56 protein-coding genes and 3 pseudogenes (1 of these 59 running past the window's edge) are annotated in these 57,671 nt (G+C 41.2%); 14 read left to right on the top strand and 45 right to left on the bottom strand.

Annotated elements, in window-relative coordinates; all coding sequences use genetic code 11:
- The 4 genes and pseudogenes from CEG13_RS16380 to CEG13_RS16395 all read right to left on the bottom strand — a co-directional run.
- A partial coding sequence (locus tag CEG13_RS16380) for a helix-turn-helix domain-containing protein (RefSeq protein ID WP_158234718.1) occupies positions 1 to 191 on the bottom strand: 191 nt, incomplete at its 3' end.
- 11 nt (positions 192 to 202) lie between these two features.
- Complete coding sequence (tnpA, locus tag CEG13_RS16385) at positions 203 to 601, bottom strand: IS200/IS605 family transposase (RefSeq protein WP_100012974.1); 399 nt, start codon at positions 599 to 601, stop codon at positions 203 to 205.
- A 152-nt stretch (positions 602 to 753) separates the two neighbouring features.
- Positions 754 to 978, bottom strand: a pseudogene (locus CEG13_RS16390) (DinB family protein); the annotation flags it as partial.
- 5 nt (positions 979 to 983) lie between these two features.
- The gene (locus CEG13_RS16395; RefSeq protein ID WP_100012976.1) at positions 984 to 1,562 is read right to left on the bottom strand and encodes a histidine phosphatase family protein; all 579 of its coding nucleotides are present in this window, start codon (positions 1,560 to 1,562) and stop codon (positions 984 to 986) included.
- A gap of 220 nt (positions 1,563 to 1,782) precedes the next feature.
- On the opposite strand from CEG13_RS16395, the pseudogene CEG13_RS16400 reads away from it, so the two are divergent.
- From CEG13_RS16400 to CEG13_RS16420, 5 genes and pseudogenes are all read left to right on the top strand, one after another.
- Positions 1,783 to 2,316, top strand: a pseudogene (locus tag CEG13_RS16400) (DJ-1/PfpI family protein); the annotation flags it as partial.
- Between the two features lie 472 nt (positions 2,317 to 2,788).
- Entirely contained in the window at positions 2,789 to 3,136 is a 348-nt protein-coding gene (locus CEG13_RS16410) for an NIPSNAP family protein (RefSeq protein ID WP_100012979.1), read from the top strand.
- Between the two features lie 139 nt (positions 3,137 to 3,275).
- The gene (locus tag CEG13_RS16415) at positions 3,276 to 3,971 is read left to right on the top strand and encodes a hypothetical protein (protein ID WP_143469689.1); all 696 of its coding nucleotides are present in this window, start codon (positions 3,276 to 3,278) and stop codon (positions 3,969 to 3,971) included.
- A gap of 93 nt (positions 3,972 to 4,064) precedes the next feature.
- Positions 4,065 to 4,211 (top strand): hypothetical protein, encoded by a 147-nt coding sequence (locus CEG13_RS18940; RefSeq protein ID WP_192869560.1) that lies wholly within the window; start codon positions 4,065 to 4,067, stop codon positions 4,209 to 4,211.
- A gap of 76 nt (positions 4,212 to 4,287) precedes the next feature.
- A complete protein-coding gene (locus tag CEG13_RS16420) occupies positions 4,288 to 5,181 on the top strand; it encodes a fructose bisphosphate aldolase (RefSeq protein WP_100012981.1) in 894 nt (297 codons plus the stop codon).
- A 257-nt stretch (positions 5,182 to 5,438) separates the two neighbouring features.
- Here CEG13_RS16420 and CEG13_RS16425 read toward each other — a convergent pair whose 3' ends face one another.
- The gene (locus CEG13_RS16425) at positions 5,439 to 6,860 is read right to left on the bottom strand and encodes a vWA domain-containing protein (RefSeq protein ID WP_100012982.1); all 1,422 of its coding nucleotides are present in this window, start codon (positions 6,858 to 6,860) and stop codon (positions 5,439 to 5,441) included.
- Between the two features lie 302 nt (positions 6,861 to 7,162).
- Here CEG13_RS16425 and CEG13_RS16430 point away from each other — a divergent pair, with 302 nt between their 5' ends.
- Entirely contained in the window at positions 7,163 to 7,501 is a 339-nt protein-coding gene (locus tag CEG13_RS16430; RefSeq protein WP_100012983.1) for a hypothetical protein, read from the top strand.
- Positions 7,502 to 7,509: 8 nt separating this feature from the next.
- Positions 7,510 to 7,635 (top strand): carboxymuconolactone decarboxylase family protein, encoded by a 126-nt coding sequence (locus CEG13_RS19410; protein WP_100012984.1) that lies wholly within the window; start codon positions 7,510 to 7,512, stop codon positions 7,633 to 7,635.
- Between the two features lie 255 nt (positions 7,636 to 7,890).
- On the opposite strand, the gene CEG13_RS16440 is transcribed toward CEG13_RS19410, so the two are convergent.
- From CEG13_RS16440 to CEG13_RS16495, 11 genes are all read right to left on the bottom strand, one after another.
- Complete coding sequence (locus CEG13_RS16440; protein WP_100012985.1) at positions 7,891 to 8,652, bottom strand: DUF817 domain-containing protein; 762 nt, start codon at positions 8,650 to 8,652, stop codon at positions 7,891 to 7,893.
- 18 nt (positions 8,653 to 8,670) lie between these two features.
- On the bottom strand, positions 8,671 to 9,369 hold the full coding sequence (gene uppS / locus CEG13_RS16445) for a polyprenyl diphosphate synthase (protein ID WP_100012986.1): 699 nt from the start codon (positions 9,367 to 9,369) through the stop codon (positions 8,671 to 8,673).
- Positions 9,370 to 9,384: 15 nt separating this feature from the next.
- Positions 9,385 to 9,609 carry a helix-turn-helix domain-containing protein gene (locus CEG13_RS16450; RefSeq protein ID WP_100012987.1) on the bottom strand — a complete coding sequence of 75 codons (225 nt, stop codon included), beginning with the start codon at positions 9,607 to 9,609 and terminating at the stop codon, positions 9,385 to 9,387.
- A 10-nt stretch (positions 9,610 to 9,619) separates the two neighbouring features.
- Complete coding sequence (locus tag CEG13_RS16455; RefSeq protein ID WP_100012988.1) at positions 9,620 to 10,111, bottom strand: DUF2975 domain-containing protein; 492 nt, start codon at positions 10,109 to 10,111, stop codon at positions 9,620 to 9,622.
- 179 nt (positions 10,112 to 10,290) lie between these two features.
- The gene (locus tag CEG13_RS16460; protein ID WP_100012989.1) at positions 10,291 to 11,055 is read right to left on the bottom strand and encodes an SDR family NAD(P)-dependent oxidoreductase; all 765 of its coding nucleotides are present in this window, start codon (positions 11,053 to 11,055) and stop codon (positions 10,291 to 10,293) included.
- A 131-nt stretch (positions 11,056 to 11,186) separates the two neighbouring features.
- Positions 11,187 to 11,975 (bottom strand): MBL fold metallo-hydrolase, encoded by a 789-nt coding sequence (locus CEG13_RS16465; RefSeq protein ID WP_100012990.1) that lies wholly within the window; start codon positions 11,973 to 11,975, stop codon positions 11,187 to 11,189.
- Between the two features lie 115 nt (positions 11,976 to 12,090).
- Positions 12,091 to 12,849 (bottom strand): ABC transporter permease, encoded by a 759-nt coding sequence (locus tag CEG13_RS16470; RefSeq protein WP_100012991.1) that lies wholly within the window; start codon positions 12,847 to 12,849, stop codon positions 12,091 to 12,093.
- Positions 12,842 to 13,768 (bottom strand): ABC transporter ATP-binding protein, encoded by a 927-nt coding sequence (locus CEG13_RS16475; protein WP_192869561.1) that lies wholly within the window; start codon positions 13,766 to 13,768, stop codon positions 12,842 to 12,844. The genes CEG13_RS16470 and CEG13_RS16475 overlap by 8 nt, the downstream gene beginning before the upstream one ends.
- 84 nt (positions 13,769 to 13,852) lie before the next feature.
- Positions 13,853 to 14,536: a response regulator transcription factor gene (locus CEG13_RS16480; RefSeq protein WP_100012993.1), complete on the bottom strand. Its 684-nt coding sequence runs from the start codon at positions 14,534 to 14,536 to the stop codon at positions 13,853 to 13,855.
- Entirely contained in the window at positions 14,533 to 15,447 is a 915-nt protein-coding gene (locus CEG13_RS16485) for a sensor histidine kinase (RefSeq protein WP_100012994.1), read from the bottom strand. The genes CEG13_RS16480 and CEG13_RS16485 overlap by 4 nt, the downstream gene beginning before the upstream one ends.
- Before the next feature lie 931 nt (positions 15,448 to 16,378).
- Positions 16,379 to 17,260 carry a LysR family transcriptional regulator gene (locus CEG13_RS16495; RefSeq protein ID WP_239984687.1) on the bottom strand — a complete coding sequence of 294 codons (882 nt, stop codon included), beginning with the start codon at positions 17,258 to 17,260 and terminating at the stop codon, positions 16,379 to 16,381.
- Between the two features lie 191 nt (positions 17,261 to 17,451).
- Here CEG13_RS16495 and CEG13_RS16500 point away from each other — a divergent pair, with 191 nt between their 5' ends.
- The 3 genes from CEG13_RS16500 to CEG13_RS16510 all read left to right on the top strand — a co-directional run bounded on the left by CEG13_RS16500 (position 17,452) and on the right by CEG13_RS16510 (position 19,422).
- Positions 17,452 to 18,222 (top strand): sulfite exporter TauE/SafE family protein, encoded by a 771-nt coding sequence (locus tag CEG13_RS16500; protein WP_100012995.1) that lies wholly within the window; start codon positions 17,452 to 17,454, stop codon positions 18,220 to 18,222.
- Between the two features lie 142 nt (positions 18,223 to 18,364).
- Positions 18,365 to 19,111 carry a uracil-DNA glycosylase family protein gene (locus tag CEG13_RS16505; RefSeq protein WP_100012996.1) on the top strand — a complete coding sequence of 249 codons (747 nt, stop codon included), beginning with the start codon at positions 18,365 to 18,367 and terminating at the stop codon, positions 19,109 to 19,111.
- A 47-nt stretch (positions 19,112 to 19,158) separates the two neighbouring features.
- Complete coding sequence (locus CEG13_RS16510) at positions 19,159 to 19,422, top strand: hypothetical protein (RefSeq protein WP_204758496.1); 264 nt, start codon at positions 19,159 to 19,161, stop codon at positions 19,420 to 19,422.
- A gap of 78 nt (positions 19,423 to 19,500) precedes the next feature.
- On the opposite strand, the gene CEG13_RS19160 is transcribed toward CEG13_RS16510, so the two are convergent.
- From CEG13_RS19160 to CEG13_RS16560, 10 genes and pseudogenes are all read right to left on the bottom strand, one after another.
- Positions 19,501 to 20,133, bottom strand: a complete 633-nt coding sequence (locus CEG13_RS19160) for a hypothetical protein (RefSeq protein ID WP_239984688.1) — start codon at positions 20,131 to 20,133, stop codon at positions 19,501 to 19,503.
- A 509-nt stretch (positions 20,134 to 20,642) separates the two neighbouring features.
- Entirely contained in the window at positions 20,643 to 22,070 is a 1,428-nt protein-coding gene (locus tag CEG13_RS16520) for a 6-phospho-beta-glucosidase (RefSeq protein WP_100012997.1), read from the bottom strand.
- 76 nt (positions 22,071 to 22,146) lie between these two features.
- The gene (locus CEG13_RS16525; protein ID WP_100012998.1) at positions 22,147 to 23,577 is read right to left on the bottom strand and encodes a glycoside hydrolase family 1 protein; all 1,431 of its coding nucleotides are present in this window, start codon (positions 23,575 to 23,577) and stop codon (positions 22,147 to 22,149) included.
- A gap of 91 nt (positions 23,578 to 23,668) precedes the next feature.
- A complete protein-coding gene (locus CEG13_RS16530) occupies positions 23,669 to 25,606 on the bottom strand; it encodes a beta-glucoside-specific PTS transporter subunit IIABC (RefSeq protein WP_100012999.1) in 1,938 nt (645 codons plus the stop codon).
- A gap of 468 nt (positions 25,607 to 26,074) precedes the next feature.
- Positions 26,075 to 26,923, bottom strand: coding sequence for a BglG family transcription antiterminator LicT (licT, locus tag CEG13_RS16535; RefSeq protein WP_100013000.1), 849 nt, complete (start codon positions 26,921 to 26,923; stop codon positions 26,075 to 26,077).
- Positions 26,924 to 27,286: 363 nt separating this feature from the next.
- Positions 27,287 to 27,592, bottom strand: coding sequence for an HAD family hydrolase (locus CEG13_RS16540; protein ID WP_239984689.1), 306 nt, complete (start codon positions 27,590 to 27,592; stop codon positions 27,287 to 27,289).
- Positions 27,593 to 27,680: 88 nt separating this feature from the next.
- Complete coding sequence (locus CEG13_RS16545; RefSeq protein ID WP_100013043.1) at positions 27,681 to 28,877, bottom strand: MFS transporter; 1,197 nt, start codon at positions 28,875 to 28,877, stop codon at positions 27,681 to 27,683.
- Positions 28,878 to 28,889: 12 nt separating this feature from the next.
- Positions 28,890 to 29,888 (bottom strand): annotated as a pseudogene (locus CEG13_RS16550) (ROK family transcriptional regulator); the annotation flags it as partial.
- Positions 29,889 to 30,178: 290 nt separating this feature from the next.
- Positions 30,179 to 31,156, bottom strand: coding sequence for an ornithine cyclodeaminase family protein (locus CEG13_RS16555; protein WP_100013001.1), 978 nt, complete (start codon positions 31,154 to 31,156; stop codon positions 30,179 to 30,181).
- A gap of 331 nt (positions 31,157 to 31,487) precedes the next feature.
- On the bottom strand, positions 31,488 to 32,771 hold the full coding sequence (locus CEG13_RS16560) for a glycosyltransferase family 2 protein (RefSeq protein WP_100013002.1): 1,284 nt from the start codon (positions 32,769 to 32,771) through the stop codon (positions 31,488 to 31,490).
- A 326-nt stretch (positions 32,772 to 33,097) separates the two neighbouring features.
- Here CEG13_RS16560 and CEG13_RS16565 point away from each other — a divergent pair, with 326 nt between their 5' ends.
- Positions 33,098 to 34,180, top strand: a complete 1,083-nt coding sequence (locus CEG13_RS16565) for an NAD(P)H-dependent flavin oxidoreductase (RefSeq protein ID WP_100013003.1) — start codon at positions 33,098 to 33,100, stop codon at positions 34,178 to 34,180.
- A 118-nt stretch (positions 34,181 to 34,298) separates the two neighbouring features.
- Positions 34,299 to 35,477 (top strand): MFS transporter, encoded by a 1,179-nt coding sequence (locus tag CEG13_RS16570; protein WP_338033021.1) that lies wholly within the window; start codon positions 34,299 to 34,301, stop codon positions 35,475 to 35,477.
- A gap of 42 nt (positions 35,478 to 35,519) precedes the next feature.
- On the opposite strand, the gene CEG13_RS16575 is transcribed toward CEG13_RS16570, so the two are convergent.
- The 11 genes from CEG13_RS16575 to CEG13_RS16625 form a co-directional block, all read right to left on the bottom strand.
- Positions 35,520 to 37,172, bottom strand: coding sequence for an SLC13 family permease (locus CEG13_RS16575; protein WP_100013005.1), 1,653 nt, complete (start codon positions 37,170 to 37,172; stop codon positions 35,520 to 35,522).
- A 152-nt stretch (positions 37,173 to 37,324) separates the two neighbouring features.
- Positions 37,325 to 38,167 carry an aldo/keto reductase gene (locus CEG13_RS16580; protein WP_100013044.1) on the bottom strand — a complete coding sequence of 281 codons (843 nt, stop codon included), beginning with the start codon at positions 38,165 to 38,167 and terminating at the stop codon, positions 37,325 to 37,327.
- Positions 38,168 to 38,351: 184 nt separating this feature from the next.
- On the bottom strand, positions 38,352 to 39,365 hold the full coding sequence (locus CEG13_RS16585; RefSeq protein ID WP_100013006.1) for a DUF3231 family protein: 1,014 nt from the start codon (positions 39,363 to 39,365) through the stop codon (positions 38,352 to 38,354).
- A 137-nt stretch (positions 39,366 to 39,502) separates the two neighbouring features.
- Positions 39,503 to 40,012, bottom strand: a complete 510-nt coding sequence (locus tag CEG13_RS16590) for a hypothetical protein (RefSeq protein WP_100013007.1) — start codon at positions 40,010 to 40,012, stop codon at positions 39,503 to 39,505.
- Between the two features lie 215 nt (positions 40,013 to 40,227).
- Positions 40,228 to 40,434, bottom strand: a complete 207-nt coding sequence (copZ, locus tag CEG13_RS16595) for a copper chaperone CopZ (protein ID WP_100013008.1) — start codon at positions 40,432 to 40,434, stop codon at positions 40,228 to 40,230.
- A 33-nt stretch (positions 40,435 to 40,467) separates the two neighbouring features.
- Positions 40,468 to 42,855: a heavy metal translocating P-type ATPase gene (locus CEG13_RS16600; protein ID WP_420843808.1), complete on the bottom strand. Its 2,388-nt coding sequence runs from the start codon at positions 42,853 to 42,855 to the stop codon at positions 40,468 to 40,470.
- 12 nt (positions 42,856 to 42,867) lie between these two features.
- On the bottom strand, positions 42,868 to 43,176 hold the full coding sequence (locus CEG13_RS16605; RefSeq protein ID WP_100013010.1) for a metal-sensing transcriptional repressor: 309 nt from the start codon (positions 43,174 to 43,176) through the stop codon (positions 42,868 to 42,870).
- A 198-nt stretch (positions 43,177 to 43,374) separates the two neighbouring features.
- Positions 43,375 to 43,830 (bottom strand): DapH/DapD/GlmU-related protein, encoded by a 456-nt coding sequence (locus CEG13_RS16610; protein WP_239984690.1) that lies wholly within the window; start codon positions 43,828 to 43,830, stop codon positions 43,375 to 43,377.
- 168 nt (positions 43,831 to 43,998) lie between these two features.
- Positions 43,999 to 44,838 (bottom strand): aldo/keto reductase, encoded by an 840-nt coding sequence (locus CEG13_RS16615; protein WP_100013011.1) that lies wholly within the window; start codon positions 44,836 to 44,838, stop codon positions 43,999 to 44,001.
- Positions 44,839 to 44,877: 39 nt separating this feature from the next.
- Positions 44,878 to 45,699, bottom strand: coding sequence for a sugar-phosphatase (yidA, locus tag CEG13_RS16620; protein ID WP_100013012.1), 822 nt, complete (start codon positions 45,697 to 45,699; stop codon positions 44,878 to 44,880).
- 260 nt (positions 45,700 to 45,959) lie between these two features.
- Positions 45,960 to 47,294, bottom strand: coding sequence for a 6-phospho-beta-glucosidase (locus tag CEG13_RS16625; RefSeq protein WP_100013013.1), 1,335 nt, complete (start codon positions 47,292 to 47,294; stop codon positions 45,960 to 45,962).
- Positions 47,295 to 47,501: 207 nt separating this feature from the next.
- On the opposite strand from CEG13_RS16625, the gene CEG13_RS16630 reads away from it, so the two are divergent.
- Positions 47,502 to 48,224 (top strand): MurR/RpiR family transcriptional regulator, encoded by a 723-nt coding sequence (locus CEG13_RS16630; protein WP_100013014.1) that lies wholly within the window; start codon positions 47,502 to 47,504, stop codon positions 48,222 to 48,224.
- A gap of 83 nt (positions 48,225 to 48,307) precedes the next feature.
- Here CEG13_RS16630 and CEG13_RS16635 read toward each other — a convergent pair whose 3' ends face one another.
- From CEG13_RS16635 to CEG13_RS16650, 4 genes are all read right to left on the bottom strand, one after another.
- Positions 48,308 to 49,036 carry a DUF1385 domain-containing protein gene (locus CEG13_RS16635; RefSeq protein ID WP_100013015.1) on the bottom strand — a complete coding sequence of 243 codons (729 nt, stop codon included), beginning with the start codon at positions 49,034 to 49,036 and terminating at the stop codon, positions 48,308 to 48,310.
- 264 nt (positions 49,037 to 49,300) lie between these two features.
- Positions 49,301 to 50,395, bottom strand: a complete 1,095-nt coding sequence (locus CEG13_RS16640; RefSeq protein ID WP_192869562.1) for a PQQ-dependent sugar dehydrogenase — start codon at positions 50,393 to 50,395, stop codon at positions 49,301 to 49,303.
- Positions 50,396 to 50,480: 85 nt separating this feature from the next.
- The gene (locus CEG13_RS16645; protein ID WP_100013016.1) at positions 50,481 to 51,731 is read right to left on the bottom strand and encodes an ATP-grasp domain-containing protein; all 1,251 of its coding nucleotides are present in this window, start codon (positions 51,729 to 51,731) and stop codon (positions 50,481 to 50,483) included.
- A 357-nt stretch (positions 51,732 to 52,088) separates the two neighbouring features.
- Positions 52,089 to 52,532, bottom strand: a complete 444-nt coding sequence (locus CEG13_RS16650; protein ID WP_100013017.1) for a dihydrofolate reductase family protein — start codon at positions 52,530 to 52,532, stop codon at positions 52,089 to 52,091.
- Positions 52,533 to 52,966: 434 nt separating this feature from the next.
- Between CEG13_RS16650 and CEG13_RS16655 the strand changes: the two genes are divergently transcribed.
- Positions 52,967 to 53,380 carry a MerR family transcriptional regulator gene (locus tag CEG13_RS16655; protein ID WP_100013018.1) on the top strand — a complete coding sequence of 138 codons (414 nt, stop codon included), beginning with the start codon at positions 52,967 to 52,969 and terminating at the stop codon, positions 53,378 to 53,380.
- Positions 53,381 to 53,508: 128 nt separating this feature from the next.
- Here CEG13_RS16655 and CEG13_RS16660 read toward each other — a convergent pair whose 3' ends face one another.
- The 4 genes from CEG13_RS16660 to CEG13_RS16675 form a co-directional block, all read right to left on the bottom strand.
- Positions 53,509 to 54,915, bottom strand: a complete 1,407-nt coding sequence (locus CEG13_RS16660) for a Na+/H+ antiporter NhaC family protein (RefSeq protein ID WP_100013046.1) — start codon at positions 54,913 to 54,915, stop codon at positions 53,509 to 53,511.
- A 190-nt stretch (positions 54,916 to 55,105) separates the two neighbouring features.
- Positions 55,106 to 55,669: a DUF4256 domain-containing protein gene (locus CEG13_RS16665; protein WP_100013019.1), complete on the bottom strand. Its 564-nt coding sequence runs from the start codon at positions 55,667 to 55,669 to the stop codon at positions 55,106 to 55,108.
- A 36-nt stretch (positions 55,670 to 55,705) separates the two neighbouring features.
- Positions 55,706 to 57,178, bottom strand: coding sequence for an MDR family MFS transporter (locus CEG13_RS16670; RefSeq protein WP_100013020.1), 1,473 nt, complete (start codon positions 57,176 to 57,178; stop codon positions 55,706 to 55,708).
- 357 nt (positions 57,179 to 57,535) lie between these two features.
- Positions 57,536 to 57,671 carry the 3' portion of an anti-repressor SinI family protein gene (locus tag CEG13_RS16675; RefSeq protein ID WP_100013021.1) on the bottom strand. Its footprint extends 101 nt past the window's final position, so only the last 136 of its 237 coding nucleotides appear in the window; its start codon lies off the right edge, out of view; it ends in the stop codon at positions 57,536 to 57,538.

Raw genomic sequence — 57,671 nt, forward strand, 5'->3', positions numbered from 1 at the left:
TTAGCAGGAGTAGGGTTCTTCACTTTTTTTAAGGCAGCTTTATCATCTTTCCATAACTCATAAGTCCCTTTTCGTTCAGCTAACATATTGTTGTAGACGAAACGAACACATCCGAAAGTCTTGCGTATAATCAAAGCCTGTTCATCTGTTGGATATAATCTGAACTTGTACGCTTTATTTTGTTTAGTCATATCAAATCACCTCACTTTATCCCTTGATTTTCAATATATTTTTTCACCACTTCAATAGGGGAACCACCAGTCGTCAACAAACAAAAACTTCTTGACCAAAACATTTCTTTCCATAGCTTTTTACGAACATGAGGAAAATTCTTCTTGATAAGCCTTGAACTGGCACTTTTATAGGTGTTGATGAATTTCGATAATTCACTGTTGGGTTGTGCTTTGAACAAGATATGAATATGATCCATATCATGATTCCATTCGACTAATGTGATATTATATTTTTCACTCAATGACACAAATTTATCTTTAGCATAATGTGAAATGGTATCATCTATTACTTTCCTTCGATACTTCACGACTAACACAAGATGGTAATACATCGAGAATACTGAATGATTATTGCTGTCTAATTTCATTGTTATATCAACCCTTATGTTTATAAGACTGATTATACCATGATGAACAAAAAGGCAAAAGAAAAAGCCTTTGGGCTGTCCTCCAACCGAAATTCATCTCCCCCTTACCGTTGGGTTGCGCCCTTCACACGCTTGAAGAGGGAGACTTCTTTCGGAAGTACGTTAAAATTGGACTGTTCATATCTGAATTGCCATATCTCATTCCAATAAATAAGGTGATGCACAATCTCTGCGATACTATGACTTTCCCCATCAGGCTTCCAAAATGCTTCTTTTTCGGAAATCCCCTCAACCGCTTCCTGAAAAGTGACATACCAGCTGCAATCATTTGCATTTGCTGACAATTGATTTAGCAATACAGTTTTTGCATGTGTCACTTCTATCACCCTCTCCCTGACCCTGACCCTTTTTTCTGCTTGCCGCGGCTCCACACTCTTTCAAAGGCTACATTATCTCTGTCATTTGTTAAAAGAAACACATCTGGATTGCTAAGCTTTTTCCACTCACCAAACCCGAACTCCTCGTTTATATGTTTTAAGAGCAATGACATCAAATTCCCATGTGTCACAATAATTGTATTTTCAGCCTCACTTTCCCAAACACCCTGCAACACTTCCCCTATTCGCTTCATTGCTTCCCTGCTGGACTCTCCACCTGCATATCTCAAATCCATGTCATCAAACGTTGCTCGCAATTTGGGTAACCAGTCAGATAAATTTTCTGTACTGAGAACGCGTTCTGTTAATTGCTGATTCATTTCTACAGTAAGGTTCAATTGCTCTGCCAACGGCTTGATGGATTGAAACGCACGTTCAAATGGACTTGATAATATACGGTCAATCTTCATGCCAGAAAAATGATTAGCCAGCTCCAGCGCTTGTTTTCGTCCTTCTTCTGTCAGCAGCGCCTCGCCTGACTGACCTTGTGCCTCGCAATGTCTTATAATATAAACCTTTTTCATGAGATCACCCCATGCACGTTTTTACAGCTCTAATAAAAAGAGAATAACACAAATATCTAAATGTTTACAGTTATTTAAAATTTATTTATGATAAGAGTGATGCAGATTTCATCATGAAAGGGACATAAGGATGAAAAAGAGGCAAGTGGGAATTTAACTTTATGATTATGTAGATGTTTTAGATTTCACAGGACCAGCTGAAGTCCTATCATTAACTGCCAACAATAAAGCTGAGCAAACCATTATCCTTTACAAGAAGCATTTATTGCCCACGAAACCTTTCGAAGTGGTTACTATATCGGAAACAGGGGTGCAAATAAAAACTCATTCAGGGATAAAAGTAGAACCCGATTTTAGTATTGATGATGTTCCTGAGATGGATATTCTAATAATTCCAGGTGGGCCATTAAGAGCAGTTCAATCCGTGGCTAAAAACCAAAAGATAATAGACTGGATTAATAAAAACAAAAATATTGAGTACGTATGTTCAGTTTGTACCGGTGCATATATATTAGGTGCAACTGGTTTGTTAGATGGAAAGAAAGCAACAACCCACCATTTAGCATTGAAAGTGCTGCAAGAAAAATATCCCAGCATTCGAGTAGTATCAGACAGCAAAGTTGTACATGACAGTAATCTCATAACTTCCGGAGGGGTTTCTTCAGGAATTAACATGGCGCTATATCTTGTGGAGCAAATTATGGGGAAAACTATCGCTGAAAGAACAGCTAAAACTATTGAATTTATCCAATGAAAATGACTCTGATTCCAAAACTCGGCTGAGGGTTGCTTTACATTGCATACTTCTCCACCATATAAAAGACTGCTCACAGCCAGCTTGCTTGTTCTGGCATTTTACCTAACTATTGGCGGACTAACCCCCCAAGAAGAGGTTACCATTGACGCAGCAGACTTGCCCGATCATTATTTGACCAAAGAGGGCTACGTTGTTTTCAGAGGAATCGGTTTTATATGGATAGCGGATGAACCAATAAATATGGTGGAAAGGTTAACGGGTTATTTCACTTTGGACGATTACGTTATCGTTTCCCAGAACACTCAAGCTAAGGACCAAAATATATTTCGAGGGCTCAGGATAAACCAGAAAGTGCGTGTTTATGGTGACTTTATAAGGGAATCTAATCCACCCAGAATCTATACTAATTATATTGAGAGATTGGACAGCAATTAGGGGTACATGTCCGATATACATAGGAGGGGAAATTTTGTTCCATAGAAGAAAAAGCTACCTCATCAAAAGCGAATTTGCGGAAACACTGAACGAACACTTTAACAAAACCAATCTGCCGAACCAGGTAAAACACGGTTCCCGACTGATAGGGCGATGGATGAAGGATAACAAAGATGGCACCACCGAAATTTTTGCAATCTGGGAATATGACAGCTATGAGGATTACTTGGATATTGAATCAGCTATCAGAAACGACTCGGCCCATGTTGCACGTGTAAAAACGTGGTATGACCAGCATGGGGGAAGAGAATTTGTTTTAAAGGAATATATGCTGGAAGTGAAAAATGAAGTGATTGAATCAACTATAGAGCGAGGCAAATAACAAATTGACACTTTAGCCTTAAATCTCGCCGCTTTAATCATCCATATGCATCATGCCACTCCTACAGTTATCTTCGTTTGATATGGTTTGCCCCGGTATAAATTCCAGGGTCTTTCCTGACAATAAGAAGAAATACAAGATGAAGAGAGTGAAATCGATGGAACAAGAAGAAAAATTAAAAACAGCAGCAACTGCCATGGGAAGTGATCTCAAGGTACAAACCTTTGGCGGCGCTGAGAAAACAACCGAATCAGTCCTTGATATGAAATTGGTTGAAAGTATCATCAATGATTGGAACGCGATGGCCAAAAAGATGGCCAACCAGACCGTTAAACAATACGGTTCGCCAAACGAAGCAACGGAAAGCAGGTTAATCTGGTATAACAACGGACCCTGGAAACGGACAATTATTTATCGTGATGAAATTCCGCACGATTTTCCCCAGCCACATACGGATGTGATCGAAAACTATATAAACTATTCCGTGCCACCTGAAAAGTTTAGCGAACTTGCCAAATTTGATGGCAGTGTGATCGTGGAAAGAACACGAGGGGAAGTGTCTTCCAGATGTGATATGGAAGCTGCTAATATCCTCGCCCTCAACTTGATGAATGATATCGTAAAAGATGAATTGAGCGCTGAAGAAGCCCGAGACAAGTATTGTGAAATAACCTCTGCTTTTATGATAAATAAACCGTCTCCTTATGCAGAAAATCTCCAATTCGATGTGTCAAAAGAGGCAAATTATGATACAGATGTTGTGATGATTGCCGATGAGATGGCGAAGCAAGGGATGGAAAAAGTGAAAGATATGACGAAGAACAATGAGGGTTAAGTTGTCACCCATCCATTGGCCGAATATTTGCCAGTTTGGCTGGCTTTCGGTATATTTAAACCAACAAACTCTATTGCAGGTGGTGGGAGTTCGTTGGAGAAAATTATTAGTGATCAACAAGAAGGAAAAGAATGGCTGCTTATTATGGTTGCTGTTTTGTCGCTCGCCACTTTCAAGAAAATCAAAAGGTTAGAGCTGTATAAAGAAAAGCTGCAGCGGAATTTTAAGTATTTTGAGTGAATGTTTATTTGACCTCCAGCCATGCATAAAGTGTTACAATAGAACATGATAGAACGTGTGAAAAGGAGTGGAATAGATGCAGGAAAAACACCTGGAAAAGATCAAGAATGGAAAAGGATTCATCGCAGCATTGGACCAGAGCGGTGGCAGTACGCCAAAGGCCTTAGCAGCTTACGGTGTATCGGAAAATGATTTTGCAAACGAAGAGGAAATGTTCGACCTGGTACATCAAATGCGGACGCGAATCATCACCTCCCCTGCTTTTGATTCAGAGCATATTCTCGGGGCCATTTTATTTGAACAAACCATGGACCGGGAAATCGAAGGCAAATACACGGCTGATTATTTGGCTGAAGAAAAAGGCATCGTACCATTTTTAAAAGTCGACAAAGGTTTGGCTGACGTTGCCAATGGCGTACAGAAGATGAAACCAATTAATGACTTGGAAGAAACATTGAACCGAGCGAACGAGCGCCACATCTTTGGCACAAAAATGCGCTCCGTCATTAAAGAGGCGAACGCACAAGGCATTGAAGAAGTAGCTGACCAGCAATTTCAGATTGGAAAGCAAATTCTCGCAGCAGGGCTTGTCCCAATTATCGAGCCGGAAGTTGATATCCACTCGAGTGATAAAGAACAATCCGAAGAAATATTAAAAGATGAGCTATTGAAGCAGTTGAGTCAGCTAAATGAAGATCAGAATGTGATGCTCAAATTATCCATTCCAACTGCGGCAAATGCTTATAAAGAATTAATCGATCACCCGCGTGTGCTGCGTGTTGTTGCACTTTCCGGCGGTTATTCCCGCGAAGAAGCAAATGAGAAATTAAAAGAAAATGATGGCTTGATCGCCAGCTTCTCTAGGGCATTAAGTGCAGACTTACATGTCGATCAGTCGGACGAAGAATTCAACGCAGCATTGAAAGAGGCGGTTGATTCTATTTATGATGCGTCGGTGAATAAGAATTAGTGTGAAAAGAGACTGGGCATAGCTCTTTTTAATGAATAAACCGCATGGAATCTAATTTAAGATTTCATGCGGTTTATTTTCGAGTTAAACATGCCTTAGCTCCGGCAAAATTAATGTGTTGAATATTTTGCCCAATAGTTTTATTTTAGAATTATAAATAAAGAATAGCAGTGGATGCTTCGGGCTACACCTAAAGGAACTGGATATGTCCAGTCCCCTTTTATTTATTTTTGCATTTGCTATACTCATGGATAACCCTAATCCGGCGCATTCTGATCATATTTTTCCTGAATTTCATTAGTAGCATCTTCAAAATCTTTATCCTTTACTTCTGCTAAATCATCCCATGCTTGGTTTTTGAGTTCTATGAGCATATCCACGCGTGCATCCCGCCGATCATATAATTTCATCTTGAAATCCAGGCTAATGGCCTCCCTCTCATAGTCCAAATAATCAAATACCTTTTTAAAATTATGATTTTCCATTCGATAGCGATCGGTCCATTCTCCACGAAAATCACGCATCATCTGGGCTCTGTCCACATTTTCCATTCTTGCATCACCCATTGCATTGGCCCGCCACAATCGCCATTCGCCGGCAAGCTCTGCAGCCCGCTGAAATTCATCCTGCAGCTGTTCCTGGTTATCGACATCCGCATAGGTCCCGTCTGCTGCCTCTGCAACTTCTTCCAGCTGCTTTTGCCCTTCGTTGTCTACACCAAAACCAATCACGTTGACAATAGGAGTAATATTGGATGCAGCAAGATCCTCTGCCTCCTGAACCGGATCCCCGTCACAGGTCTCTACGCCATCGCTGACTATATAAATGAGATTGGTGTTGTTTTCCCCATCATATTCGGAAAGATCCGACTTGGCTAGAGAAATTGCCTCAGCGAGCGGTGTCCAGCCTGTCGGACTAAACTTCTCCATCGCCTCAGCCAGTCCTTCTTCATCATAAGGTGCCATGCCATACACAAGTTCATTGCTCGCACAGGAAATTTCTTTATCTTCACTGGCATTGCTTCCTTCAAATCCATATACTCGAAGTCCGACATTTGCTTCCTCCGGCAAACTTTCCCCGAATTCTGCAATTGCTTCCTTGGCCAGTTCCATCCTGGTCTGATCCCCTTGGTAATTCGCCATGCTTCCACTGGAGTCCAAGATAATTTCGACATTGTAATTTTCTTTGAACTGGATTTCCTCCCCATTTATTTCTGGGCCTCCAACATCATATGTACCCCACTGGTCAACAACATCCTGAGGGTCTGGAAATTCCTCTGCAAACAGCGACAAAAGCTTTTGCCAATATGCATCTGCCTCTTCCTCACTGAATTCCTCCCCCGAAACCGGAAACTGATCCAGCACTTCTTCAATTTTCTGCTGCTGATCTTCATACTCTTTCCCGGAAAATTGGCCGCTTGGATAAGCTAACAGTTCTTCCATATTTTCAGGCGGTTCTGGAAGATCTGCAAAAAATTCATCTGCCGCCTCGCCCTGCGTTTCATTTGTATTCGCTTCTTCTGGTTTTTCCGCTTCCGGTTCGTCTGTTTGTTCTGCTTCCGCTGTCTCTTCCGACTCGGCTGGCTGCGTTTCTGTTCCATCATCTTGCCCTGAGGACGTAGAGCAACCTCCAAGTAGAAAGATACATAAAATGAAAGCAGCATAGCCCTTTTTCCACATATAGCTCTTCCACCCCTTCACCTAAGCTATTCTATAATCGTTTGGGCAATTATACCATATGGAATCTATTTCTTAATAGTGGATTTGATCCTTCCTCCTTCATCTCTACTGAACTAACAAAAACCAAAAGCTACGATATGTACTTTCAAGATTGTTCCTATTCAAACTGCCATTTTTCATAAAAAAAAGACAATCACTAAACAAATGAAAAAAATGACCGATAAGCAGGAGAGTATTACTACCCAAAAATGGACAGAAGCTTATTCCATCTATCAGTCTCACTAAAAAGAGGAGCTGAAACAATGTCTTCATCACTAAACGTTTTCAACAGTCAACAACTGAACTTTATTAATGGACGACGCCTGACATCAAATCAAGTTTTAACTCAACAGCCTATTAACACAGAAAGCCTGCAACTGGATAAACTGACCTTTTCCGATGTGGTAGGGAACCTTGAAACCACAAACCAAAAGCTGAAAATTAGTGTTGTGGAAGAAAAACCAGACGAACCTTCTCTTTACGACCAATATTTTTCTTCGTTTATTGACAATATGGAGGGGACAAAAGAGGAGAAGAAACAGTTGCAAGGATACATTAAAGAAGCCATAGCCCGGGACTTAAAGGGTTTGCGGAGTTATTAAGGTTAAAGGTGTCCCAAATTAATGGCTGTCCCTATTGCATAAATTTACATTCGAAAAAAGCAATCAAATTCGGGGAGGAAGCGAGAATATCCGCATTAAAAAACTGGAAAGAGGAAGATGTTTTTTTCCGATAAAGAACGTGTTTGCTTAGAATTAGCAGAAAGAATAACCCTAATAGCGCAAAATGAAATCAGTGATGATCTTTATCACATGGTGTCAAAGTACTTTTCGGACAAAGAATATATAGAGATTGTCATGATGATAAACACAGTCAATCTCTGGAACAGAATTGCCATCACTTTTGGCAAAAAATGATTCGCTGCCTCGGGCTGTCCAATGCTGATGGCCCGAAAATCCTCCATATTTAATGCGATGCGAGTAAAAAACTCCTAATCCTCCCCCTTAACCCGCTTCAACGTCGCTACAATCAGAAAGCTAACAATTACCAGCAAAAGCCATGAACTCACCTTCCCCACATGCACGAGGCTCCATGCATCGGTTTGGTTAGGATATTCCCATGCACCAAAGTAAGTCGCGATATTTTCTGCTATCCAGATGAAAAATCCAATTAGCACAAAGGAGAGAGCGAGCGGCATACGGTAACGGATTCCGCCAACCTCGTATATGACCCATGATTGCCAAAAGACGACGATGACAAGTCCGGCTAACCACCAGCGAACGTCCACCCAATAATGGTGGGTGAAAAAATTTAAGTAAATTGCGGCAGCAAGAGGGACAACAACCAAAAAAGGCGGCCAATGAACCAATCCCACATTCAGTCGCCTCCACGCCTGGCAGAGATAACTCGCTACACTTGCGTACATGAATCCGCTATATAATGGCACACCAAAAATTTTTGAATAGCCTTCCTCCGGGTACGACCAGGAGCCCATATGTACCTTGAAAATTTCCAGCGCGAGGCCAATCAGGTGAAATAAGGTGATTACCTTTAGCTCATCCAGTGTTTCCAGCCCTGAACGCAACATAAACCATTGCATCAGCAAGCAGATGATCAGCAACCAGTCATATCGCGGCAGGAAGGGTAGATCCACAACTTGTGTAAAAGCCAAAGAAGCAAAAATAACGACAGGAAACAAGCAAGATAGGGCCTGCTGCCAGCCAAAACGAACAAGTTGCTTTAGTGCTCTCATCACTCAGCCATCCTCCATTCATCCACTCAAATAACGCTTCCCCAATTGCTGGCCAATCGCTTTAGCAAACATCTCCCCCGTAAAATCAGGAAAATGAACATCCGAGAAATACAGTTCCGATTCAGCCGACTGCCAAAGCAGGAAATTACTTAGTCTCCGCTCCCCGCCCGTCCGAATAACCATGTCGGGGGACGGCAGATCTCCCGTGTACAAACACTGCTGCAGCTTTTTCTCTGTAATATCTTCCTCGCTGATCTTCCCATTCCTGACTTCCTCCATCAGCATTTTCGCGGCATGAACAATATCCCCTCTGCCGCCATAATTGAAGGCGAAATTGACGATCATGCCGGTATTATTCGCTGTCGAAGTAACCGCCTTTTCCAGCACTTCCCGGGTTTTACCGGGAACGGGCGTCAGGTTGCCGGAAATTCGGATCTGAATATTCCTTTTCATAAATTCCGGAAGCTTTTTATGAAAGAATCGTACCGGCAAATCCATCAGGTACTTCACCTCATCGTGGGGTCTGGACCAGTTTTCCGAGGAAAATGCATACAGCGTCAGCACGTTGATACCCAGCTCAATACTCGCATCAATAATCTCTTCCATTCGTTTTGAACCCGCATAATGGCCTTCACTTCGGCTTATCCCTCTTTTTTTGCCCCACCTGCCATTGCCATCCATGATAATCGCCACATGGGCAGGACTGCCTTTGCACATCTGACTTCACCCTCCTTATAGCTCTTGAGTATCCTCATCACTCCGGTATTCCAAAAGATCCCCAGGCTGACAATCCAACGCCTTGCATATCCCCTCCAACGTTGATAACCGAACTGCCTTTGCTTTTCCATTTTTCAATATGGAAAGATTGGCCATGGTGATTCCTACCCGCTCGGAAAGCTCCGTTACGCTCATTTTCCGCTTTGCCAGCATCACATCTATATTTATGATAATCGCCATTGTTTTCACCTCAGACCGTTAGATCATTTTCTTCTTTTATATCAATAGCTTGTTGCAAGAGTCTTTGGAGAACAGAAGCAAAGACTGCAATAACGAATGAAGCACCGCTAATTACCATCCCAATTAATAGAAGACCCGGTGCGTCATCCCACTCCGCCACGATGGAAACCAATGGCAGTATGACAATATATAAGCCACTGAGTATTTTGGCGTAATTTTTTATTTTTTTCAGGGCTATAACAGAGGCTTGAGAAAAGGCTTGATTCTTCTCAATATAACTCAATAATTTTAACGTTTGATACAATGCCAAATAAAACGGTATCGCTGCTATATACATAACAATTAAAATACCAAGTACAATGTAGCCGAGCGCAGCGCCATTTGCTGCTTGCCCAACCGCTTCATTTACTATCTGTGGCAATACAAATAAACATAAGGCAAGTACAGGAATCCCAATAATGATAATAATTATTTTTAAAAATAACGTTGAAACTTGTTTCATAAAAAGCACCTCTATTCGGTTGTTTTCAGATTGATTATAGCAGGTTATTTATTGATTTACAATAAATAATTTATGTTTTTTATTATGTTTTTGTTGAATATCACACCAATAAAAAAAGCATGCCGGAGTGAATTTTACTCCAACATGCGTTTTAATCAGGTATTCAGCTTATAAATTTTTTAATCTGCCTGCATTCCACCGTCCACATTATACAGGGATCCGTTTACAAACGTTGCGTTGTCGGAAGCAAGGAACAGCACAACTTGTGCTACTTCTTTTGGCGTTCCAAAGCGGCCTGCAGGTATTCCCTGTCTGATGGCTTCTGCCGCTGCTTCCGGGTCATCAGGAGATGTGTTTTGCTGGATGGTCGACAGCATTTGTGTATCGATTGCCGCCGGCGCAACCGCATTTACGCGAACACCGCTTTCTGCCGCTTCCAGGGCAGCTGTTTTCGTCAGCCCGGCAACCGCGTGTTTAGATGCAATGTAGCCGGACATCCCTGCAGAACCGATATATGCCGCGTTGGACGCTGTGTTAATAATACTTCCTGAACCCTGTGACTCCATTTGCGGTATGACATGTTTTAGTCCAAGGAAGATACCGGTTACATTAATGCCCATCACACTTTCAAACTGATCTTTGGACAAGTCTTTAATTTTCTCGAAAGGACCGTTGACACCAGCGTTATTGAAGAATACGTCAATACGGCCATAGGCATCTAATGTCTGTTTCACATAGTTTTTCACGTCTTCCTCATCGGTCACGTTAGCTTGAACAACCATAATCTTATCCTGATCGCCTTTTAATGTTTCTTTCGTCTTCGTTAACGCTTCCTGGTTGATGTCAACAAGTACAACGGTGTCACCTTGATCTAGGAATTCCTGAGCGGTTTCCATCCCGATTCCGCCCGCACCACCTGTTATGAGTACAACTTTTTCTGCCACTAAAATTCCTCCTCTGGTTTTTGGAATCTAATATATCAACTAGTTGATACTTCTAATTTTAGAAGCAAATTTCAAACAGTTCAATTAATGTGCTCAAATTGGCCTGGTTTTATAGCAGTAATTAAGAAAAACTATTTTAGATCTGAAATAATAGAAGAGACAATATGCACCGAATCCCATTCTCCTTCAGACACAAACGTGATTGGGTACTTTTTCCGAAAAAGTTTCTCATCGATTTCCTCAATTCCAAGCCCTTCTTCATGCAGATTTTTCACTTCGCCATAAAGGTTTTCCAGGTACTCTAATTTCCGGCCGATCGCCACCTTTCCATCCTCTATGTAACCGGCATGACAGCAAAACATCGACCCAAAGTCATAGGTGAGCAGGCTTCGGAGGGAATCCAAACGCTCAGGGATAGATTCATTTCTCATGATTACCTTTGTCTTCGGGGAAACAAATAAATCACCTGAAAACATCGTCCCTGTTTCATCGTTAAAAAGACAATTATGGTCATTTGCGTGTCCAGGTGTGTAAATCACGTTCCATTCTTTATTTCTGGATGTAATCGTATCTTTCATCGGTAACACCTTAAATTCCTTTCGCAGCCCCCAGGTATCCTGGCGATATTTCGGGTATGGAACCGCCTGCGCACATACGTCGATTCCTTTTGGATGAACATAGATTGGCACATCCAGGTTATCCTGAATCCATGGAGCCGTACCACTGTGGTCTTCATGGCTGTGTGTTAAAGCTACCAGGTCAAAGGAAACGCTTCCGTAAAAAGACACCAAATCAGATTCATAGCGCTGCGGTCCCGTATCAACTAACATGCCATCAACTAAAAAGGCAAAAACCTTCCCCATTTCCGGAACAGTCATTTCCACACAGGTAACGCCATCTCTAACATATGCTTGAAACAAATTGACTCCCCTCCCCTTCTATTGCTTTTAACCTAACACAAAGTGAATGAATAGTCACTCATTTAATTTGCTCATAAAAATGACGCGATCCACTGTTGTGAATCACGCCCTATAACTACTTCAAATCCTCTTTCAACTTATACCTAACAGCAATAAAGGAAAATAACAGTATAAAAATTACCGCAACACCAGCAACGTGGATGACATCACCCATGTTATTCAAATCCTTTATGCTGGTAATCGTGTTCACCAGCAAGTAGGAAGACACATTTAAATCACTAATGAGAGATTCCACTGCACCCACTATCATCCCAGGTACATTTAACCCAAGGACCAGCCCAATTACTAAGCTGGCAATCAAGTTTTTCGTGATCATCGCGATACACAAGACCACAATGGAAAATGCCCAATGAAGTAAAAACTGGCCCACAAGCAATTTTATAAAAAAGCCCACATCTCCAATAGCTGTATTACCGAAGAAAATGCTTCTTCCGATAAGATCAGCAATAACCATCGTTGTTAACATAAGCAGCACGAACAGGCCCAGAATCAGGATTTTCGAAAGGACGGAATACATCCGCGCATTCTTCATGGAGATATAATTCTTGTAGAATCCGGTATTGTATTCGCTCATATAGAAATAAACACTGAATACAGCGACATACATCAGCACCCATGATGGCGTTTGCGACAATACTGATTGGATAAACTCACTGGCATTCATTGCACTAACTGGGATGCCACCTTGTTCAACGGGGTATTGACTCATCATGAAGATGCCAAAGATTTGAAAGGCAGCGTAGATGAACAACAATAAATACATAATTCTATTGTTTTTAAAGCGGTGAAGGTCCATTTTGAAGAGATTAATCATGAGAATCAACCTCGCTTCCCGTCCGCTTCAAAAAATATTGTTCCAAACTCTGCTTATGCTTCAGGATCGAATGAACAGAAATTCCGTTTTCAACTAAAACCTTTGTTATTTGATGGTTTTCAATATGTGTATCATAGACATACACGGTTCCATCGCTAATCACTTTGTAATTCTTTATATTCAGTTGCTCTTCCAGGATGGGGATGGCCATTCTTGCTTCGTCCACTTCTACTTCAATACGCTCTTCGCATTTAAGCTGCAACTCTTCTTTAGAATTAATCTCAATAACTTCTCCCTCATGAAGGATCGCGTACTTGGTCGCTACTTTTGACAGTTCCTCCAGAATATGGCTGGAAATAATGATGGTCATGCCGGTTTTATTCAGTTGCAAAATCAGCTTTCTGACCTCGGAAATGCCCTGCGGATCCAAACCGTTGATCGGTTCATCCAAAATCAAAACATCGGGGCTTCCCATCAGCGCAACAGCAATCCCAAGTCGTTGCTTCATCCCCATGGAATAGTTTTTCACCTTCGTCTTGTTTGATTCATCCAGTCCGACAAGCTTTAGCAGTTCGTTAATATGCTTTTTCCTGCCTTTTAGCCCATAGGAGATCGCTATCAAATCCAGATTTTCATAGGCGGAATAATGGGGAAGCAACCCCGCGTCCTCAATCAGCAAGCCCATTCGTTCAAAATAAGCATGATTATCACTAACTGCATGATTAAATAAATGGATTTCTCCTGATGACGGATACATTAATCCACCAATCATTTTCAGCAATGTGGACTTCCCTGCTCCATTTTGCCCAATCAAACCAAAAATTTCGCCTTTCGCTATTTTGAAATCCGCCTTATGCACTGCGGTCTTCGCTTTGAATTGTTTGGTCAGCTGATTCACTTCAATAATTGCTTGCGACATGTTCAACGCCCTCCTCTATAAAAAGGTTAGCAAAAAGAAGCTAACAAACCGCCAAGAAAAAGTTAAGAAAGTTCAAAGGAAAAATTATGTACTCAACCGGAAGCCAATTCCCCAGACCGTGTCAATGTAAGTCTCGCTGTCATGGTGCTTGATCTTATTGCGAATATTGCTGATGTGAACCGTGATGGTCTTGTCTTCTCCTATATACATCTCATCCCATGCAAGCTCATACAAATCCTGCTTTGTAAACACCCGTGTCGGATTTTTCAACAGGAGCTCAATAATTTTGTATTCCTGTTTGGTAAGATTTAACTCAGCATTATGGACGCGAACGCTCATTGCAGCTGTGTCCATCAGCAGATTTTTATGCCTGTACGGAGCACCGGATTCGGTTTTGGCATTTCTTTTTAACTGTGCATGGATTCTGGCAAGCAATTCCTCCACTTCAAACGGTTTTGTGACATAATCATCGGCTCCCAAATCGAACAAGTTTAATTTATGATCCAGTTTGTCCTTGGCCGACAAAACAATAACAGGTGTATCGTGCGTTAATTCCGTTCGTAATTCATGCATAAAGGCCTCCCCCGACAGACCAGGCAGCATGAGATCCAATATAATCAGCTCATAGACATGTTGAGCAACGTGCATTTTTCCCTCACTGCCGGAATACGCCTGCGTGCACAGAAAACCCTCTTTTCGCAGCACGTTGTATATAATGTTGTTGATATGCTCATCGTCCTCAATAATCAGTATACTGGGCTGCCTCATCTCACACTCTCCTTTTCCGTCTTGGTAAAGGCCACACTTATGATAAATTGGTTATCCTTCAACTCAGCATGGACATCCCCGTTCATTTTCTCCATCAGCGATTTAACGATAGAAAGTCCGAGTCCCGAAGAATGGTTCGTGCGTGATGTGTCTTCTTTGTAGAAACGGGTGAATATTTTACCAGGATCGATGGGTTCGCTCCGCTTTAGCAAATTGGTAAAGTGAAACAAAACTTCCTTTTCCTTTTCTTCATACCGGATAGTTAAAACGCCTTTTCCGTGCACAAAGTAGTTTCTTAGAATATTTTCGCATACCCTTTCCAGCGCACTTTCATTTCCCGTGATATAAATCGGTGATTCAGGGAGGATGAAATCCGGTTCATCGCCGCTTTGTGAAAACTCGTCGATAAAGGAGAATAGATGCCTTTTCAGCACGTTACTAATATCGATCGGTTCCAGTTCCAAAGTATAATCCGGGTTTTGTAGTTTCGTATACAGAAACAGCTCGTCGACAAGCGTTGTAATCTGTTTTATTCTGGTCTGGGCCATCGTGACATATTGCGTCTTTTCTGTAACGTCTTCGGAGCGTTCGGCCAGCTGAAGATAGCCGTCAAGTGATGTAATCGGGGTTCGGATATCATGGGACAGGCTAACGATCGTCGCATTGATTTCCTCACTTTTCTTTATAAATTCCTGGTTCAGTTCTCTTTGATTGCGGAGTATCGTGTTACACAAATTGATTAATTGATAGATTTCCTTAGGCTTGATTTGGGTTTGGATAAATTTGAAGGAATTATGTTTTGAAATGAAGGCCAATTGATTGCCGATATCCTTTATCTGGTTCTTGTAGTACAGTATGTAAACGGTTTGGATTATTAAAGCAATGGATAACAGAATTAGGGCGATAAGCATTTGATCAGTTCCTTTCTGTCTTGCATGATATCTTTGGCGGCAATCTTTTAATCTACTTATATTAGTTGTGTGCCTGTTTCGTTTTACGGCTTCTAAAGGTGATAACAAAATCTGTCGTTCAAACGCGTGGAATTCTGGGTTGTAGTTTCTGTGGAGTGAGTTAGATTTGTCTTTTAGGCATCAAGAAATCAGAACTGAAATCTCATCAAGGTCTTTATCGACTGCGGCAAAATTGTACATTATAAGTTGCTAATAATTTTCTCTTTAGTCTTTGGTGAGCCGAATCAAGTGATAAACTTTTTCAACCATTTAAACGATGCTCTTCCGCAAGAAGCAACTTTTCCATTAAATCAATTAATACCTTTTCTCCAGAAGCATCATTTCTCAAAGTGATAGACGGCTCTTTATTCACAATAAATTCCTCCAATTTTCCATTTTATTATACCACATGCAAAAGATGAGATTGCGTTTTTTCAGCCATTCTTTAATTGTTTTATACATTCACGTATCTGCTGTCTTTCAAAAGACTTGTGTCAAGAAACTCTTAAAATCATAAAAGTGTACAATGGATGGTATAATACACATAGAAAGATTACCATTGCATGCAATATAAAAACCGCTCCATCGGCAATGGAACGGTTTACGCATTGAACCGTACCCTTCAATGGAGGATGGCTCATCAACGGAAAAGGATCTCCCGGATTAGAGCGGTCAACTCAGAGGGGAGGTCCTTAATCTATGCTGGGATATAGCGACCAGTGTCCTAAATAAAATCATTACAGGCTTTTTTTGCTTTTTACTGAATCCCTATCCATTTATAACTAACGACACCCTATAATTAGTATGACCATTCAATTGTCCCAAAAACTCATCCAACATTTCATTCGATGGGAATCAGCATTCGAGCAGGACAACTAAACGTTCATTTCTACTAACTCGTCAAAAAAGCTTCGAAATAAGCCTGCGCTTCCTTCCTGAATCGCCGTTTTTTCTGTACCATCCAAAAATCCCTTCTGAGAGAGAAGTCTTTAATAGGAATTTCCCGCAATGCTTTGTATTTTAATTCTTTCTGGAGGGTTAATTTGGGCAAAATACTCATCCCTAAACCAGCTTCCACAGCGCTTTTTATTGCCTGTGTGCTGCCAAGTTCCATGGCATTATCTATTTTATCCAGAACATGATGCTGCCTTAATGCATCTTCTGTGATTAGCCGGGTCCCAGACTCTTTTTCCCGCCAGATCATCTTTTCTTCCGACAGCTCATCTAGCTGAATTTCTTCCCTTTCTCCCCAGCGATGAGTGTAGGCAGTAACTAATATCAGCTCATCATCGGCAATTTTTTGTTTTTTGTATGGCTCATGTTGGAAGACACCTTCCACTAAAGCGATATCGATTTCATCTGCTTCCAATTTGCCAATAATAAGGGGAGTGTTGCCTATCGATAAACTGAATTTAATATCAGGATATAAGTTTTTAAACCGGCCAATCAAGCCGGGCAACAGGTATTCACCAATAGTGAGACTTGCCCCGACACGTAAGGTTTTATCCATTTCACCATGCTGCTCCTGAATCCCTTCATACGCTTCTTTATTTAACGCAAGGATTTCTTTTGCATAAGGGTAAAGCAGTTTGCCGGCTTCCGTCAGGCTTAATCTTCCCTCTTCCCTGTCAAACAGCGCGGTTCCATAACTGTCTTCCAGCTGGCGAATCTGTCTCGTGACGGCAGGTTGCGACACAAAACTCAAGTGTGCTGCTTTCGTAATACTTCCTTCTTCCACCACATGGCAAAACATTCTTAAGCTTGCTATATTCAACCTGCCACCCCTTATGCTTTCCTTCTATACGAATAGTTGTCTTATCTTACTGCAAATACTATTTTAACATACTAGAGGATGCTCGTTTATTCAATCTGGTTATACCGTATAAAATAAACTAATTTGGGTTATTCCACAGGCCATGAGAAGATGAGGTAACTACTTGTGATTGAAGAAAGAGGAGAAGAATTATGGATTTATCGACAGGAATTCTGTTGCTTATTATTGGAATTATTGCCGGAGGATACGGCACAATAGTTGGAGCAGGCGGCGGTTTCATTTTTGTACCGGCATTACTTTTACTCATGGATATGGACCCGGTAATAGCTGCCGGATCAGGCTTAGTAATTGTCCTAATTAATTCAATTACCGGTGTTGTCGGTTATGCTAAACAGAAAAAAATTCAATATAAAACAGCCCTAACAATCGGGATAAGTGCCCTTCCAGGAGCCTTACTGGGTGTTTGGCTGCTGCAGGTATATTCTTCCCAATATTTTTATGTTATTTTTGCCTCAATATTAACGGGACTTGGGGCCTTTTTATTTTATAAAAACTCTCCGTGGGAGAAGACAGTTCCCTCTGCAGCAACACAAGGAGAAACAAAGGCTTTAAACAGCAGCCTGCTTATTCCTTTAGGGCTTGTAATGGGTGTCTTATCCAGTTACCTTGGAATCGGCGGCGGCTGGCTGCTCGTTCCCATTTTAGTTTACCTGTTTAAAGTACCCACCCACCAGGCAGCAGCTACATCTATTTTATCTCTATGCCTCTACTCCACGGTAGGAGTCATTTCTCACCTCTATTACCAGAATATTGACTGGATCACCGTTTTCTTTGGAGGAGCAGGTGTCATCATTGGCGCGAACCTAGGAGTAATGCTTTCACAGCGGCTCCCAGGAAAAGCTGTTCTGCAGATGCTTTCCGTATTATTGGTCGTTATTGGGATAAGGATGTATTTTCAATAATGGGTTTCTCATATTAATTGAATTCTGTTCAGTCCTAAGGTAAGTACTAACAAAAAACCACTTTAACGCTGTAGGGAATAGTCTCTGAATATCAGGCCGATTCATAGGAGAGTAAATAAACCATAGAATAAGGAGACCAAACATGCTGCATTCCAAACTGGAGGAATTCCTGCCCGCAATAAAAAGTTTACAACCACATAAATCCCTTACAAAAGAAGATGTATTAACGGATGATTTCCTAATGGAGAATACCGGGGATATAGCTATGTATTACGCTCCACACAACGAATACATAAACCGTGATGCGAAAATTGTTATCGTTGGAATTACTCCGGGCTGGAATCAGATGAAAACAGCTTTTGAACAAGCTCTAACCAGCTTAGCTAAGCAGCATCCTGCAGACCGGATTTTAAAGGAAGCAAAAATAGCCGCAAGCTTTGCCGGGACGATGAGGCGCAATTTAATTCATATGCTGGATGAATGCGCGATACCGGAAGTGATTGATGCCGGTAGTTCTGCTGTTTTATTTAAGGAAAAGCGGAACTTATTGCATACGACATCTATCATTAAATATCCCGTTTTTCACCATGGAAGAAACTATACCGGACATCAGCCTAGTATCGATCATCATTCACTATTATCTTCCTATGCTTATCACGTATTTCCAAAAGAACTCAGTCAAATCAGGGAGCCGGCACTTGTTATTCCGCTTGGAAAGACGGTCGACCATATCTTTCAGAAGTTACGCGAAAAAGAAAGACTTCCAGCACACACCTATCTATTCGGATTTCCTCATCCCTCTGGCGCAAATGGTCATCGAAAAAAGCAATTCGATCAGAGAAAAGGGGAACTTATTTCGGCGGTTAAAACGTGGTCAGAAAATAGATGAAATATGACATAATCATAGTAAATAAAATGGGAAGCAGGGAACCCTCTATGCCAGGAAAAGTGTGCGTTGAAGGTGAGCAGCTAGAGGTTACGATTGAGAAAGGGCATATTGTCTTAACTCCGGTTATTACCATTGAAAAAGAGCAAGCCTGCTTCTGTACGGAAGAATGGCAAAAAGGTGAGCGCGAGGCTGAGGAAGATATTAAAGCAGGCCGTGTGAAAAAATTTGACTATGTAGAAGATTTAATTGCAGATTTGGAAAGCGAAGATGGAATCGATGACGATGAAATTTTAACGAACCAGTCGTTTTAAAAATCCTATAAAACGTTAGATAAGTAATTACAAAGGATAATGATTCAAACGGGAATGCAAAATCATTCCCCCACCTCCTTAAGCTTTCTCACTTGATTGCTGATCCCTCGCCAAATTTATCCGGTTAATCATTTCATCTGGTTCATCGGATCTGAAAATGACAGTATTAACATATTTTTTTCTTCCATAAGAACCTTTCATTAAAACCGGTTCTTTTAAAAAGAGTGCATATTGCGGAGAATCAATATTTAGCAAGGAATAGTAGGTTTCTTTAGGTACTTTATCCCCTATCCCCCGTTGCTCCGCTTTGTTGATACTTTCAATATTTCTCAAATCCAATTCAATACTGCTCTGATAACCTAGGCGGATAATAAGCTTATTTTTATTGACAACATGCGGCAGAAAGCTTGCAGAATTATAGAATCCTGCCATATATAACAAAGCATAGATATTCAATACGGTAAAAATCCAAGCGGCAATGTCACTCCACAACTGAATAACATAATGAAATAGCACCCCTTCGATTACAATCAGGATGGAAAATACAATGACGATCGTCCTTATTTGTGAAGATTTATGATAGGTAAAAATCTCATCCCTAGTTATGTCAGGCTTTTTGAACCATACCATTATTGCGTAATAGAAAACACTAAGTTCCGTTAAGACTACTCCTAACAAAAATCCATTTCCTAGTTTCGGCTCTAGCGACATTCTTGTTACCTCAAGGAAGTTAAACCGCTTATTTGAGTTAATATCCTTGTAACGGATAACGCTTTTAACGATGCTGTACACAACAAAAAGGATAACAGTAATCTCCAATATGGGAATGAGCCACACTAGAATATGATTCAAAAAATCTCTTTGAGAGGGAGGAATGATAAAATAGGCGGCTGCTAAACATAGAATAAAAGATAAATATGCGAATAACTTTGGCATCGAGCCAGGACGTATCAATAGCAAATAAATAATCAGCGGACATAGAATAATTAAAGCCAGCGTCAATAATATGACGACTGAGTTGCTGAAGGCATTCAATCGTAATATAAAATAGCTACTTGTCATCATTGCTGTAATAAGCGCTAGTAAAATTGGCAACTGTAATTTTTTGATATTGTCACCCTCCTGCCCTGCTTTCCTTATCTACACTTCAGACAAAAAATACCCCTTTGGATTAATCATATCCAAAGGGGTGAAACGGTTCAACTTATTTATGCAACAGTTTACAATTCTTCACCGTTAGTTGCAATTACTTTCTTATACCAATCAAAGCTTTTCTTTTTCGAACGATTGAGCGTTCCGTTTCCTTTATTATCTCGATCCACATAAATATATCCATAACGTTTCTTCATTTCACCGGTGGAAGCACTGACAATGTCAATTGGACCCCAGCTTGTATAGCCGATGATGTCCACTCCATCCTCAATTGCTTCACCCATTTGTTCAATATGCTTTTTCAGATACTCGATTCGGTAATCATCATTGATCGTACCATCAGCATTTGGTTCATCAACTGCACCAAGCCCGTTTTCCACGACAAATAATGGTTTTTGATAACGATCCCAGAGCTGGTTCGCGGAGATACGAAAGCCTTTTGGATCGATTGTCCATCCCCATTCTGATGTTTCAAGGTAAGGGTTTGTGACAGAACCAAATACATTGCCACTGGTTATGTTTTTCAACACTTCCGGATCTGTACTCGTTGTTCTGCTGGAATAATAACTGAATCCGATATAATCAACCGTGTGATTTTTCAATAATGCAGCGTCATCTTCCTCCATCTCTATTGTCAGGTCGTTGTCTTTGAAAAAACGTTTTGCATAACCAGGATATTCACCGCGTGACTGAACATCAATAAAGAAGAATGATTCACGATCCTTATCCATCGCTTCGAAAACATCGTCTGGATTAGATGTATACGGATAGAACATGCCTGCTGCCAGCATACAGCCGATTTTTGCATCTGGAATGATTTCGTGACATGCCTTGACGGCGCGGGCGCTAGCCACAAGCTGATGGTGTGCAGCCTGGTACTTAATTTGTGTTTCATTTTCCCCTTCTTTAAACACAAGACCGGCACCGACGAATGGCAAATGCAAAAGCATGTTGATTTCGTTGAAGGTCATCCAGTATTTCACTTTATCTTTGTAGCGTGTGAAAAGCGTTTTTGCATACGTTTCAAAGAAGCCAACAAGCTCCCGGCTTTTCCAGCTTCCATATGCTTCAACCAAGTGGACAGGCACATCAAAGTGTGCGATTGTTACGACAGGCTCAATATTGTGCTTTTGCATCTCATCAAATAAATCATCATAAAACTGCAGTCCCGCTTCATTTGGTGTCTCATCATCCCCATTAGGGAAAATACGTGCCCAGGAAATGGAAACACGCAGCGCTTTAAAACCCATCTCGGCAAACAGGGCAATATCTTCTTTATAACGGTGATAGAAATCAATCGCCTCATGAGATGGGTAAAACTCACTCGCATCAGGTGTTAATGAATCAATGTGTCCTTTCAAGACTTTCCACCGATTTTCGCCGGTTGGCATCAGGTCCACCGTCGTCAATCCTTTTCCATCTTCCAAATATGCACCTTCTACTTGATTGGCTGCTAAAGCGCCACCCCATAAGAAAACCTCTGGGAATTTTGACATAACAACGTCTCCTTTCATTCATTCAAAAAGGAAAGGCATCCGCAGACGCCCTTTCCTTTTATGCAATGATCAATAATTACAGGTTTTCTCCATTAGACTCAATAACATTTTTATACCAGTAGAATGATTTTTTGCGTTTACGTTCTAACGTACCGCTGCCATCGTCATGCTTGTCTACATAGATGAACCCGTAACGCTTAGACATTTCACCAGTGGAAGCACTGACTAAATCAATACAACCCCAGCTTGTGTAACCCATCAGGTCCACACCATCTTCAATTGCTTCGCCCATTTGTTCGATATGCTCACGAAGATAATCGATACGATAGTCATCAATAATGGAGCCATCTTCTTCTATCTTGTCATAAGCCCCTAGCCCATTTTCAACGATGAATAGAGGCACGCCATATCTGCCGTAAAGCTTATTTAAGGAAATACGTAAGCCTACTGGGTCAATTTCCCAACCCCAGTCACTAGCTTTCAAGTATGGATTTTTAATCCCTTGCATAATATTTCCCTGAATTCCCTCTACATCCGATTTATCTTTCTTTTCGGTACGGGACATATAGTAACTAAACCCGATATAATCTACGGTGCCTTCTTTAAGGATGTCAAGATCTCCATCTTCCATTTCCAATTTAATGTTATGCTCTTTGAAGTAGCGGTCAATAAATGCTGGATATTCTCCTCTTACTTGAACATCCGCACAGAAATAGTTAAATAACTCTTCTTCTTTTAACGCGTGCATCACATTTTCAGGGTTGCTGTCGTAAGCATACACCGGAGCATAAATAATCATACAACCGATTTGTGCTTCTGGCATCAATTCATGGCATCGTTTCACTGCTTTTGCACTTGCAACAAACTGGTGATGGAATGCTTGGAACGTAGGCTGATACTTATCTTCCTCTTTTTGTATCGCAAATCCAAGCCCCATAATTGGCATCATTAATCCACTATTAATTTCGTTAAATGTCATCCAGTTTTTTACTTTGCCCTTATAACGGTTGAAGATTGCTTCTACATATCTTTCAAAAAATGTAACAACTTCACGGCTTCTCCAGCCACCGTATTCTTTTACCAAGTGAACCGGCATTTCATAGTGTGAAATGGTTACAACCGGTTCGATTCCGTGCTTGTGCAATTCATCAAATACACGGTCATAAAAAGCTAACCCTTCTTCGTCTGGCTCTAACTCATCCCCTTTTGGAAAGATTCGAGACCAGGCGATTGACATACGGAACACTTTAAAGCCCATTTCCGCAAATAAAGCAATATCTTCTTTGTAGCGATGATAAAAGTCAATTCCTTCATGGTTCGGATAATATTTATCTTGATCAATTTCAAAGTTAAACCCGGGTGAATTTAAAATGGAAAGGCGCTGTTTTCCTCCTGGGAGCACATCCGCGATGTTTAACCCTTTATTTCCTTCATGAAAACCACCTTCGAATTGGTTGGCTGCTGTAGCGCCACCCCATAAAAATCCTTCTGGAAATTGTTTTGCCATTGTTTATTCCTCCTAATATCAGTAAACATATTTCTATATAAAGGGCAGGCGTTTCATATATTGAAGAAACGCTTCTCCTTTTTTACTTTGATTATTTTGCTTTTAACTCGAACAATAAATCTTGAGCCTTGACTTCTTGTTCATTTGCATCAGTAATTTCATATTGATCATGGTTAGTAACAACTACTGGTGTAGTCAATACAAAGCCTTCTTTTTTAATTGCATCTACATCGAATTCGATTAAAACCTGTCCAATTTCCACACGGTCACCTTGAGCAATGTGGGCTGTGAAATGTCTGCCATCCAGCTGTACGGTATCCATCCCAATATGAACCAATATCTCCGCACCATCGTCGGATGTAATTCCAATAGCATGTTGTGTAGGGAATAAGGCCGAGACCTTACCGGCTACAGGCGCATATAATTTCCCTTCCGCAGGTTCAACAGCAACACCCTTGCCTAACGCCCCTGATGCAAAAGCGTCATCCTCAATATCTGCTAACTTTTTAACCTCACCAGTTAATGGACTGACAATGACTTCATTTTTCACGTTTGGTTCTGCGGTAGCTGTTGCCGACTGTTCTGTCTCTTTTGTCTCTTCAGTTTCAGCGGGAGCAGTTTCAATCCTGTTAATGCCGCCAAAGAAGTAAGTTAATACGAAAGACAGAACGGATCCAATAATAACAGCCACAATCGCCCCCATGAAGGCCGTGTTTAGCCCTTCTTCCGGGTGAATAAAACTTGGTAGTTGAAATACGCCAAGACCAGCCAATACATATCCTCTTGTGCCAAACAACCCTAGTAAAGCCCCGCCGATTGCTGAAGAAATAAGAGTAAAAATAAACGGTCGCTTCAGAGGCAATGCAATACCATACATGGCAGGTTCGCTAACGCCAAATATAGCAGAAATAATTGCCGGTGGACTAAGTGTCTTTGTGTTTTGGTTTTTTGTTTTTAGCCAAACAGCCAGAATAGCTGCAGCCAGTGCAAATGAATGGACAAAAATCAGTGCTAAAATCGGGTCAACACCAGCAACGGAAAAATTATTTATAGCTATCGGAACAAGTCCCCAATGCAGACCAAACATAACAAACACTAGCCATAAACCGCCAAGGAACAATCCTGCAATAACTGGGCTTAATTCATAGATCGACGTTGTTGCCTGTCCAAGTGCCTGACTCGCCCAGGTTGCAATTGGACCAATAATGATAAAGGTTAATGGAACAATAATCAGCAATGTAATCATTGGAACTAAGAACGCTTTTACAACTGATGGGATTACCTTACCTAAAAAACTCTCCAATTTTGCAGCAAAATATGTTGCTACAATAATTGGGATAACCGACATAGAGTATGTCATTAAAATAACCGGAATACCTAAAAACTCAATATATACAGGTGATTCAAACAAGGTGCCCGCAAACAATGTATACAAAGGTTCACCCGCTTGCGGAATCCCTTCCAGTGCAGGATAAACCAATGCCATCCCAATGACCATACCAACAAACGGAGTTCCGCCAAACTTTTTCATTGCCGTATAACCCAAAATAACAGGGAGGAAATAGAACAATGCATCTCCTACCGCATTAAAAATCTGGTATGTCCCTCCTGTGGTGTCCAGCCACTCAAGTGCAACAAATAACGCGAGGAACCCTTTAATCATACCTGCAGCAACCAATACACTGAGGATTGGCGTGAAGATACCGGAAATCATATCAATAAAGCGGTTAAGCAAACTGCCCTTATCCTTGTTTTCCTCCGTATCATCTGGTTCCTGGCCTTCAAAACCGCCTTTTGCTGCAACAGCTTTATATACATCCGGCACGTGGTTGCCAATAACAACTTGGTATTGGCCGCCGCTTTGCCTGACTGTTACAACACCATCCATATTCTTCAACGTGTCTGTATTCGCTTTATCCTCATCCTTTAATTTAAAGCGAAGTCTAGTGATACAGTGATAAACACTGTTAACGTTTTCTTCACCGCCGACATTTTCAATAATGTCTTTGGCTAATTGTTCATACTTCATTTTACCCCCTACTTTCTATTAATAGATTATTGCAAATAAAAAACCTGAACCGGATTAAACACACGTATATTGTGCATGAAATCGATTCAGGTTATGCCCAGAATGGTTACATCCCTGTGTTCAATAATTAAATTGTACTTTTACTATACGATATATTTAACGACTTGTCAACGCTTTCTTGCTTATTAAGCGAAATTTATTTCAAGGTTGTGAAATAATTGATTTATTTATGGGTTGTTAGTTATTACACAGCTCCTTAAATCTCTCAATAATACAAAAAACCTAAATGAGCACTTCTCTTGTAGGGACAAGATACAGAACTCACTTAGGTTTTGCCTGCTGAAAGTCACAATCCTCGTGATTTATGTTAATTATTTAAGTTTATTGTAACGGATTAAATAAGCGTTTTCAAGTATTATGATTTAGTGTTAAACGAGATCTACGCCAAAATTTGCTAAAAATAAGGAATCACCCGTTCTCATGCCGATTCGTAATCCGATATATATGCAGCGTCAAATAAACCTTCTCATCATTGGAAATTTCCCAATCATAGTTCTTGGCAATATAAGTTGCAATCCGTTCCGTACATTCGAAGGCATCCTTATACTTTTGTTTCACCTGTTCATACAGAAAGTTATCGTACGTCTCATCTGCCCTGTCTTTGCGAATAAAACGCATAGCAAAAAAACGGAGGTGGGTTAGAAATCGCTCATAGCTGATCGAGTTTTCATCCAATTCGATTCGGAAATAGTATTTGACGATCGTTAAGATGTTGTTGACCATTTCTGTTACTTGAACAGCTGCCGCCATGTTTTCGCCTGAAAGCTGGCTGTTGACGAGATGCAGGGCAATCGAAGCTGCTTCATCTTCTGCAAGTCTGACGCCTGTTTCTGCTTCTACAATGTCAAGGGCTTTTTGAGCAACCTGAAATTCCTGTTTATAGTATCTGCGAATCTCCCACAGCAGCGGATTTTTCATCTCAATCCCGTTTTTATGCCTGGTAATCGCAAAGCTCAGGTGATCAGTTAATGCCACGTATAAATAGTCGTCCAATTTATAGCTGAGATGCGTTCTGGCCAATTCGAGGATTTTGTAGGAAATATCCAGGTATACTTCTGATGTATCTTTCATCAATTCCGCAAGCTTGCTGGCTACACCGGAATTCTCCAGAATGAAGGTTTTCTCGATATTCGATGCATCAATCCCATCTCCAGCCTTTTTCTGGAACGCCAGACCTTTGCCCATAACAACCATTTCCTGGTCCGATTCATTTTCCGTCATCGCCACGTTATTGTTTAACACTTTCGTAATTTCCATTTGCATTCACACCTGAAAAACGTATTTTATGATTTATTTTGTACTTATTCAGTTAAAAAACCCTGGATGAACCAAAATTGCAGACAAAAAGTCCCGCTGCAATTTTGATTAACCCAGGTTTTGCCTGCCGATACAGTAACAATCCAAGAATAACTTTCATTATAAATGACTGCGGTTTCATTTGCAACTGCCTTCATTGATTGTCACAAATTTGTCTATCAACTTTCGAAATTATTCAATGTGTAAAGCCTATTTGGAAGGGTAAGCTTCGAACGTTCCTTGGTTCAAAAGATCTAAGGGCTGGATCGTGAATGGTGATTTTCACAAAATCCTCTGTGATCTCATTAAAATCAGCTACTGTTCTTACTTGTGCATAAGACCCTCGGAGAATTGCTTCTTCTTCAGGAGAAAACCGTCTTTTATCACCGCGCCGTTTCTGGTACAATCAATAATGGTATGATCCAGGTGAATTTTTTCCAGTAACTGAATGATATCCATCCCTAATTTGTTGGGAAGAAGCGATTCATGAACAAATTCCCCGTTGTGTTTGGTACGGGTAGCACTGTCGCCCAAAATCCATAAATCGTCCGCATCCTCACCAAATAACTGTGCCACCCGTTCGTATTGTTTGCCGGTGGCAGGAGCAAAAACAACCCCTTTTTCATTCATTATTTTTTGACATCTTTGTAAAGCTCTCTGTTAAAGTCGCCACTATTATTCAAGAATGTTCCGTCCATGTCTGATAACACTAATTTAATCATATCGTTTCCTCCTGTACATGTTTATTCTTAAGCAGTCTATTTAACTTCTCTGTCCCGAAAAGCATTGCCCCAACAAATATCGCCACACAAATTGGAAAGATCCCCAAGGTTGAATGTGCTGCGATGAAGCCAAAGAGCGGCGGCAGAAATGTCGTGCCGGTGTAAGCCAGGGCCATTTGATAGCCCATGATCGACTGCGAATGTTTCTTTCCGAATCGAGCCGGGGTTTCATGCAGCATACAAGGGTATATTGGCGCAAATCCTAAGCCAATCAGGATAAAGCCGATAAGTATGAAAACCGATGGGAGCGGCAGAATTAAAATCATCACCCCAGCCAAGGCAATCATTTGTCCCATTCGTATGATGGCGCGGTTTTTCAGTTTAAATGTAATAAATCCAGTGATGAATCTGCCAACGGTTATCCCGGCCCAATAAAAAGAAATCCACTTCGCAGCATTTTCCGCGGATAAACCTTTGGCACCCACCAGATAGCTGGCACCCCAGAGCCCCACTGTTGCTTCCACTCCGCAATAGAAAAAGAAGGACACAAGCGCTAGTTTGACTCCTCTTATTTGGATTGGTTTTACATTTTTCTCTTCATCAATGAGAGCCTCCTCTTCATCAGGCTGTGCATGATGGTTCTTCGCTGCTTTGCTCCATAAGGGCAGGGCAAGGAAGAGGATGATAACTAATGTAAATTGAATCGCTGAAATAGCAAGATACCCATCTCTCCAGGAATTTTGCCACGCGATAAATTGCGCCATAATGATCGGGCCAAACGTAGCGCCTATTCCCCAAAAACTGTGCAACCAGCTCATATGATGCGCTTTATAATGGGTGGCAACATAATTATTCAATGCAGCATCTACAGACCCGGCACCCAATCCAAGTGGTATCGCACATACAATTAACCAGCCGGCAGATGGAGCGAAATGAAAACCCAATAAAGCCACTGCCGTCATCAAAACACTGATGAATGTAACCTTTCCCGTGCCGAAGCTCTTTATTACTTTCCCGCTGGCTAAACTTGAGACGATGGTGCCAGCAGCGATAATCATAAATAGGTACCCGGCAGTTTCGAGCGGGGCATCCAAGGTCGGCTGCATGGCGGGCCACGCTGCACCCAGAATAGAATCCGGCAATCCTAAGCTAATAAAAGCTAAATAAATGATAATTAAGAGTAATGTCGTCATTGTAAACCTCGCATTTTCTAGGTTGCTTCGTGTATCATAAATCCAGTCCAAGGCTTTTTAGCCCGAATAGATAATCTTCCTTCCAATCACTGTTTCGAACTGTGGAAGATGTTCATTGGGGATATATTTTGCGGTAGCTTGTTCGATTTTTTCTATGGTTGCTTGCTCCGCTTCATCGTTACAGAGAATGACCGTTTGTGGGTTAATGGTAGCTGTAAATAAAGCTATTAATCTGCTGGTTGCATCGATATTACCGTCTCCGGATTTTATGGCCTGGCCAAAATTTTGTTCATCATACTGTTGGACGTATTGAACTTCTCCAGCAAAAAATGTGCTCCCCCGCACCACTTTTCCATTTACCATTAATCCCGCCCCCGGTCCATTATGCCCGGCATACAAATATACAAGAGATGGATCGCCCTTCATCCCACTATTATCGTTAAACCCAACAACAGCAACATTCATATCATTTTCAACTACCACTGGTCTCGAAAAATAGTCCTCATAGTATCCCTTTAAATCAAAATTTCGAAATGAGTCGTACCCCGGTATATGAAAAATCCGGCCATGATCAACCGCACCAGGAACCCCGATTGCCATCGAACGAATTTCCGAAGGGTTTGCAGTAACTATTTTTTCAATGAGTTCCGTTAATAAATGTAGCCCATTATCCACTAATACACTTGGAGCGTTTCCTTGTTCCTTCACCTCTCCCGCACAATTAAAAATGGTATAATTGGTCTCTGTCTTCTCTAAAAAAATGGCAAGTCCAAGCGTATGTTCCGGATTATACGTATACCTTTTGGCTCTTCTCCCGCCACTGGATTCATCTAAACCAACCGAAGTAATTTCTTCCTCTTTCTCCATCTGCGTGAGGAACTTGCTTATGGTTGGGAAACTGATTTCCAGTTTATCGCTGAGTTCCACTTTTGTGGCACTCTCAAGTTCTAAGAGAGATCTCCGAATACTGGAAAGGATTAACTGTCTCTGGGATTTTGGAACAGTATTCATCTATGTCACCACCTTAAATCCGAACTTTTTAAACCCTTTTAATAAGTCTCGATCAATCACTTATTAAACGCCTTTAATAAGTGCAATATAACAAATGAAATTATCGGATACAATTGTCATACAGTTTTAATTATTGGATTTCAAGAAATGATTTATTCTGTTCTAAGTTTCTCAAACACTTGCTGCACATCTTTATCTCCCCGGCGGACAGGTTAACAACAATCACGTCATCTTCCCTCCCCTGCAATGTAAAAATCAGCTGATTTCATTCTTGGAATTCCGAGAGTTTATTAAAGACTCACGTTTTGACCCACCCCTTTTTCTTGAGCTAACTGTAAAATCTTTACTGCTACAGCAACATCCTGACTAGATAAACCCACAGATTTAAAATAAGTGATGTCGTCTTCATGATTTCTCGCTTTTCTTTTTTGGTCAATCAACGTGCCAATTTCAACTAAATCAGTAGAAGAAATAACGTTTTGCTCAATGGGGACAACAATATCACCTGTTACGGATGCTGCCGAGATTCCATCTACAGTTTTAGCTGAGGCATTTGCTAATACGTTCTCATCAATTTCTTGAATGTATCGGTTGAAACCACCAATTGCGTTTACATGGGCGCCTTTTTTTAACCATTTGTATTTTACAAGAGGCTTGTTTGCTGCCGTGGATGTAACGACAATATCTGCATCAGCTAGCGCTTCTTGAGGAGTTAACTTTAGCTCAAATTCAATATCTGGGTATTGCTTGGACATGTCTCCAATAAACGCCTCTGCTTTACTGACGGTACGGTTATAAACATACACCTTCGTCAAATCCCGCACGCAGGAGGTTGCTTCCAGCTGAGCGGGAGCCATTCCCCCAGTTCCAATTACAGCTAATGTTGATGCATTTCCACGGGCTAAATATTTTGTCGCTACTCCCGTTACAGCTCCTGTTCTCAAAGCCGTAATAAACGTCCCATCCATAAGGGCTATTGGATTTCCGTTTGTTGTGTCAAATAACATAATAACAGCCTGAATTGCAGGGATACCTTTTTCAACGTTTTCCGGGAAACTTGTAACCAACTTCACACCCAATCCTTCTAAATCTTCTACAAAACCAGGCATAGTTAAGAAGAAATGATCTGGTGAATCTAATTCCATATTTGTTCTTAATGGTACTGTAGATTTGCCTGTCGAAAAAGAAACATATACATCCTCATTTATTTCAATAGCCTGTTCCATCGTAATTAACTCTTTTACTTGTTTTTGATCTAAAATTATCATATAACATTTCACCTCTCTAAAAATATTAATATTTTATCTATTTTGCTATTTTCTTTCAGATTTGCTTGTACTCTATTTGCATCCTATTCAGTTTGGCACGAACTCTGTCGTTAGCTTCCTGGTAAAGCTCTATTTCGTCGAGCATTCCCAAGTTCTAAAGGAAATTCCGGACACCAGAAATGATTGTTTTTCTGAACAACTTTGGAGTAGCATTCACGAAACGTCACTTTTAATAAGTAATATACCACATTAAATGACAATTGGAACTAGCTCCCTAAACATAGTTAAAGCACCTTCCTCACGAGGAAGATGCTTTACATACAACATTTTATTACCGCACATCATCAATAGATTTCACTACCGTATGGGCAATTGGCTTCCACCTAACATCCTTGAACAACGCGGCGACAGCGATTGGTATATAGGTAAACATAAACAGCGGGAAAGTGAACGTATATGCGACTTTTTTCCAGCCAGCACAATGAATCCTTTTCCACTCTGTCAGCATCGTAATGAAGCCAATGGTAAACAATACCATATAATATCCAACAAGGGAATTTAGTATTGACGCCGTGGTTGCCTGAACAATGTCTTGTCCTTCAAATAGTTCAAACACTCCACCAAAGAAGAAAAATCCATTCATAAGAATACTGGCAAATACAACGAGCATGGCTGGCATGATCGTCATGACCATATCATAGCTGGCAAAACTGTTTTTCTTCCCTTTGAAAATATTGCCGATCAAATCTTTGCCATAACTGCCGAGGACCTGATAAAAACCTTTTGCCCAGCGTAATCGCTGATCCCAGGATTGCTTGAAGGTGATTGGCTGCTCATCATAAAACACTGCGTTTCCGGAATAGCCAATCTTTTCTCCCTTAAGAATCTGGGCAACGGAAAACTCGATGTCTTCTGTCAGGAGATGGTGAATCCAACCCCCATTCTCTTTGATCACATCGGCATGCACCAGAAACCCGGTTCCGGAAATGGCACAGCTGGTGCGAACGGTCATTCTTGGAAGGTTGAGAAATTCCGCTTCATGGATAAACCAGAGTGCATAACCGGACGAGATCCAGTTCTGGTCATAGTTCTTCGAGTTTCTATAACTGGTGACTACCCTGTATCCCTGGTTAAAGGTCTTGTTCATCTCCGCAATATAGTTCTTATCAAGAAGGTTGTCGGCATCCAACACGACATAGCCGTCATACTTTCTGGACGCAAATTCCTTTTCGATGATATGAAACATATAGTTGAGGGCATAACCTTTCCCAACCTGTTTTTTATTGAAACGCTCCCGGACAATTGCCCCTGCCTCTCTGGCAACCTGTGCTGTGTTGTCCGTGCAATTGTCTGCTACGACAAAAATATCAACGAGTTCTCGGGGATATTTCTGCTTTTTTATACTATTTATCAGTTCTGGAATGACAAGTTCTTCATTCCGTGCCGCGATTACCACGGCAAATTTGTGGGGATGAACATCTCTTGGCAGGGCCTTATTGTCCTTTTTCGCTTTAAATGCCACAAGAATATATACCATCTTGTATGAATACATCAAGGTGAATAACAGGAACATATAAAAATTAAAATTATTGATAAACTCTATCGTTGACTCCATGTGAATACCTCCACGACATGGCTTTTAATGTTTCGTTTGCCTTTCCAATAACTTACTTGATCATGGGAGCTGCCCATCCATGGTTTGGATTCTTTTCCACAAATTTTTGTGGTGTAAACCTTCCATTTCCTGCGTACGAATGCGTCTATCCTTCACCAATCAATGATACATCATATCTTTTAAGCTGATATTAAGGATCTCTTAAGTTTTTATGAATATTTAGTGACTCATAGCTACAACTGCGATTATGAAACTTCATTTTACTTGCTAACTTTCCGCGATTATACTATACATAATGACATTCAATCACAAAGGGGGAGATCGGGTTGTGGTATGTAAAAAGCGTCACACAGAACCTGAATATCAAATACCCAATTATTCAGGCGGGCATGGCTGGCGGGGTCACAACACCTGAATTGGTTGCCGCTGTTTCCATTGCGGGCGGTCTTGGGACGCTGGGTGCAGGTTATATGAACGCGGAGCAAATGCGGGAGAGTATTCAGAATATCAAACAGCTCACGGATCAGCCTTTTGGCGTGAACCTGTTTGTCCCTGAAACACCAAATGTATCCGAAGAAGAAATCGAAAAAGCAAATGAATGGCTCCACCCTTTTCGGGACGAATTAAACATATCCGAAAAGCCAAAGGTAAAAAAACCGACTTCTTCTATTTTTGAGGAGCAAGTGAAGATTATTATCGAGGAACGGGTTCCCATCTGCAGTTTCACATTTGGTCTTCCATCTGAAGAAACTGTGCAACACCTGAAACGGGAAAACGTTACACTGATCGGTACCGCCACAACAGTCAACGAGGCGATTGCCAATGAGGAAATTGGGATGGATATGGTCGTGGTGCAAGGAAGCGAGGCAGGCGGTCATCGCGGAACTTTTATGGGTTCATTTGAAGAATCCATGGTCGGGACGATGGCACTTGTTCCGCAAACCTTGGACCGAGTTGATATTCCGGTGATTGCGGCAGGTGGAATTATGGATGGAAGAGGTGTGCTGGCCGCTTTGGTACTCGGGGCCGGAGCGGTTCAGATGGGAACAGCTTTTGTCACTAGTCTGGAAAGCGGAGCAAAGAATCAGCACAAAGAAGCAATTTTGAATAGTCACGAGGAACAGCCGGTGATCACCTCGGCATTCAGCGGCAAACCTGCAAGGGGTATCCGCAATGACTTCATCACAAAAATGGCGAGATATGAAACGGAACTCCCGGAATATCCTATCCAAAATACCTTAACCAAAACGATTCGAAGTGAAGCAGCCAAACAGAATCGGCCGGAATGGATGTCCCTCTGGTGCGGGCAGAATCCCCGTTCAAGTAAGCAGCAATCCGCGAGTGAAATGATTGGAGATATTGTTTCACAAGTGGATGACCTGGTAAAGAGTTTAGGCAACACCACATGAACACCTTAAGCGTTCAAATAATACACGGGACAGCTGCAAAATTTATTATGCTATAGTGGTAACAGAGAATTCACCGCCGGGAAGTGTACCTTAAATGGAGAGACAGAAGAAGTATAATATGAGAGATTTATATTTTTGGAAGATTACTGTAAGTTTAACGTTAGCATCGATATTTATATTTTCCGGCATGTATGCTGTACAACCATTACTGCCGATATTTGTTGATGACTTTGATATTTCTGTATCTGAATCCACATTAACTTTATCAGTCATGGTAATTGGTTTGATTATCGGATTAATTATTCTGGGCTTTTTTTCCGATCGAAAAGGGAGAACGCTTTTTGTCAAGGCATCCCTGATAGGTTCGGTCATTCCATTTTTTCTGATCCCGATGACGGATTCCTTTTATTTCATTGTTTTTCTGCGTTTTATTCAGGGTTTTGCGCTGGCTGGACTGCCTGCTGCTTCCCTCGCCTATTTGAATGAAGAAATCGATCATCGAAGTGCAGGGGTCGCGACGGCACTCTACATATCAGGCAACGCACTTGGAGGGATGATAGGAAGAGTGGCTACCGGCTATCTGGCCGATCAATTCTCATGGCAAATTGCCTTTTATGTATTGGCACTTATTGGATGTTTCATTACCCTGCTTGTTTTTTTATTGCTGCCAAGGTCGCGTAACTTTGAAACAAGCAATCTGACATTCAAGAAAGATCTGGAAGGGATGCTTTTTCATTTAAAGGACCCTTTCCTTCTCATCATTATTGGAATGGGAGTTGTTTTGCAATTCTCCTTTACCTCTGTATGGACGTATTTGCCATTTCACTTGCAAGGAGACCCTTTTTCCCTTTCTTTAACAACGATTTCCTATACTTTTTTTGCATATGGTTTAGGTGTAGTCGGAGCTCCAATTGCCGGCTGGTTTTCCGGAAAATTGGGATTAAAAAAGGTACGTATTACAGGAATTCTTGTTATGATATTGGGCATCTTCCTGACGTTTAGCTTATCTGTCACCGTGATTGTTGTTGGTCTGTGCATTACCTGCCTTGGATTTTTTGTAGCACACTCCCTGACAGCTGCGTCTGTAACGGAACAGGCAACACACCATAAAGGAGGCGCATCCAGCCTGTATTTAGTTGCCTATTATGTTGGTGTGACATTAGGGAGTTCAGCCTCAGGGCCATTATGGGATGTGGGAGATTGGTATGGGGTTGTTTTATTTGCGGGACTGCTGCCTGCTGGCTATTTAGCTTTTGTTCTTTTTATCCAAAAAAACAGAAGTCAGCTGCGGGAATAAAGAGGGAGCCTCCATCGTTCAAGAAGCTCCCTTCTATTTGTTTTATCTTAATTCATCCGGAAATACGTTCATATCAATTCCTAAAAACGTTGGAACTAATAGATAAACGGTTAGTGTGACTAAAACAATTGCTGCTATATTAAGTAAAAATCCGGCTTTGGCCATATGAGGGATGCGCAGATACCCTGAACCGAATACAACCGCGTTCGGCGGTGTTGCCACCGGAAGCATGAAAGCACAGGATGCAGCAAGTGCTGCTGCAATCATCAAAACAAATGGATGAACATCGACAGCAAGTGCAAGGGCTGCCATAATTGGAAACATCATGGTCCCTGTTGCCGTATTTGAGGTGATCTCCGTTAAGAAAATGACCAGCGCAGCTACTGCCAGGATGATAATTAATGTGCTGACTCCCTGCAATGCAGTTAACTGGTTTCCAATCCATTCGGAAAGCCCTGAAGCTGTGAACCCCGCAGCAATCGCCAGCCCGCCGCCGAACAGCAGCAGAATTCCCCAAGGTAATTTTACTGCACTGTTCCAATTCATCAGGAAATCGCCTTTCTCATTTTTACTTGGAATCAGGAATAAAATTAATGCAGCCGTAATGGCAATCGTGGCATCTCCAATATTCTCATTTATTCGTTCCAAGAGAAATGTCCGTGACATCCAGGAAACAGCTGCAAGGACAAAAATCACAAATACTGCCTTTTCTTCATAGGATGCCCTGCCTAACTTTTCCTTTTCCTCATCGATAATTTTTCTGCCACCAGGCAATGTTTTCAATCTTAATGGAAAAGCCATTTTAGTTAAATAAAACCAGACGATAAAGATAAAAATCCATGCGAACGGTACCCCAAATAGCATCCAGGAAGCAAATGATATCTCCACTCCATATAATTCATTCACTGTTCCAGCAAAAATCGCATTTGGCGGCGTTCCAATCAAGGTAGCCATTCCCCCGACAGAAGCGGAATAAGCGATCCCAAGCATCAGCGATTTCCCAAAAGCGAAATTTTCCTTTGATGTATCAACGGAACTGTCACCTTTTAAGGCATCGGATACTTGGTAAATAATTGCCAGCCCAATCGGAACCATCATCATTGCAGTAGCTGTATTGGAAATCCACATTGAAAGAAACCCTGTTGAAACCATAAATCCAAGAACGATTCGATCCGTATTTGTCCCCATTACCGATATAATATTAATAGCAATCCGTTTATGCAGATTCCATCTCTCCATCGCTAATGCAATAACGAATCCACCCATAAAAAGAAAGATTGTATCGCTTCCGTAGGCAGAAGCAGTGGCATCAATGTCCAGCCCGCCTGTCAGCGGAAATAAAATGATTGGAAGCAAGGCGGTTGCCGGAATGGGTATGGCTTCTGTCATCCACCATACTGCAATCCAAATGGTACTTGCCAAAATTGCCAGTCCTTCTTGGGACAATCCTTCTGGCGAGAGAAAGAATAGCGTAATAATGAATAGTGCGGGCCCCAAAATAAGACCGATGAGCTGAGCCGTGCTATAAGATCGGTTATTTGAATTTCCCCCGCCATTGCCATTGCCGACTGAATCAGATCCATCATTTGAATCCTTCTTCTTATCTATCTCCTCCCCCGGCTTCACGAAAAAGCGAAACAAATCTTTCACTTGATCGTGTTTCTCCCAAAGCCAATCCCACGTTGCTGTGAACATCGAATTCCCCCTTTATTAAGTTTAAATTGATTATATAATCTAACTCTTAATCTAACAAGTAATTGTGTATCCGTTTACAATGATGTCAAGAAAACTATCAAAAACCAATGGTCCATGAAGACCATTGGCTTTTCACCTATTCTATATGGAAATTAAAACTCTTCGTAAACAGCAGGATCCTGATCTTGAATCCTTCCATCCGGACGATTTAATTCCGCTATCGTGTTCATTTCCGATTCATCCAGAGCGAAATCAAAAATAGATAGATTCTCAAGCTGCCGGTTGTGGTTTGATGACCTCGGAATAGAGACGGCCCCGAGCTGATAATGCCAGCGCAACGTTACTTGGCCAATTGATTTACTGTGTCTGACTGCAATTTGCTTTAACATATCATTTTCCAGGAGGTTATTTAACCGGGCCAATGGACTCCAGGATTCCGTTACAATATTATTTTCCACATGAAATTTTCGCTGGGATTCCTGGTTGAAAAATGGATGCAGCTCGATTTGGTTGATGGTTGGTTTTTCACCAGTTTCCTTCTCCAAACGTTCGATATGTTCCGGTAAGAAGTTGCAGACACCGATTGAACGAATTAGCCCCCATTTTTTAGCTTCGATCATGGTCTGCCAGGCTTCTACATAGTGATCCTGATTCGGGTTTGGCCAGTGAATCAGATATAAATCAAAATAATCAAGGTTTGCCCTGTATAAGGACTCCTGGATTGAGGCAATTGCTTTATCCCGTGTCTGATAACGGCCTGGCAGTTTGGATGTGATTTTCAGTTCTTCTCTTGAGACGGAACTGCGTTTGACGGCTTCTCCTACAGCGCCTTCATTTTCATAATTATACGCAGTGTCAATGAGGCGATAGCCATTATCAATCGAGCTCGTAATCGCATTCGCCCCGTAATTCCCTTTCAGACTGGCTGTCCCAAATCCGATAACTGGCAGCGTAAGACCATCATGCAGTGTGATTTCCGGAATTGCTTGATTCATCATAAGTCACTCCCTTTTATTACATTTTAGAAGGAAGACAATCCCGGTTCAATTAATAACGACTATTATCCTGCCTCCTCTTCTATGTCGACCCATGAAAACTTTTATTCATTCGGCCCTATAATACGTTTCTGGGCGTCTGATTCCTTGCCCTGTGCCCGTTTGGTTAACGACTCACGCTAGCTTATTTTCCTTTATCCTTAGCTAACTTCTTCCGGTCTACTGCACCTGGCGGCTGCTCCAGCCAATTGTTCTTAATCATAATATCAGCACCACTTTTGGCAAGCCGGGCAGCTTCGAGCGATAATCGTTCATAATTCACATTTAAATCACTTCGTTGACTGACAGCTGCAGCAGTGGCATAGTTTCCAATACCTGCAGACATAATCAGCGACATATGGAACATCATCAGCTTATCGGAAAATGTTTGCGTCGTTGAATCACTTATACCCACGTCAGGAGAATTGGGTGTTTGAATATGATCTTTCATCATGGTATCCACAAAGATTTTAATATGTTTATGTGATATATTTGTCCCCCGCAGCATAAAATCCTGTACCTCTTTCTTCGGGGAGGTTTGCGCAAAGGCCAGGCACAATTTCGCACCAATTGCGTTTGTAATGACATTCATATACAAATGAGAAATTTCAACGGCGTTTAGCGGGCGTTTGTTGCTAAATGGATTTAGGCCGCTTAGATATTTTTTACTGTCCACGTAGTCGGTTTCTTTAGGAACTTCAATATAGGGATGTCTCTGATTAAGCCCTTTTTCAAGGGCGATCTCTATCGACTGGTCATAAAGCTCAGCGGTTTCATTTAAAGCTTGTATAAAATAATCGCGTACCGCTTTCTTATAACTCATACTGACAAATCCGCCGTAAGCTAACATTCCCACTTTTGCCATGTGATTCACGTAAGTTAAACAAAATGCATCCGTAAAAAGCCATGGCGCGTTCATGTTGACGTCTTCTTCGGTAAATCCGTTTGGCACTGCATATTGCTTGCTTTCAAATATGGATTCTAATGTTTCCAGATGACCTGCTGAAAGATCATAGGCATATTGAACCACAGGTTTTATATCTGAATCGTCAATATGTCTGAGCATAAAACCTAAGATAGCCTTAGACATGCTATCATTCATGTACCCTGTCCAGAGAGCGCCGATCTCGGATGATGTCAGATGTATCTTTTCATTCATGGTGTGTTCCCCCATTTATAAGCATAGTAGGCTTATTATGTATAAACAGCTGGATTTTATGAGAACAAAAAAAGCTGATTCTCCAAATAGAAAACCAGCTTTTCATTCTTATAAGGTACCTTCCTTGTTCTTCCAAATTATACGGACTGTTGAGCCTTTACTGCCTTTCTTGCCTGGCTCGCATGCAGTTTTTTCATGGCAAATCTTGCTATCGGCTGAGCAATCAGTGCTTCTACCCAAAACGCGATGAAAAAGTTACGCGGCCAAGCATAGAAGAATGTTTGAATCGGCTCCATACTAATTTCTCTCATGCCAATCCAGGATCCAATCACTGTCAGTAATATAGACAAAATTGTCACGCTGAACAGTATGTTGAATAATATTCTTGCATTAAATCCGTCTGTAGGTTTAACGAATTTTGGTACTAATTTACTGACGATCGGGTTTGCAACAAGTGTTACCAATAAAATAACACAAATCCATACAAACGGAAGCACTTGCAATGTGTTGAAATAGACCTCTTTACTGAAACCAAATTCAAATCCCATAATAAGAGGGGCAATAATATTTACGGAAATCACTGAAATGATGCCCAAAAACAATACAAATTCTTTTCCATTCCGGGGTAATCGCGTTTCCTCATGCATACTCCGTCATCTCCTTTTAAAAATATTTCAGATGGCAGACGTATCATGAGACATATATTTTTGGTCAAAAAATAGACCAATATCTCTACACACTGATTGTTCCATCATAGCACATGGTTTAAATTTATTTCCAGACTTATTTTTTCAACTTCATGTACCTCTTTGAAATTGAAAAGCTGATTTTCCAAATAGAAAACCAGCTTTTCAATCTTATATTAGGCGCTGACATCATAGCCTTGTTCTTCAACAGCTTCTTTCATGGCCTCGACATTTACTTTTGATTCGTCATAAGTAACATCGACTTTGCCAGCATCCAGATTCACTTCAGCTGCTGAAACGCCATCTAATTCATTTAATGCACCTTCAACGGACATTTTGCAATGGCCACATGACATGCCTTGCACGTTTAACGTTTGCTCCATGACCTTTTCACCCCCTTTCAAGTTGGAGTAAAATTATATCTTAACTCGCTTCAAACGAAGGGAGTTCGTAACAACACTGACTGAACTCAATGCCATTGCTGCACCGGCTACCCATGGCGCAAGTAATCCTATGGCTGCAACCGGGATTCCTGCTGTGTTGTAGCCAAATGCCCAGAAGAGGTTTTGACGGATATTTCTAATCGTCGCATGACTGATTTTAATTGCTTTCGGTATCAGCAATAGCTCGCCACCCAGAATCGTAATGTCCGCAGCTTCAATGGCCACTTCTGTCCCAGTTCCAATGGCTATTCCAATGTCGGCGATGGCTAATGCCGGAGCATCATTGACCCCGTCCCCGACCATGGCAACTTTTTTGCCCTGCAGCTGGATTTCTTTTACTTTATCCGCTTTTTCTTCAGGGAGCACTTGGGCGATTACCTGGTCGATGCCAACCTGTTTCGCAATTGCCTGTGCGGTTCGTTCGTTATCGCCTGTTAACATGATCACTTCCAGGCCTTGCTCTTTTAACTCGCTGATTGCCTGTGGTGCTGTTTCTTTAATCGTATCTGCCACGGCAACAATTCCGCGGTACGCTCTATCAACAGCAATCAACATCGCTGTTTTGCCTTGTTCTTCGTAATCGATCAATTCTTGTTCTGCACCACCAACATCAACTTGGTGATCTTGCATGAGTTTTCGATTTCCTACAAGAATTTCACTGCCGGAAATGACCGCTTCGATACCATGGCCCGGTACTGCATTAAATTCATCTACTTCACCTAAAGCAATATCATTTTCTGTTGCATAGGCCACAATGGCTTCTGCAAGCGGATGTTCTGAACCTTTTTCCGCACTTGCGAGTAGCTGTAATGTTTCCTGATCACCAGTAAAGTTGGTTACTTCAGGCTTCCCTTTTGTGATGGTTCCCGTTTTGTCCAACACGATTGCATTTAATTCATGGGTCCGCTCGAGATGTTCTCCACCTTTGAAAAGAATCCCGTTCTCTGCACCCTTTCCTGTGCCAACCATAATGGATGTTGGTGTTGCAAGGCCTAAAGCACAAGGACATGCAATGACAAGAACAGCAATCGCTGCGACCAAAGCAGGTTCAAATTGACCTGGCTGGACAAAGGAAATCCATACGATAAATGTCAGAATGGCAATCCCTACAACGATCGGTACGAAATAGCCGGAAATGACATCAGCTAACCGCTGGATTGGTGCTTTGGACCCTTGCGCATCCTCGACAACTTTTACAATTGATGCAAGCGCAGTATCTTTACCAACTTTTGTCGCTTCCATTTCAATCGAGCCATTTTTGTTTATTGTCGAGCCGATGACCGTGGCCTCAACGTCCTTTTCGATTGGGATGGATTCGCCTGTAATCATCGATTCGTCTATAGATGTCCTCCCCTTAACTACCATACCGTCTACGGGTATCTTCTCTCCAGGTTTGACCACTAATCGATCCCCAACGGCAACTTCCTGAACCGGGATTAGGCTTTCTTCGCCATTTCTTATTACGCGGGCTTCTTTTGCCTGTAAATTAAGCAAAGAAGATAAAGCGTTCGTTGTCTGGCCTTTTGCTCTTGCTTCCAAATACTTGCCAAATAAAATCAACGTAATTAATATAGCACTTGTCTCAAAATATAAATGCGGCATATACCCCGGATTGCCAATGGTCTTAAGTGCTTCATATAAACTATAGAAATAAGCAGCACTTGTACCTAATGCAACGAGCACATCCATGTTCGCTCCGCCATTACGGAGATTCTTATATGCGCCTACATAGAATTGCCAGCCGATAATAAATTGAACAGGGGTTGCTAAAGCAAATTGGAACCACGGATTCATAAATATAGCCGGGATCGACATATTAAATAAATGAACCAGCATGGTTATTAATAACGGTGCAGATAATACAGCAGAAATAATTAGCTTCGTCTTCATATTTTTAATTTGTTTCTCTTTATGGGTTTTCTTTTCTGCTGCTTCTGCTTTTGGTTTCGCATCATAGCCCATGTTTTTGATTTTATCAATGATCCCTTTAAGATCTGCGAGTCCTGGATTATATTCGACAGATGCCGTTTCTGTCGTTAAGTTTACATTTGCCGATTGAACCCCTGCTTGCTTATTCAATACCTTTTCGATACGGGTTGAACATGCGGCACAGGTCATGCCAAAAACATCCAGTTCTGTATTTTCCATTAAAACTCCGTAGCCGATATTTTCGATTTTCTTCGTAATATCGTCAATGGAAGTCTTTTCGGAATCGTAGTCTACTGTTGCCTTTTCTGTCGTTAAATTGACCTGTGCTTCCACACCATCCATTTTATTTAACACTTTTTCCACACGATTGGAACAAGCAGCACAGGTCATTCCTGTTACACCAAGTGTTGCATGATTTGTATCACTCATGATGGTCTCCTCCTTCTACTTGGAAAACTGCTTCAATACACTCATTAATTCCTCAATCGTCTCCTGCCCTTCACCTTGCTTAATTGCGTCACTGACACAATGGTTGATGTGCCGCTCCGTGACAGCGAATCCTACATTTTTTAACGCGGATTGAATGGCGCTGATTTGTACTAAAATATCGACACAATATCGATCATCTTCCACCATTTTCTGTATCCCGCGAACTTGGCCTTCTATACGTTTTAAACGGTTAATCGTTTTTTCCTTTTCCGCTTCTGTTCTTGGAGTCGTTGGGTGATCACGTAAGAATTTTTCTTCCTTCAAATGAATCACTTCCTTTTCGTTTATACTTATACTATACCCCCTGATGGTATTTATGTCAATAATAAAACTCTCCTTTTTTAAAACGCAGCATTGAAATATAGTTTGTTCAAAAATATCTCTTGGACTCGTATTTTATGGGAAAATAAAAATCCATTTTGAGCAAAAGTTTGATCAAAATGGATTACTATTTGGAATGGTTCAACCAACCTCTTTCACGACTTTCGCAGGAACTCCTGCAACAACGGTGTTTTCCGGAACGTCTTTTGTAACCACAGCACCAGCGGCAACAACAGCATTATCTCCAACCGTTACACCAGGCAAAATCGTTGCACTGGAGCCGATCCATGTATTTTTTCCGAGCGTAACACCATCAGCATACGTCGTGTTTCGCGTTTCCAAAGACATCCCATGATTTAGGGTCGCAATCGTCACATTCATGCCCAGCAGTGCACCGTCCCCGATATGGATGCCGCCTCTATCCTGAAAAGAGCAGCCCATATTAAAGAATACGTTCTTTCCAATCGTGATATTTTTCCCGAAATCCGTATAGAATGTCGGGAAGCACTTAAAAGATGAATCAACTTTCTTACCTGTAAGTTCACTAAATATCTCTACAATTTCTTCCTTGGAATGATACGATGAATTTAATTCCATCGTTATTTTTTTGTGCTTCAAAGCTGCATTGCGTTAACATTCCGTGAAGTTCCTTATCTTCTCCGCGAATTGGGTTTCCTGCTTTGCAATATGCGATGAATTCTTCCAGGTTCATGCTTATAATCACCTGTCTTTCTTTCATTGCGTATTTATGACGATATTCTCATTTCACCACAAAGCTAAAGGTTCACTGGTTGTTGGTTCCGGATAGACAGAATCTATTTCAGCCAAATCCTCTTCTGTAAGCTTAATGTTTGCAGCTTTTACATTATTTATTACGTGATCCGGATTACTGGATTGCGGGATGGCAATGGTCTGCCCGTTTCGAATAGACCATGCCAATAAAATTTGAAAAACATCGGCGTTATGCTTTTTGGAAATATCCAGTAACACCTGTTGTTTCGTTAAATCAGAAGCTCCTCTATCTACCGGAGCGTAGGCCATTAATGGCATGCTATTTTCTTTCATTAGAGGAACTAAATCGAAATCAATTCCACGATATCCTAAGTTATAGCGGACTTGATTTGTGGCACAGTGCTGGCCATTGGGAAGTTTTAATAATCGTGTCATATCATTTACATCAAAATTAGAAACTCCCCAGGATTTGATTTCCCCCTGCATTTTAGCTTGTTCCATCGCTTCTATCGTTTCTTCGATTGGAACGCTGCCTTTCCAATGAAGCAAATAAAGATCCAGATAATCTGTGTTCAACCGTTTTAAAGAATTATCTAGACTGATAGGAATCTGTTTTTTCGAAGCATTATTCGGTAGAACTTTTGAAACAAGGAATAGATTTTCCCGCTCATAAGGTTCAATGGCGTGACCTACTAAGGTTTCAGCATTTCCACTGCCATACATTTCAGCTGTATCAATCAGTTGAACACCATTATCAAGTCCTGCTCTGATTGCTTTTACTTCCTGATCAAATGTATCTGGCTTGTCTCCCATTTTCAACGTGCCAAGACCTATGGGAAAAACTTCTCTTCCGGCAATTTTTACTTTTTTCATTTTCTTCACTCCCTTTGCTGTTGCGTCTCGGGGATCTCCTTATTGCTCGACTTTACTCAGTATCAGTTCTTGTATCGCATGGGCAACACCATTTTCATCTTTGGACGATGTTTGAAAGTCAGCTGCTTCTTTGATAGCAGAAGTCGCGTTGTCCATTGCCACACCGCAGCCGGCATACTCAATCATGCTTAAATCATTGTCACCATCCCCTATGCACATGACCTCTTCCCGTTTTATGGAGAGTTTTTCGGCAAGCTGCTTTACTGCGACGCCTTTGCTTACGCTGGGATGGAGGATTTCCAAATAGAATGGCGTACTTTTGATCATCATATATTTTTCCTTGAATGACTTCGGAATGGTTTCAATGATTTGATCCAATCGGTTCGGCTCATCAACAAACATGACTTTGGGAATGACAATGTCCTCCGGCGTTTCATGTATCGGCCGATAATGAATCGGAATTTGATTGGCAGATGCTTCATAGATAGTGTACAGGTTAATCGTCTTATTTGGGTTATACAAACTTTTTAAATCAAAATAATGCATGGGTGAATCAACTTTTTTGCTTAGTTGATATAAATCGTTTAAGTCCTGGTATGTTAAGTTATTTTGTAAAACAATTTCCTCATTATGTGTATTTTGAACAAAAGCCCCATTAAAAGTTATGGCATAATCTGCTTCATTATTTAATTGCAATTCCTCAATATGGGGATTGATGCCGAAAATTGGCCTTCCCGTACAAAGGACAACTTTCACATCTTTTTCTTTCACAGCTTGGATCGCTTCATTCACTTCTTTGGTGATTTGCTGTTGGTTATTGAGAAGTGTGCCATCGATATCAATTGCGATTAATTTGTACAAGATGAATGCCTCCTTGTGATTTATCTATAACTTGATTAAACTTTGAATATCATTAGCATACAACCTAAAGTTGGCTCTAAGTCAATATTTTTACATAAAAGAGCGTCAAATAACCCACACTTTATTCAGATGTGAATTATTTGACGCAACTTTCAGGTATTTAAATTCTAAACATTACTATACATGAGATTGGTTCTTCCATTTAGCTCGGTGGCAAGTCACTTGCACACCACCCGGGGGAAGGGCCGGGGTCCCCAATTTTAAGCATTAACCCTCTCATTCTGGGAAAATTGCGGCAAATGTTCTTTATGTGCTTCGAGCATTTCATCTACAATTTGTTTTGCTATGACATCAGATGGAGTCAGTGGATTAATCGTTAACGCTAGAACTGCCTTATTATAGTCTCCCGTTACGGCTACTTCTGCTGCAATTCGTTCAAATGATTTAATCTGCTGAACAAGTCCTCGCGCAGCAACAGGAAGATCCCCGACTGCCATTGGAACAGGGCCATTTTTTGTAATAACACAGCTTACTTCCACCGCTGACTCATCCGGAATGCTCGCAATTGCACCTCGATTTCTCGTATTAACTGGTTGAATGTCGCGTTTATCATTGTAAATAGAGGTAATCAAGCGAACTGCTGCATCGGAATAATATGCCCCGCCACGCTCTTCTAATTGAGGCGGTTTGATGTTAAGATTTGGATCCTTATACAGCTCAAACAAATCATCTTCCAGCTGCTGGACGACTTCTGCACGAGTCCCCTCGTTCTTTGCGCTTTCCATCGTTTTATCCAGCATTTCTTTTGATTTGTAATAATACATGTGGTAAGGGCAAGTCAAGGCATTCAGGGATTGAATAAATTCAGGCTCCCAACCCATTCCTTCGATATTTTTAACAAAACTTGAGTTTTCCGGATCGGATAATTTTTGCATGACCTCGTCCTTTACACTAACTCCATCAAGGTATACATCCAGACCGTATACCATATGATTTAGCCCTGCAAAATCGATACGGATGCGAGAGTGTTCAACATCCAGCAGTTTAGCAACTCCCATTTCCATCCCAATTGGAACATTACATAACCCTACAACTTTGTCTATATTGGAGTAGCGCAAGACAGCTTCAGTTACCATTCCGGCTGGATTCGTGAAATTAATCAGCCAAGCATTCGGACAGAGTTTTTCCATTTCCTTTGTGATTTCCAAAATAACCGGGATCGTACGCAAGCCTTTAAATAGTCCTCCAGGTCCATTTGTTTCTTGACCAAGGACCCCATATTTTACTGGGATCCTTTCATCTTTCGCACGAGCATCCAAACCACCAACACGGAATTGCGTCGTAACAAAGTCGGCATCCTTTAATGCTTCACGGCGATCCAATGTCAAATGAACTTCAATCGGCAGGCCAGCTTTTTCAATCATTCGTTTGGCGAAGTTTCCAACTATCTCCAGCTTTTCTTTTCCTGCTTCAATATCAACTAACCATAACTCCCTAACTGGTAATTCATCATATCGTTTGATAAAGCCTTCTACTAATTCAGGGGTATAACTGGATCCCCCACCTATCGTTGCAATTTTAATACCCTTTGTCATTTTTTAACACCTCCAGGTAATTTAACCTCTTTCAGCAAGTAAAAGAGCTTATAGTTAAATTGTATCTGTAGTTGATAAGAAGGTAAATAAGTGGAAGGGATCTGGTTTCTAATAACGTAAGAAGTAATTTGTTACATAGATGTAACATAGTGTATCTCATTAAATTATTATGTTAAAATGGAAATATAGGAAGGAGAATCCTGCATCATGTTTACACATGAGATGATCGCTTCATTTAATGAGTTAGAAACTTCTTTATACAACTATATCAGTAAAAATAGTGAAAAAGTCGCTTATATGCGCATCCGTGAACTTGCAAATGAAACCCATGTATCCACAGCTACCATTTTACGCTTTTGCAGAAAAATAAATTGTGAAGGTTTTTCCGAGTTTAAAGTAAAGCTTAAGATGCATTTAGAAGAAAATAAGAAAACGGTTTTAAAAGAATCGCAACACTCCGTAATGGAATTTTTTGAGCGGACGTTAAAAGGAGATATAGAAGAAAATATTAGGGAAGCAGCAAGTTTAGTTAACACAGCAAATAGTGTCATTTTTATCGGGATAGGCAGCTCAGGTATTCTGGCTGAATATGGGGCAAGATATTTCTCGAGCTTGGGTAAATTTTCGATGTATATTAAAGATCCTCTATTTCCGATTCATTCCAAATTACGTTATAACAGCGCAACCATTGCCTTATCCGTCTCGGGAGAAACTGACTTTACCGTAACTCACCTTAATCAAATCAAACAAGAAGGAAGTAAAATTATTAGTATTACCAACAATAAACACTCAACTATTGCAAAAATATCTGACATAAACATCCCGTATTATGTAACGGAGGAGTGGTTTGAAAACGCTAATATTACGACCCAAGTACCTGTTCTTTATATTCTGGAAGCACTGGCACGTGAAATATATAAGCTTGAGTGAATGAGAACTACAGCTACGGTATAGGGAAAATGAATTACTAAAAAACCTCCAATAAAGATTTATATTTTCACCCTGTTAGAATGCTAATTTTCATTTTCCTTCTCTTCCAACCCCCTCAGCGCCTCTATCGCCACCATTAAATGCTTTTCTTCCGGTTTCGAGGTGAACAAATAATATTGCGCAACTTTTCCAATTGCCAATACTGCACCCCAAATTATTTTTGGTTCACCCCTCCATATCTCATATCCAATACTCCAGGAAACCAGAAAGACCCAAAGAGCATCACCAAATGCAAAAAATAATATACAGAAACAGGCGGAAACGGGTATCACTAAATTTGTACCGCAATTCTTATGTGTTCTCGGTTGCTTCTTTACTTTTTCTAATGTTAAATCCGGGTCTTCGTCATACGCACTGGCAGCCATGTGTTCCGCTGCATGATACTTTGCAATGGGAGTTATTTTCATGAAAAGTCCAGCTATAACAAAGAAACTGAGTAACATCACCAAGGCATTAATTTGTATGGCATGTAAAAAACTCGCATTTGAACTTCCGATTAATGAAGACTCCATCAGAAGCAAGCCTGTAAACACCACTAAATATATCTTCCAATAGTCGATGATGAATTCAAATAACAGGGAAAATGCCCGTACAAAAGGTATTTTCGAAAGAGTAGTAAATATTTTCCTAGTCCCCTTTTTCCGTCTTGTTTCTGTCGTGATTTCCCCATTCTTGAACCGAGCTAATGCCTGATACTTTTCTCCAATAAAACGAACAGAGTTTAATCCAGCTCTCCCTCCGTATATGTTCAAACCCCATCCCTCCCAAATTAGCTCAAATGTATTACTGATTCTATATAACTATGACTATTTTATCATATTTCTGACATCAAGGGGTATAGGTACAACAACAAAAAGACTGAACCGTTATTGGATCCAGCCTGAACTTGCATTGAAATTAATTTAATCAAACGTTTGATTATTATAACCGCACGTTCAAAAGAAGTGATTATTCAATTTTCTTATTTTCATAGATTTTACGCCATCAGTTTCACTCAGTTAAGATAACCTTACCTTTTAATCCAATTCTGAAAGGGCTATTCTATATAACCTGTCATCACCTTCTTCCGGCGCACCTCGCCCATCGCCGTTATTACTAATGAAATAGAGATAGTCATCTTCAACCAGCACATCCCGAATTCTTCCAAGACCGGTTATCACTTCACGGTATTCACCTGTCTCCAGGTCAAATTCCAAAACGGCAGATCCTCTTAAGGCGGCTACATACAAATTCCCATTATAATTGTCCATTCCGGATGGTGCCCAGGTTGAGTCATCTCCGGAAGTGAATTGCGGTGTGACCATCCCTTCCTGTTCTTCATTGCCTTCGATAATCGGCCATCCGTAATTTTGACCGGCTTCGATTCTATTTATTTCATCATTTGCATCATTGCCGTGTTCACTGGCATACAGCGTTCCATCAGACGTCCAGGTAAGCCCTTGAGGATTTCGATGCCCATAGCTATAGACGTAGGAATCCGGAAATGGATTGTCACTTGGTATCGATCCGTCCAGATTCATTCTCAAAATTTTACCGCCCAATGAATCGGTATCCTGTGCTATTTCACTTTCAGAAGCGTCGCCTGCTGTTGCATAAAGATAGCCGTCCGGTCCTATTTTCAATCTTCCTCCATGGTGGTAAGCACCACTGGGAATTTGATCAAGAAGCAGACTCTCTTCTCTCCACACATTATCTTCCAATCGAAGCGTTACAATGCGATTATATTGGCCGTCACTAACTTCGTACGTATAATAGGCATACGATAAGTTCGACTCGGAAAAGTCGGGGGCAAGCACAAATCCAAGCAAACCTGCCTCCGAGGCGGTGGACACCTCTTGTTCAAGCTCTACCGTTTGCCGCTCCACTTCCCCATTTTCAATTTGTACGATTGAACCAGGTCTTTCTGTCAAATAGAAGGTGTCATCAAGTTTTTCAATCGACCAGGGAACATCAAGATTTCCAGCAATCACTTCCAGGGCGTCAATAGGCAAAGATAACTGTTCTTCTTGTGTATTCTCCTGCTCATTGGAAGAATTTTGCTGCTCATTTTCAGAACATGCGACAAGGAAAAGAATACCTAACAGACAGGGGACAATTAGGATTTTTTTCAACAAGTATCACTCCTTGGATAATTTGCTCCTGATATAACCTCAGTCAGAATTGCTGCTCACCCAATCAGGGGCTACCCTCTATTTTCTATACGATCCGATATTCCAACTTGCTTTCCATCTTATCAATTTTATTCATCACATCTTTATACCCATTTCCTCTTACTACTGCTGTTGCGAGATAACATGATTCGAAATCTTTCGGAGGCAATACCACTTCATCATTAACGTACTTTAAGGGAACGATCAAAATAACATCCTCATCTTCCATTACGCCATCAAAACCACGTATATCCGTAATCACGCCTTCCTTATCGGCTAAAATTTCATAGTGACATACACTATGGTTGCTGTTTTTATCGAAATCCTGCCAGCTGTCCTTGATGTCTTCACCAACTGCTACTTTTATAATAAACTCCATGTATGAATGACCGGAAGCCTGTTCAAAGACATGGGAAGCGAGGAACCCGCCTGCAGGACGACCTGCAACTTCGATCACTTTGACTCCATCTGGTGTTAATCGTGCTTCCAGATGAAAAGAACAATCATTGAACCCCAGTTTTTTTACTGCTTTTTCCGTGCATTCCTTTATATTTTCAACCGTTTCATCATCTTTTTCTGACGGGAAAATTTCAAAGTAGTCGAGTGAATAATCGTCTGACACCAAATTATCAGCAACACCGGTAATATAGACGATATTATTTTGCACAACACCATCAACAGATACTTCCGGGCCTTCCAGAAATTCTTCATAGATATATTCGTTTGGGTAGTAGGTGTAAATTTTATCGTTCTCAGGAGAGGTAGATTCAATCATTACTTCATATATTTCACGAATATCCGTATTACCTTCAATTTTAAATATACCTTTACTCCCTGCTGCTCCGACAGGTTTAAAGATACCTGGCGTTCCCACCTCATTTACAGCTTGTTCCAAATCACCAAAAGATAGTACTCTCTTATATTTTGGGCAAATCTCCGGAACCTGTCTTAGTGTATCTCTCATTACATATTTATTCCTGGCCCTTTTTGCAGCTTCCACACTGATTGTATGCAAGCCTAATTCTGCCCCTATTTTTGCTACTAACTCCACATCTTTATCCGACCAGGTTAATACACCAGCAATCGTGTGGCTTTTCGAATACTTCACACTTGCTTTAACGGATTCTTCCATATCATACGTATCAGCCAAGATGAAGTCATCAATTAATCCCGCATCCAAACCAGGATCTGTATCCGCCAATAGAGCGATTCTATACCCTAATTTTTTTGCAGCATAAATTGGTTTTACCCTCTCGACTTTATAATCCCTTATATTTACGTATAGTAACGTCTTCAAAATATATTTCCCCTTATTGGAGTGCCTGTCACTTCCCGATATTTGTCGAACTCGGGAGTGGATTACTAAATGAAATACAACTACCCCCACTGTTACTGATTGATCTTCTCTGTGAGCAGCCTACTCTACTCCATAGCACTTACTTTTCTATAAGATATCTCAGCCATAAAGCATCATCTTTAAGTTTTTCCACATGATCCAGTTTGAATGTTACTGGAGTATTACCCGCATATTTGCTTTCTTCAAACAAAGAAGACATATCATGGGACCATTTTTAACTTTAAGTTCAATATAACTTAAAACTTCAATACAATGGGCCCACTGATTGTTAGGGAAAGAATTTTCTCCATTGCCGCTTCACATCTTTTTTACAGAATAGCGAATCCATAATGTACCGTATTCCAATTCTTCAACGGATTTAAGCTGAAAAGCTGTTTCTTTAATGCTGGTAAACGGGTCTTTTGCGACGAAGAACCGGTTGCCGTCTGGATCACCATTTGCGATCGGAGCGAGGATGAAGCTGACTTCATCAACCAGTTCATTTTGAATCATAGACCAGTTGATCGTTCCGCCTCCTCCAACCATCATTCGCTTGATATGAAACAGGTTATAGAACTTGTCCAGCATCACGTCATAATCAATTTGTTCTTTGCCCGCAATGATATAGGATATCTTTTTCTTTCTGAGAAAATCTTTATAGGCGTTTGAGACTTGCTCGGTTAAGACAACTACAATGTGTGAAGGCACACCGCCATAGCCAAATGTATTCTCTTCAAAGGCTAATTCTCCTCGTCTATCCATAGCTCATGGGGGCATCAGGATCCGCCACATAATCCCCTTCAGGAACGGGATCTGCGTTTTCATCCAACTCCGGTTCTTTGTAATGGGTAATGTTGTCTTCTGTTGACGTTTTACCGTTCAGATAGCCTTGTATTTCAATCTGTTGTTTTTCAGGGTCCAGTGAAAGTTCCTGATATTGCCGGCTCGCTTCTCAAATTCCCGTAAACCCATAATATCCAGAATGAATGACTCAGATTTCCTTTTCATCCATTTCTATCTTGAAAATTATCTTATATCCTATAGTTAACTCGAGGTCAAGTAGTTGATTTATATTTTTTGAAAAACTTTAAGCCTATCATTTTATTGACTTTGAAAATTCATAATCGCTATGGTAAAATTTTCAAAACAATAGAGTTAACTCGAGGTCTACTGCGAGGAAAGAAGGAGAAATGGAAATGACATATTCGATCAGCGAAGTCGCAAGTAAATTGAATCTCACTGTCTATACGTTGCGTTACTACGACAAGGAAGGACTTATGCCTTTTGTGGAGCGTACAGCTGGCGGAAAAAGAGTATTTAAAGAAACCGATGTCGAATTGTTAAATGTTATTGAATGTTTGAAGTCCAGCGGTATGCCGATTAAGGATATCAGGAATTTTATAGAATGGCTTTCTGAGGGTGATTCGACCTTGCAGCAAAGATATGACATGTTCACGGAGCGAAAAGCTGCTGTAGAAAAACAAATGGAAGAACTGCAAAAGACAATGGATCTCATTGAACATAAATGCGACTACTACAAGACGGCACTGGAAGCAGGAACGGAAGATGTTCATAAAAACGAAAGAATGGGAAAATCGGTTTTCTCCTAAAAATACAGGCTGGATCATTAGTGAATCCAGCCTGTATCTTTATTTAAACAAACGTTTGATTGGTATTTGGAAACCATCCACAATGTTGCACATTCGACAAAAATCGGGTGGTGACAGGCACCCCCCTCCTACCCCAGAAAGAACCCCGCTCCAAGAAAAAGTACTGCAGCAACGCCGACCCCAATGGAAACGATTTTCAATTTATAACGCGCATACTCGATAAGCGGGACATCCAGTATAGACGCCGTTGTGATCGTTGTGTCACCAAGCGGGGAGGTCATGGCACCGAATGATCCGGCGGCAAAGACTGCACCGACTGTCATTGGAAGCGATGCACCGGTAGAAGACGCCAACGCTATTCCAAGCGGCATGAAGATCCCCCATGTTCCAAAAGAAGAACCGAGGAAATAACTGACCACCGAACCGACTAAAAATACAATTGCCGGGATGGTGAAAGCCGGCAGGAAAGCACCGAGAGTTGCTCCGATAAACTGGGAAAATCCAAGATCTTCTGCCACAAGGGACAGGGACCATACAAGCACAAGGAGAATGATCGGCTGCATCAATTGATTTCCACCATCATAAAAATGATACATCGTCTCATCCAATTTTTGCTTCCTAAACATATAGAAAATGAAGGTGAGAATCAGGGTAATAAATACAGCAAGGAGAATGACAAACGTAGCGTCAGCTTCCGCAAGTGCATCAAATACCCCTGCTGCCCCCTTTTCCATTCCATCCTGCCACAATAGGTACATCGTCAGCCCAAGCAGCAAAAACAAGGGGACGATCAAATTCCACGGCTGTGCTTTCACCATGGAGAGTTCTTTTTTAACTCCTACACGGTGATATTCTTCCTCCCCCTCTTGTTTGCTTTTCTTCGTCTTCTTCGGTTTTGACCAGAATGTCCAAATCAAGCCAATAACCAGCATCACAATCGCAAAAAAGTTAAATGGAATACTGTATAAAAATACTTGATAGGCATCTGCCTCCAAATTATGTTTTTGAATCCCGCCCTCGATGAGCGAGACCATAAACCCGACAAATGCGGTTGCGGCCGGCAGCAGGACAATCACGGAGCCTGTGGAGATATCCATCGTAAAGCCGACTTTCCAGCTGGACATGTTCACCTTTTTCAGCAATGTTCTAACCACCGGACCAATCATCATGATCCGGAACATTGGCATCATAAAAGTAAATGGAAGCGTAAGCCAGATTACTGCAAGGAGTCCGCGTTCCGAGCTTATTTTGTCGCCAACCCACTCGGAAAAACCTTTGACCCCGCCGGATATTTGCATCATCCCGATCAGGCCGCCAAATAAGTAAAGAAAAGCAATGATATTTATATTTCCCGGATCAGACAGTGTCTCTACGATATAGTTAACTGTCTCTTTTGATCCATTGAGCACACTGAACTCCACCAGAAATGCACCAACAAAGAGTCCCAGCACGAGTCCGGGAAGTATTTGTTTTAACCAGATCGAAAATCCGATCACGATAATAAATGGAATTAAAGAAAGCCATGCATGTTCTATTGCTTTCACCCCTCCCACACGTCCTATTGTTACGATGTGCAGGATGCAGGGATTTCATGCAAGGGAAATTCTCTATTATAAGACCAAGAAAAAGTCAGGGATCGCGTGGGGCGGCAAAGTAGCCCGCAGCAACTCATCAATCTCGCCAGATCGTATAGTTGGCGATAAAATCAATTTAAGTCGCCTGCAATTAAACGCTCAGCGAACCGCGAAACCCTCTCACGCCATAATAAGAGGACGCACCATTGTGATACACGAAGACATGGCCGTAGCGATAATCGCAAAACAGCGCACCGCCGAGTTCTCTGATATCAGAGGGCGTTTTCACCCAACTAGATGTTTTCTGATCGAATTTTTCAAGTTGCTGCAACCCTCGATACTGTTCCTCCGTTAAAAGTTCAATGCCCATATCGGCTGCCATATCCATCGCATTATTTTCCGGTTTGTGTTTTTTCCTTGCCTCCAGCCCCGCACGGTCGTAGCATACACTTCTGCGGCCTTTAGGACTTTCCGCTGAACAATCACAAAAAATGTATTCGTCCTCACTTTTATCATGACCAACCACATCCGGCTCACCGCCAGTTCTTTCCATTTCATGGAGCGACCACAGTTTTTCCGTATCAGCATCCAGTTTTGTTTGGATTTCCGCCCATTCAAGACCTTCGTGACGGTGCATGTTTTTCTCAAAACGGGCTTTCAATGTGCTAAGTAATTCTTCACGCTGTTCTGGTGACAGGTTCTTTTCTATTGTCATGTTCGTCTCTCCTCCTACACTCATAATTTAACTTCCTTACGAATTAATTTTCTCATGAACGTCTTCTTCAATTGGACGGGCACGGTACACCAGAAATGACAGAATCACTGCCACGATAGAAATGATAAAAATGATAAAGTAGACAAGTTCTACCCCAGCAACCATCGCCTGGTTTATCGATTCTGGTGCAGTTGGATTTGCCACACCTTCTAAATAGCTTGCTTGTTTCGAATTTAGAATACTAATAAATACGGAAACGCCGATTGCACCGCTTAAGGGCTGCAATGCGGACATTACTGCTGTACCATGTGGGTATAAGCGTTTTGGAAGCTGGTTCAATCCGTTTGTCTCGGCAGGCATCATGGTTGCAGATACACTGAGCATGATTAAAATAAATCCGACGATAATCACCCATGGTGGAGTTTCCGCAGTCAATCGGCTAAACATAAACATGGTTCCGGCAAGTACGATGGTCGCTGGAATCATCATCATTCGCGGTCCAACCTTATCAAATAAAGCCCCCATAAATGGACTCGCAATCCCATTTAAAATACTGCCTGGCAACAATAGCAAGCCAGCCGCTGCAGGCGCCAGCGCCATGGGGCCTTGCATAAATACCGGTAAAATTAACTCAGATGCAAACATTGTCATCACGATGATGACAAACATGGCAACAGCATGGGAGAACATCGGCAATTTGAATACTCGCAAGTCCATCAATGGTTCTTCAACCTTAAATTGTCTAATTGCAAACAGTACAATACTTGTCACCCCAACAATGAGAGAGATTAAAACGTCTGGTGTTAAAAAGCCTGCTTCACTTTCCCCAACTGAACTAAATCCGTATATTGTCGCCCCAAATCCAATGGTTGAGAAAATAATAGAAAACCAATCAATTTTTGGTTTTGTTACTTCAGATACGTTAATTAAGTATTTATATCCAAATAGAATCGAAAATAACGCGAATGGAATGACAGTGATAAATAAAAATCTCCACCCCAAATAATCCACGATTACTCCCGAGAGCGTTGGGCCAATCGCAGGCGCAAACATAATGACCAAGCCAACAATACCCATAATTTTACCTCTTTTATGTGGCGGGTATATCAATAGGAAGACGTTGAAAATAAGCGGCATTAACAGTCCTGTGCCAATTGCCTGAATCAGACGGCCGGTGAGCAATATGGAAAATGTCGGTGCAACAGCTGCAATTGCTGTACCAAATGTGAATACTATCATCGTTCCAATGAACAGCTGCCTTGTTGTAAACCATTGCATAAGCAACGGGGAAATCGGAATGACAATCCCCATAATTAACATAAACCCAGTTGCGACCCATTGTACGGTTGGCAAGGTAATACCAAACTCTGCCATTAATGTTGTCAGTGCTATGTTCAGCAGCGTCTCATTTAATATTGCAAAAAACGCGCCTATGATTAATGCCATCATAATCGGCAATGTTTTTACATTCGGATCATCTGATAAGAATTCATATTTTGACTTGGTCATGGTTCCACCTCGGTTATATTGGGAAAGTTCTCTTCCTGCATAATTATATAGTATAATATAAGTTAACTGATTGCGATATAGTCAAGACGTCGGGTAAGACAAAAAACACCCCTTTAGACGATTAAATCTAAAAGGGGGGAACAGTGTAACTTTGTTTTAGAACACCGCCTTCACAAAACCGAAGAATGGCGTCTGTATCTTTTAAGTAGTTGAACAAACCCATAACAGCAACGGTTTTGGAATAGGAAACTGTCACATATACTAGGATAAATTAAAAAATCCATTTATAAAGAGGACTTAAAATGGATTTAAGATTGATAAATCAGCGTTTAATTTTATTAAAGAGTTTGATCTTCCTTAGTGAAGAGCGTCAGGGCTTTTGTCAACGGAAAAGTCGCTCAAAATTTGACGCACTTCATTTATATTGATTCCCATATCCCGTGCCATTTGCAGGAGTTCGACCCATTCCGGATCCACTGCATTATTTAAAGCC

It is taken from the genome of Lentibacillus sediminis (genome assembly GCF_002763455.1).
Taxonomy (GTDB): Bacteria; Bacillota; Bacilli; order Bacillales; family Amphibacillaceae; genus Lentibacillus_D; species Lentibacillus_D sediminis_A.

Excerpts from the sequence above, each read along its gene's own strand:
- CEG13_RS16505 (WP_100012996.1), top strand. The coding sequence starts at position 18,365 with ATGCTGCATTCCAAACTGGAGGAATTCCTGCCCGCAATAAAAAGTTTA.
- CEG13_RS16630 (WP_100013014.1), top strand. The coding sequence starts at position 47,502 with ATGTTTACACATGAGATGATCGCTTCATTTAATGAGTTAGAAACTTCT.
- CEG13_RS16415 (WP_143469689.1), top strand. The coding sequence starts at position 3,276 with ATGAAGAGAGTGAAATCGATGGAACAAGAAGAAAAATTAAAAACAGCA.
- CEG13_RS16525 (WP_100012998.1), bottom strand. The coding sequence starts at position 23,577 with ATGGCAAAACAATTTCCAGAAGGATTTTTATGGGGTGGCGCTACAGCA.
- CEG13_RS16470 (WP_100012991.1), bottom strand. The coding sequence starts at position 12,849 with ATGATTAATCTCTTCAAAATGGACCTTCACCGCTTTAAAAACAATAGA.
- CEG13_RS16540 (WP_239984689.1), bottom strand. The coding sequence starts at position 27,592 with ATGAATGAAAAAGGGGTTGTTTTTGCTCCTGCCACCGGCAAACAATAC.
- CEG13_RS16425 (WP_100012982.1), bottom strand. The coding sequence starts at position 6,860 with ATGTGGAAAAAGGGCTATGCTGCTTTCATTTTATGTATCTTTCTACTT.
- CEG13_RS16580 (WP_100013044.1), bottom strand. The coding sequence starts at position 38,167 with ATGAATCAAGCAATTCCGGAAATCACACTGCATGATGGTCTTACGCTG.
- CEG13_RS16665 (WP_100013019.1), bottom strand. The coding sequence starts at position 55,669 with ATGACAATAGAAAAGAACCTGTCACCAGAACAGCGTGAAGAATTACTT.
- CEG13_RS16530 (WP_100012999.1), bottom strand. The coding sequence starts at position 25,606 with ATGAAGTATGAACAATTAGCCAAAGACATTATTGAAAATGTCGGCGGT.
- uppS (WP_100012986.1), bottom strand. The coding sequence starts at position 9,369 with ATGTGCAAAGGCAGTCCTGCCCATGTGGCGATTATCATGGATGGCAAT.
- CEG13_RS16430 (WP_100012983.1), top strand. The coding sequence starts at position 7,163 with ATGTCTTCATCACTAAACGTTTTCAACAGTCAACAACTGAACTTTATT.
- tnpA (WP_100012974.1), bottom strand. The coding sequence starts at position 601 with ATGAAATTAGACAGCAATAATCATTCAGTATTCTCGATGTATTACCAT.
- CEG13_RS16480 (WP_100012993.1), bottom strand. The coding sequence starts at position 14,536 with ATGAGGCAGCCCAGTATACTGATTATTGAGGACGATGAGCATATCAAC.
- CEG13_RS16545 (WP_100013043.1), bottom strand. The coding sequence starts at position 28,877 with ATGACGACATTACTCTTAATTATCATTTATTTAGCTTTTATTAGCTTA.
- CEG13_RS16570 (WP_338033021.1), top strand. The coding sequence starts at position 34,299 with ATGAGAGATTTATATTTTTGGAAGATTACTGTAAGTTTAACGTTAGCA.
- CEG13_RS16655 (WP_100013018.1), top strand. The coding sequence starts at position 52,967 with ATGACATATTCGATCAGCGAAGTCGCAAGTAAATTGAATCTCACTGTC.
- CEG13_RS16500 (WP_100012995.1), top strand. The coding sequence starts at position 17,452 with ATGGATTTATCGACAGGAATTCTGTTGCTTATTATTGGAATTATTGCC.
- CEG13_RS16455 (WP_100012988.1), bottom strand. The coding sequence starts at position 10,111 with ATGAAACAAGTTTCAACGTTATTTTTAAAAATAATTATTATCATTATT.
- CEG13_RS16420 (WP_100012981.1), top strand. The coding sequence starts at position 4,288 with ATGCAGGAAAAACACCTGGAAAAGATCAAGAATGGAAAAGGATTCATC.
- copZ (WP_100013008.1), bottom strand. The coding sequence starts at position 40,434 with ATGGAGCAAACGTTAAACGTGCAAGGCATGTCATGTGGCCATTGCAAA.
- CEG13_RS16510 (WP_204758496.1), top strand. The coding sequence starts at position 19,159 with ATGCCAGGAAAAGTGTGCGTTGAAGGTGAGCAGCTAGAGGTTACGATT.
- CEG13_RS16650 (WP_100013017.1), bottom strand. The coding sequence starts at position 52,532 with ATGGATAGACGAGGAGAATTAGCCTTTGAAGAGAATACATTTGGCTAT.
- CEG13_RS16625 (WP_100013013.1), bottom strand. The coding sequence starts at position 47,294 with ATGACAAAGGGTATTAAAATTGCAACGATAGGTGGGGGATCCAGTTAT.
- CEG13_RS19160 (WP_239984688.1), bottom strand. The coding sequence starts at position 20,133 with ATGTCGCTAGAGCCGAAACTAGGAAATGGATTTTTGTTAGGAGTAGTC.
- CEG13_RS16575 (WP_100013005.1), bottom strand. The coding sequence starts at position 37,172 with ATGTTCACAGCAACGTGGGATTGGCTTTGGGAGAAACACGATCAAGTG.
- CEG13_RS16585 (WP_100013006.1), bottom strand. The coding sequence starts at position 39,365 with ATGAATGAAAAGATACATCTGACATCATCCGAGATCGGCGCTCTCTGG.
- CEG13_RS16485 (WP_100012994.1), bottom strand. The coding sequence starts at position 15,447 with ATGCTTATCGCCCTAATTCTGTTATCCATTGCTTTAATAATCCAAACC.
- CEG13_RS16555 (WP_100013001.1), bottom strand. The coding sequence starts at position 31,156 with ATGATAATTTTAGATCAAAAACAAGTAAAAGAGTTAATTACGATGGAA.
- licT (WP_100013000.1), bottom strand. The coding sequence starts at position 26,923 with ATGGAAATTACGAAAGTGTTAAACAATAACGTGGCGATGACGGAAAAT.
- CEG13_RS16440 (WP_100012985.1), bottom strand. The coding sequence starts at position 8,652 with ATGAGAGCACTAAAGCAACTTGTTCGTTTTGGCTGGCAGCAGGCCCTA.
- CEG13_RS16590 (WP_100013007.1), bottom strand. The coding sequence starts at position 40,012 with ATGCATGAGGAAACGCGATTACCCCGGAATGGAAAAGAATTTGTATTG.
- CEG13_RS16670 (WP_100013020.1), bottom strand. The coding sequence starts at position 57,178 with ATGACCAAGTCAAAATATGAATTCTTATCAGATGATCCGAATGTAAAA.
- CEG13_RS16520 (WP_100012997.1), bottom strand. The coding sequence starts at position 22,070 with ATGTCAAAATTCCCAGAGGTTTTCTTATGGGGTGGCGCTTTAGCAGCC.
- CEG13_RS16615 (WP_100013011.1), bottom strand. The coding sequence starts at position 44,838 with ATGAAAAAAGTAAAAATTGCCGGAAGAGAAGTTTTTCCCATAGGTCTT.
- CEG13_RS16450 (WP_100012987.1), bottom strand. The coding sequence starts at position 9,609 with ATGGCGATTATCATAAATATAGATGTGATGCTGGCAAAGCGGAAAATG.
- CEG13_RS16560 (WP_100013002.1), bottom strand. The coding sequence starts at position 32,771 with ATGGAGTCAACGATAGAGTTTATCAATAATTTTAATTTTTATATGTTC.
- CEG13_RS16395 (WP_100012976.1), bottom strand. The coding sequence starts at position 1,562 with ATGAAAAAGGTTTATATTATAAGACATTGCGAGGCACAAGGTCAGTCA.
- CEG13_RS16610 (WP_239984690.1), bottom strand. The coding sequence starts at position 43,830 with ATGGAATTAAATTCATCGTATCATTCCAAGGAAGAAATTGTAGAGATA.
- CEG13_RS16475 (WP_192869561.1), bottom strand. The coding sequence starts at position 13,768 with ATGTCGCAAGCAATTATTGAAGTGAATCAGCTGACCAAACAATTCAAA.